This window comes from Rhodococcus sp. IEGM 1307, assembly GCF_030056915.1.
In the GTDB taxonomy this organism is placed as follows: domain Bacteria; phylum Actinomycetota; class Actinomycetes; order Mycobacteriales; family Mycobacteriaceae; genus Rhodococcus_F; species Rhodococcus_F opacus_D.
Map to the genome: position 1 here is coordinate 229222 of NZ_JASHKW010000011.1, position 56571 is coordinate 285792.

The 56571-nt window shown below is 68.9% G+C and carries 59 protein-coding genes and 2 tRNA genes (2 of these 61 cut by a window edge); 39 read left to right on the top strand and 22 right to left on the bottom strand.

Going from position 1 to position 56571, the window contains the following annotated elements; translation table 11 throughout:
• The 3 genes in view from QM841_RS22655 to QM841_RS22665 are tightly spaced (at most 3 nt apart) and all read left to right on the top strand, a layout consistent with a single transcriptional unit that may run on beyond the window.
• Window positions 1-92: the end of an SRPBCC family protein gene (locus tag QM841_RS22655; RefSeq protein ID WP_280782432.1), read on the top strand. Its footprint begins 568 nt before the window's first position; only the last 92 of its 660 coding nucleotides appear in the window; its start codon lies off the left edge, out of view; its stop codon occupies window positions 90-92.
• Between the two features lie 3 nt (window positions 93-95).
• Window positions 96-1118 carry a 3-oxoacyl-ACP synthase III family protein gene (locus QM841_RS22660; RefSeq protein WP_283333644.1) on the top strand — a complete coding sequence of 341 codons (1023 nt, stop codon included), beginning with the start codon at window positions 96-98 and terminating at the stop codon, window positions 1116-1118.
• Window position 1119: 1 nt separating this feature from the next.
• Window positions 1120-2169, top strand: a complete 1050-nt coding sequence (locus tag QM841_RS22665) for an aminotransferase class I/II-fold pyridoxal phosphate-dependent enzyme (RefSeq protein ID WP_283333645.1) — start codon at window positions 1120-1122, stop codon at window positions 2167-2169.
• On the opposite strand, the gene QM841_RS22670 is transcribed toward QM841_RS22665, so the two are convergent.
• The 6 genes from QM841_RS22670 to QM841_RS43445 all read right to left on the bottom strand — a co-directional run bounded on the left by QM841_RS22670 (window position 2105) and on the right by QM841_RS43445 (window position 7751).
• Complete coding sequence (locus QM841_RS22670; protein ID WP_283333646.1) at window positions 2105-2860, bottom strand: sirohydrochlorin chelatase; 756 nt, start codon at window positions 2858-2860, stop codon at window positions 2105-2107. The two genes, QM841_RS22665 and QM841_RS22670, sit on opposite strands and share 65 nt — an antisense overlap.
• 4 nt (window positions 2861-2864) lie before the next feature.
• Window positions 2865-4151: a sulfate adenylyltransferase subunit 1 gene (locus tag QM841_RS22675; protein ID WP_280782436.1), complete on the bottom strand. Its 1287-nt coding sequence runs from the start codon at window positions 4149-4151 to the stop codon at window positions 2865-2867.
• A 2-nt stretch (window positions 4152-4153) separates the two neighbouring features.
• Window positions 4154-5107, bottom strand: a complete 954-nt coding sequence (cysD, locus tag QM841_RS22680) for a sulfate adenylyltransferase subunit CysD (RefSeq protein ID WP_280782437.1) — start codon at window positions 5105-5107, stop codon at window positions 4154-4156.
• Window positions 5104-5844, bottom strand: coding sequence for a phosphoadenylyl-sulfate reductase (locus QM841_RS22685; RefSeq protein ID WP_283333647.1), 741 nt, complete (start codon window positions 5842-5844; stop codon window positions 5104-5106). The genes cysD and QM841_RS22685 overlap by 4 nt, the downstream gene beginning before the upstream one ends.
• Entirely contained in the window at window positions 5808-7529 is a 1722-nt protein-coding gene (locus QM841_RS22690) for a nitrite/sulfite reductase (RefSeq protein ID WP_009473957.1), read from the bottom strand. Before QM841_RS22690 ends, QM841_RS22685 begins: the two co-directional genes overlap by 37 nt.
• A gap of 120 nt (window positions 7530-7649) precedes the next feature.
• Window positions 7650-7751 (bottom strand): Ms4527A family Cys-rich leader peptide, encoded by a 102-nt coding sequence (locus QM841_RS43445; RefSeq protein WP_368681006.1) that lies wholly within the window; start codon window positions 7749-7751, stop codon window positions 7650-7652.
• A gap of 129 nt (window positions 7752-7880) precedes the next feature.
• On the opposite strand from QM841_RS43445, the gene hemW reads away from it, so the two are divergent.
• Window positions 7881-9104 carry a radical SAM family heme chaperone HemW gene (gene hemW, locus QM841_RS22695; protein WP_283333649.1) on the top strand — a complete coding sequence of 408 codons (1224 nt, stop codon included), beginning with the start codon at window positions 7881-7883 and terminating at the stop codon, window positions 9102-9104.
• A 93-nt stretch (window positions 9105-9197) separates the two neighbouring features.
• Here the strand turns inward: hemW and QM841_RS22700 are convergent, their stop codons facing one another.
• Entirely contained in the window at window positions 9198-9515 is a 318-nt protein-coding gene (locus tag QM841_RS22700) for a type II toxin-antitoxin system VapB family antitoxin (protein ID WP_005261240.1), read from the bottom strand.
• Between the two features lie 209 nt (window positions 9516-9724).
• On the opposite strand from QM841_RS22700, the gene hrcA reads away from it, so the two are divergent.
• The 10 genes from hrcA to era all read left to right on the top strand — a co-directional run bounded on the left by hrcA (window position 9725) and on the right by era (window position 18312).
• Window positions 9725-10768 carry a heat-inducible transcriptional repressor HrcA gene (gene hrcA / locus QM841_RS22705; protein WP_105415156.1) on the top strand — a complete coding sequence of 348 codons (1044 nt, stop codon included), beginning with the start codon at window positions 9725-9727 and terminating at the stop codon, window positions 10766-10768.
• An 86-nt stretch (window positions 10769-10854) separates the two neighbouring features.
• Entirely contained in the window at window positions 10855-12006 is a 1152-nt protein-coding gene (gene dnaJ, locus QM841_RS22710) for a molecular chaperone DnaJ (protein WP_005247937.1), read from the top strand.
• 2 nt (window positions 12007-12008) lie between these two features.
• Complete coding sequence (locus QM841_RS22715; RefSeq protein ID WP_280782440.1) at window positions 12009-12770, top strand: 16S rRNA (uracil(1498)-N(3))-methyltransferase; 762 nt, start codon at window positions 12009-12011, stop codon at window positions 12768-12770.
• A gap of 6 nt (window positions 12771-12776) precedes the next feature.
• The gene (locus QM841_RS22720) at window positions 12777-13538 is read left to right on the top strand and encodes an alpha/beta hydrolase family protein (protein WP_280782441.1); all 762 of its coding nucleotides are present in this window, start codon (window positions 12777-12779) and stop codon (window positions 13536-13538) included.
• Window positions 13539-13664: 126 nt separating this feature from the next.
• Window positions 13665-13991 (top strand): hypothetical protein, encoded by a 327-nt coding sequence (locus QM841_RS22725; protein WP_283333650.1) that lies wholly within the window; start codon window positions 13665-13667, stop codon window positions 13989-13991.
• A 95-nt stretch (window positions 13992-14086) separates the two neighbouring features.
• The gene (locus tag QM841_RS22730) at window positions 14087-15160 is read left to right on the top strand and encodes a PhoH family protein (RefSeq protein WP_005247930.1); all 1074 of its coding nucleotides are present in this window, start codon (window positions 14087-14089) and stop codon (window positions 15158-15160) included.
• Window positions 15161-15196: 36 nt separating this feature from the next.
• Window positions 15197-15739 carry an rRNA maturation RNase YbeY gene (gene ybeY, locus QM841_RS22735; protein ID WP_054248715.1) on the top strand — a complete coding sequence of 181 codons (543 nt, stop codon included), beginning with the start codon at window positions 15197-15199 and terminating at the stop codon, window positions 15737-15739.
• A gap of 21 nt (window positions 15740-15760) precedes the next feature.
• Complete coding sequence (locus tag QM841_RS22740) at window positions 15761-17077, top strand: hemolysin family protein (protein WP_280782443.1); 1317 nt, start codon at window positions 15761-15763, stop codon at window positions 17075-17077.
• Window positions 17070-17402 (top strand): cytidine deaminase-like protein, encoded by a 333-nt coding sequence (locus QM841_RS22745; protein WP_105415158.1) that lies wholly within the window; start codon window positions 17070-17072, stop codon window positions 17400-17402. Before QM841_RS22740 ends, QM841_RS22745 begins: the two co-directional genes overlap by 8 nt.
• Window positions 17395-18312, top strand: coding sequence for a GTPase Era (gene era, locus QM841_RS22750; RefSeq protein ID WP_283333651.1), 918 nt, complete (start codon window positions 17395-17397; stop codon window positions 18310-18312). The genes QM841_RS22745 and era overlap by 8 nt, the downstream gene beginning before the upstream one ends.
• A gap of 51 nt (window positions 18313-18363) precedes the next feature.
• Here the strand turns inward: era and QM841_RS22755 are convergent, their stop codons facing one another.
• From QM841_RS22755 to pdxR, 3 genes are read right to left on the bottom strand one after another with little or no spacing between them, the layout of a single operon-like run.
• Window positions 18364-18927 (bottom strand): TetR/AcrR family transcriptional regulator, encoded by a 564-nt coding sequence (locus QM841_RS22755; protein ID WP_105415104.1) that lies wholly within the window; start codon window positions 18925-18927, stop codon window positions 18364-18366.
• A 3-nt stretch (window positions 18928-18930) separates the two neighbouring features.
• The gene (locus tag QM841_RS22760; RefSeq protein ID WP_283333652.1) at window positions 18931-20376 is read right to left on the bottom strand and encodes an amidase; all 1446 of its coding nucleotides are present in this window, start codon (window positions 20374-20376) and stop codon (window positions 18931-18933) included.
• Between the two features lie 39 nt (window positions 20377-20415).
• A complete protein-coding gene (gene pdxR, locus QM841_RS22765; protein WP_283333653.1) occupies window positions 20416-21924 on the bottom strand; it encodes a MocR-like pyridoxine biosynthesis transcription factor PdxR in 1509 nt (502 codons plus the stop codon).
• An 18-nt stretch (window positions 21925-21942) separates the two neighbouring features.
• On the opposite strand from pdxR, the gene QM841_RS22770 reads away from it, so the two are divergent.
• The 12 genes from QM841_RS22770 (at window position 21943) to QM841_RS22825 (ending at window position 34093) form a co-directional block, all read left to right on the top strand.
• The gene (locus QM841_RS22770) at window positions 21943-22572 is read left to right on the top strand and encodes a pyridoxamine 5'-phosphate oxidase family protein (RefSeq protein WP_283333654.1); all 630 of its coding nucleotides are present in this window, start codon (window positions 21943-21945) and stop codon (window positions 22570-22572) included.
• 241 nt (window positions 22573-22813) lie between these two features.
• Window positions 22814-22912 (top strand): K(+)-transporting ATPase subunit F, encoded by a 99-nt coding sequence (kdpF, locus tag QM841_RS22775; RefSeq protein ID WP_105415108.1) that lies wholly within the window; start codon window positions 22814-22816, stop codon window positions 22910-22912.
• On the top strand, window positions 22912-24627 hold the full coding sequence (kdpA, locus tag QM841_RS22780; protein WP_283333655.1) for a potassium-transporting ATPase subunit KdpA: 1716 nt from the start codon (window positions 22912-22914) through the stop codon (window positions 24625-24627). Before kdpF ends, kdpA begins: the two co-directional genes overlap by 1 nt.
• Window positions 24624-26726 carry a potassium-transporting ATPase subunit KdpB gene (gene kdpB / locus QM841_RS22785; RefSeq protein ID WP_280782449.1) on the top strand — a complete coding sequence of 701 codons (2103 nt, stop codon included), beginning with the start codon at window positions 24624-24626 and terminating at the stop codon, window positions 26724-26726. The genes kdpA and kdpB overlap by 4 nt, the downstream gene beginning before the upstream one ends.
• A gap of 6 nt (window positions 26727-26732) precedes the next feature.
• Window positions 26733-27383, top strand: coding sequence for a potassium-transporting ATPase subunit C (locus QM841_RS22790; RefSeq protein ID WP_283333656.1), 651 nt, complete (start codon window positions 26733-26735; stop codon window positions 27381-27383).
• A 7-nt stretch (window positions 27384-27390) separates the two neighbouring features.
• Entirely contained in the window at window positions 27391-29928 is a 2538-nt protein-coding gene (locus tag QM841_RS22795; protein ID WP_283333657.1) for a DUF4118 domain-containing protein, read from the top strand.
• Entirely contained in the window at window positions 29925-30605 is a 681-nt protein-coding gene (locus QM841_RS22800) for a response regulator (RefSeq protein WP_009473935.1), read from the top strand. Before QM841_RS22795 ends, QM841_RS22800 begins: the two co-directional genes overlap by 4 nt.
• 96 nt (window positions 30606-30701) lie before the next feature.
• Complete coding sequence (locus tag QM841_RS22805; RefSeq protein WP_054248443.1) at window positions 30702-30992, top strand: DUF1905 domain-containing protein; 291 nt, start codon at window positions 30702-30704, stop codon at window positions 30990-30992.
• 91 nt (window positions 30993-31083) lie between these two features.
• Window positions 31084-32046 (top strand): alpha/beta fold hydrolase, encoded by a 963-nt coding sequence (locus QM841_RS22810; protein ID WP_283333658.1) that lies wholly within the window; start codon window positions 31084-31086, stop codon window positions 32044-32046.
• A 58-nt stretch (window positions 32047-32104) separates the two neighbouring features.
• On the top strand, window positions 32105-32920 hold the full coding sequence (gene recO / locus QM841_RS22815) for a DNA repair protein RecO (RefSeq protein WP_283333659.1): 816 nt from the start codon (window positions 32105-32107) through the stop codon (window positions 32918-32920).
• The gene (locus QM841_RS22820; protein ID WP_037226677.1) at window positions 32886-33695 is read left to right on the top strand and encodes an isoprenyl transferase; all 810 of its coding nucleotides are present in this window, start codon (window positions 32886-32888) and stop codon (window positions 33693-33695) included. The genes recO and QM841_RS22820 overlap by 35 nt, the downstream gene beginning before the upstream one ends.
• The gene (locus QM841_RS22825) at window positions 33692-34093 is read left to right on the top strand and encodes a hypothetical protein (protein WP_009473930.1); all 402 of its coding nucleotides are present in this window, start codon (window positions 33692-33694) and stop codon (window positions 34091-34093) included. Before QM841_RS22820 ends, QM841_RS22825 begins: the two co-directional genes overlap by 4 nt.
• 3 nt (window positions 34094-34096) lie before the next feature.
• On the opposite strand, the gene QM841_RS22830 is transcribed toward QM841_RS22825, so the two are convergent.
• Window positions 34097-34522 carry a Fur family transcriptional regulator gene (locus QM841_RS22830; RefSeq protein WP_009473929.1) on the bottom strand — a complete coding sequence of 142 codons (426 nt, stop codon included), beginning with the start codon at window positions 34520-34522 and terminating at the stop codon, window positions 34097-34099.
• A gap of 5 nt (window positions 34523-34527) precedes the next feature.
• Window positions 34528-34872 (bottom strand): ArsR/SmtB family transcription factor, encoded by a 345-nt coding sequence (locus tag QM841_RS22835; RefSeq protein ID WP_009473928.1) that lies wholly within the window; start codon window positions 34870-34872, stop codon window positions 34528-34530.
• Window positions 34873-35093: 221 nt separating this feature from the next.
• Here QM841_RS22835 and QM841_RS22840 point away from each other — a divergent pair, with 221 nt between their 5' ends.
• Entirely contained in the window at window positions 35094-36485 is a 1392-nt protein-coding gene (locus QM841_RS22840; protein WP_005571613.1) for a glycine--tRNA ligase, read from the top strand.
• 7 nt (window positions 36486-36492) lie between these two features.
• Here the strand turns inward: QM841_RS22840 and QM841_RS22845 are convergent, their stop codons facing one another.
• Together QM841_RS22845 and QM841_RS22850 are read right to left on the bottom strand one after the other, a co-directional pair.
• The gene (locus tag QM841_RS22845) at window positions 36493-37167 is read right to left on the bottom strand and encodes a hypothetical protein (RefSeq protein ID WP_283333660.1); all 675 of its coding nucleotides are present in this window, start codon (window positions 37165-37167) and stop codon (window positions 36493-36495) included.
• Between the two features lie 161 nt (window positions 37168-37328).
• Window positions 37329-39386 (bottom strand): TPM domain-containing protein, encoded by a 2058-nt coding sequence (locus QM841_RS22850; RefSeq protein WP_283333661.1) that lies wholly within the window; start codon window positions 39384-39386, stop codon window positions 37329-37331.
• A 69-nt stretch (window positions 39387-39455) separates the two neighbouring features.
• Here QM841_RS22850 and QM841_RS22855 point away from each other — a divergent pair, with 69 nt between their 5' ends.
• The 4 genes from QM841_RS22855 (at window position 39456) to dnaG (ending at window position 44730) form a co-directional block, all read left to right on the top strand.
• The gene (locus QM841_RS22855; protein WP_009473925.1) at window positions 39456-40148 is read left to right on the top strand and encodes a YdcF family protein; all 693 of its coding nucleotides are present in this window, start codon (window positions 39456-39458) and stop codon (window positions 40146-40148) included.
• Window positions 40149-40155: 7 nt separating this feature from the next.
• Window positions 40156-41454: a deoxyguanosinetriphosphate triphosphohydrolase gene (locus tag QM841_RS22860; RefSeq protein ID WP_105415130.1), complete on the top strand. Its 1299-nt coding sequence runs from the start codon at window positions 40156-40158 to the stop codon at window positions 41452-41454.
• A gap of 87 nt (window positions 41455-41541) precedes the next feature.
• Window positions 41542-42747, top strand: coding sequence for a lipase family protein (locus QM841_RS22865; protein ID WP_280782453.1), 1206 nt, complete (start codon window positions 41542-41544; stop codon window positions 42745-42747).
• Window positions 42748-42795: 48 nt separating this feature from the next.
• Entirely contained in the window at window positions 42796-44730 is a 1935-nt protein-coding gene (dnaG, locus tag QM841_RS22870) for a DNA primase (protein ID WP_283333663.1), read from the top strand.
• 15 nt (window positions 44731-44745) lie between these two features.
• Here dnaG and QM841_RS22875 read toward each other — a convergent pair whose 3' ends face one another.
• Complete coding sequence (locus QM841_RS22875) at window positions 44746-44994, bottom strand: hypothetical protein (RefSeq protein WP_280782455.1); 249 nt, start codon at window positions 44992-44994, stop codon at window positions 44746-44748.
• A gap of 137 nt (window positions 44995-45131) precedes the next feature.
• Here QM841_RS22875 and QM841_RS22880 point away from each other — a divergent pair.
• Together QM841_RS22880 and QM841_RS22885 are read left to right on the top strand one after the other, a co-directional pair.
• Window positions 45132-45204, top strand: a tRNA-Asn gene (locus QM841_RS22880).
• A gap of 125 nt (window positions 45205-45329) precedes the next feature.
• Window positions 45330-46493 carry an AI-2E family transporter gene (locus QM841_RS22885; protein WP_283333664.1) on the top strand — a complete coding sequence of 388 codons (1164 nt, stop codon included), beginning with the start codon at window positions 45330-45332 and terminating at the stop codon, window positions 46491-46493.
• On the opposite strand, the gene QM841_RS22890 is transcribed toward QM841_RS22885, so the two are convergent.
• A complete protein-coding gene (locus QM841_RS22890) occupies window positions 46440-46664 on the bottom strand; it encodes a DUF6480 family protein (RefSeq protein ID WP_283333666.1) in 225 nt (74 codons plus the stop codon). The genes QM841_RS22885 and QM841_RS22890 overlap by 54 nt on opposite strands.
• Window positions 46665-46882: 218 nt before the next feature.
• On the opposite strand from QM841_RS22890, the gene QM841_RS22895 reads away from it, so the two are divergent.
• Window positions 46883-46956: transfer RNA gene (locus QM841_RS22895), tRNA-Ile, on the top strand.
• 94 nt (window positions 46957-47050) lie between these two features.
• Window positions 47051-47533 carry an adenosine-specific kinase gene (locus QM841_RS22900; protein ID WP_105415138.1) on the top strand — a complete coding sequence of 161 codons (483 nt, stop codon included), beginning with the start codon at window positions 47051-47053 and terminating at the stop codon, window positions 47531-47533.
• 16 nt (window positions 47534-47549) lie between these two features.
• Here the strand turns inward: QM841_RS22900 and QM841_RS22905 are convergent, their stop codons facing one another.
• Entirely contained in the window at window positions 47550-48383 is an 834-nt protein-coding gene (locus QM841_RS22905; protein WP_283333667.1) for an MBL fold metallo-hydrolase, read from the bottom strand.
• 66 nt (window positions 48384-48449) lie between these two features.
• On the opposite strand from QM841_RS22905, the gene QM841_RS22910 reads away from it, so the two are divergent.
• The 4 genes from QM841_RS22910 (at window position 48450) to QM841_RS22925 (ending at window position 51705) form a co-directional block, all read left to right on the top strand.
• On the top strand, window positions 48450-48968 hold the full coding sequence (locus QM841_RS22910) for a DinB family protein (RefSeq protein ID WP_283333668.1): 519 nt from the start codon (window positions 48450-48452) through the stop codon (window positions 48966-48968).
• Between the two features lie 110 nt (window positions 48969-49078).
• Window positions 49079-50206 carry an NDMA-dependent alcohol dehydrogenase gene (locus QM841_RS22915; RefSeq protein ID WP_005247847.1) on the top strand — a complete coding sequence of 376 codons (1128 nt, stop codon included), beginning with the start codon at window positions 49079-49081 and terminating at the stop codon, window positions 50204-50206.
• Between the two features lie 45 nt (window positions 50207-50251).
• Window positions 50252-51070 (top strand): serine hydrolase domain-containing protein, encoded by an 819-nt coding sequence (locus QM841_RS22920; protein ID WP_280782459.1) that lies wholly within the window; start codon window positions 50252-50254, stop codon window positions 51068-51070.
• A 125-nt stretch (window positions 51071-51195) separates the two neighbouring features.
• Window positions 51196-51705 (top strand): DUF3145 domain-containing protein, encoded by a 510-nt coding sequence (locus QM841_RS22925; RefSeq protein WP_005247843.1) that lies wholly within the window; start codon window positions 51196-51198, stop codon window positions 51703-51705.
• A 72-nt stretch (window positions 51706-51777) separates the two neighbouring features.
• Here the strand turns inward: QM841_RS22925 and QM841_RS22930 are convergent, their stop codons facing one another.
• The 5 genes from QM841_RS22930 to QM841_RS22950 form a co-directional block, all read right to left on the bottom strand.
• Window positions 51778-53211 (bottom strand): acyl-CoA carboxylase subunit beta, encoded by a 1434-nt coding sequence (locus QM841_RS22930; protein WP_009473915.1) that lies wholly within the window; start codon window positions 53209-53211, stop codon window positions 51778-51780.
• A 94-nt stretch (window positions 53212-53305) separates the two neighbouring features.
• Window positions 53306-54556: a KasA/KasB family beta-ketoacyl-ACP synthase gene (locus QM841_RS22935; protein ID WP_005247840.1), complete on the bottom strand. Its 1251-nt coding sequence runs from the start codon at window positions 54554-54556 to the stop codon at window positions 53306-53308.
• 8 nt (window positions 54557-54564) lie between these two features.
• The gene (gene acpM, locus QM841_RS22940; RefSeq protein ID WP_005247839.1) at window positions 54565-54876 is read right to left on the bottom strand and encodes a meromycolate extension acyl carrier protein AcpM; all 312 of its coding nucleotides are present in this window, start codon (window positions 54874-54876) and stop codon (window positions 54565-54567) included.
• A 106-nt stretch (window positions 54877-54982) separates the two neighbouring features.
• The gene (locus QM841_RS22945; RefSeq protein WP_280782461.1) at window positions 54983-55900 is read right to left on the bottom strand and encodes an ACP S-malonyltransferase; all 918 of its coding nucleotides are present in this window, start codon (window positions 55898-55900) and stop codon (window positions 54983-54985) included.
• A 127-nt stretch (window positions 55901-56027) separates the two neighbouring features.
• Window positions 56028-56571: the 3' portion of a PucR family transcriptional regulator gene (locus QM841_RS22950; RefSeq protein WP_283333669.1), read on the bottom strand. It continues 728 nt past the right edge of the window; the window shows 544 of its 1272 coding nt (coding positions 729-1272); its start codon lies off the right edge, out of view; it ends in the stop codon at window positions 56028-56030.

Here is a 56571-nt window from a genome sequence, read left to right on the forward strand (position 1 = left end):
GACACCGACTGGAGATGAGCAATCTCAAGGCGATCTGCGAATACCGGTGGGCGAACGACCTGCCCGTGACCCCGACCTGGATGAGTGAGTGAGACATGGACACCGTCAGCCTGATCGACATTGCCGGCTACCTACCCGAGAACCGGGTGGAAGCGGACTATTTCGCCCAGTTCGCCGCCTCCGACCGGCTCGCCGAGAACATCATGTTCCGGGCGCCGAAATTCCGCCACCACATCGCGAGCGACGAGAACGCCGTCGACATGGCGGAACGTGCAATCGCCCCGCTGGTCGAGCGGAACGGTTCCGAACTCGTCTCCAACGTGGACATTCTCATCACCCACACCCAGCTGCCCGACGTCCCGATCCTGGGCACCGGCGGAGAACTCGCGCGCCGGATGGGGATCACCCCGGAGTGGGTGGTGGACCTGCACAACGGCGGCTGCGCGTCGTTCGTGTACATGATCAAACTGGCACGTCAGATCATGCAGACCGGGGACGCGTCGACCGCCCTGATCGTTTCGGTGCAGAACAGCGCCGGCCAGATCTTCACGCAATCGGACGTGCGCGCGCTGGCACAGTCGGCGGTGCCCGGTGACGGCGCGGGCGCATGCCTGCTGGTGAAGTCGGAGGCCGCACCGGTGCTGGGGCTCGAGTGCCGGACCTACCCCGAGTTCGCCGGAGACATGACGGCCGCCGTCGATCCGCCCCGCAAATACTGGGAGGCGGGCACCGGCCAACTGCACATCGGGTTCACCGAATCGAGGATCGCGAAGGTCTTCGCCCGCGGAAACCGGCTCGTCCCCGAGGTGGCGCTCGCGGTGTGCAAGCAGATCGGCATCACCCCCGACGAGATCGACACCCTGGTCACCAACCAGCCCAACCGGCTGTTCCTCCGCAACTGGCGGGACGCACTCGAGCTTCCGGCGGAACGACACCCCGACACGTTCGACGAATGCGGGAACCTGTTCGGCGCCGCGATCCCCGTCACCCTCGACATCGAGAACCGGGCAGGCCGCATCCCCAACGGCTCGCTGGTGATGATGTCCGCGTTCGCGCACGCCGGCGACTTCGCCGGGGCCGGGGCCATTCGGTGGGGCGCCGCCCCGGCGGGGGTGTGAAATGACGACACAGACCATCGCGGGACCCGGTGTGAGATTCGATCTCGCGCTGAGCGAGAACCCGTTCGCCCCGTTGCCCTCCGTGCTCGCCGCGCTCGACGGTGTGATGCGCCGGGCGCATCGGTATCCGGAGTTCCTGCCCGACCGGCTGATCCAGGTCATCGCGGATCACGAAGGGCTCGACACCGAACAGGTGGTGGTGGGCGCCGGCGCCACCGGCGTCGCACTGCAGATCATGCGCTCCGTCGCCGGGCCGGGGGAGCGGATCGTGTTCACCGCGCCGACGTTCGACGGGTACCCGATCATGGCGCGCATCGCGGCACTCGACGCGGTACCGGTACCGATTCTCCCGGACGGCGGGCAGGATCTGGCCGCGATGGCGGCCGCCATCGACGACCGCACCCGGCTCGTCGTCGTCTGCCGCCCGCACAACCCCACCGGGACGCTCGTCGACCCCGCCGAACTGGCGGACTTCCTCCGTCATGTTCCGGACCGGGTGATAGTCGTCCTCGACGAGGCCTACGTGGAGTTCGTCGACCGCCGACAGGTCCTGGACGTGCATCGCATCATCGCCGAACACCCGAACGTCGTGTTCCTGCGAACGTTCTCCAAGGCGTACGGACTGGCCGGGTTGCGTATCGGATTCGGCTTCGCGGATGCGGCACTGGCGCGGACGATTCGAACGCTGCAACTGCCGTTCGGGATGGGCAGCGCCGCCGTTCCCGCGGTCACGGCGTCGTACGCCGCCGAGCACGAGCTCCGTTCCCGGGTGGCTGCCATCGTCGCCGAACGGGAGGAACTGTGGCGTACGGTGCGGGCGGCGGGAATTCCGGTCCCGCGCAGTCACGCCAACTTCCTGTACCTCCCCGGAGGGGACGTCGGTGACGCACTGGCCCGTGCCGGCATCCACGCGCGCACCTACCCCAATGGTGACGCGCGGATAGCGGTCGGGAACCCGGATGCCGGGCGTGCGGTGATCGACGCGCTCAGGCCGACAGCGCCCGGTACCGCTGCAGCTCCGTGTGGGTCTGCGAGTATCGGTCGAGCATGACATCGAGCAGCCGGGGGTGCGGTCCGATGGTGGCCGCGTAGGTGATGCCGGGGCCGCAGGATTCCGCCGCACGGCTCACCCGATCGGTGAGCAGTCCCGGCGCCAGGAACCACGGCGCGATCACGATGCGCTCGGCACCGGCCTGCCGCAGCGTCGAGATCGCCTGCTGCACCGTCGGTTCCGCCGACGTCGCGAAACACGTCACCGCTCCCGACCATCGGGTGCCCGCGACGAGCGATCCGGCCAGCTCGCGAGTGCGGTCGTTCGCGGCCGGGTCGGACGAGCCGACCGCGGCGAGGACGATCCCGAGACCGGACTCACCGGCGGAACCGCCGGCCTCGCCGATGCGGTCACGGACGGCCTCGACCAGCCGCGCGTCGTGCCCGAGAACGTCGGCCTGCCGGACGTGCAGGTGCGGGTGACGGAGGCGGGCGGCGTCCAGGAGCGCCGGAAGATCGACGCGGGCGTGGAACGCGCTGCCCAGCAGCATCGGCACGATCACGGCGGCGGAATGCCCCTCGGCGGCGACCGCGTCGAGCACCTGGTCCACGGACGGCGCGTTGAGGTCGAGGAAGCACAGCCGGACGTCGAGGTCCGGTCGCTCCGCCCGGAGCGCCGACACGGCAGCCGCCACCACCCGCGCACTGCGGGGGTCGCGACTGCCGTGAGCGACAGCGATCAGCGGGGTCATCGCACTAGACGCGCTCGCCGAGCTCCACCGCTGCGATGGCATCTCCGACGAGGCCGGCCGCGAGCGTGTTGCCGCCGGCCGGATCGATCAGCAGGAAGCTGCCGGTGTGGCGGTTCACGGTGTAGTCGTCCGCCACGATCGGCTCGGCGACGCGCACCGAGATCTTGCCGATCTCGTTGAGTTCCAACGACTCCGGGCTGGGCTCCGAGGTGAGCTCCTGCTCGTTGAAACGCTCGACGAGTGTGCCGACGATGGCCTGCGTGGTGCGGGTGCCGTGCTTGAGCAGCAGGCGGGCACCGGGACGCAGTGGCTTCTCGGCCAGCCAGCACACCGTCGCGTCGAACTCGCCGAGCGGCTCCGGGGCGTCGGCGGGGGAGGCGATGACGTCGCCGCGGGAGACGTCGACGTCGTCGGCCAGCACGAGAGTGACGCTGCGGCCGGCGTGGGCGCTGTCGAGTTCGCCGTCCGCGGTGTCGATGCGGGTGACCGTGGTCCGGACACCGGACGGCAGGATCACGACCTCGTCGCCCGGAGTCACCTCACCCGCGGCGACCTGCCCGGCGTACCCGCGGTAGTCCGGGAACTCCGGGGTGCGCGGACGGATCACGTACTGGACGGGGAAACGGAGACCGACCCGGTGGGGTTCGGCGTCGACGGGCACCGACTCGAGATGCTCGATGAGCGTGGGGCCGTCGTAGTACGGGGTGTTCTCCGAACGCACCGCGACGTTGTCGCCGTGCAGGGCCGACACCGGGATCTCGACGACGTCCTCGGACGCCCAGCCGAGCGAACTGGTCAGCGAGTTGAACTCCGCCGAAATGTTCGCGAACACGGTGGCCGGATCCTCGACGAGGTCGATCTTGTTGACGGCCAGCACCAGCTTGGGGACGCCGAGCAGCGCGAGAACGGCGGCGTGCTTGCGCGTCTGGGAGATGACACCCTTGCGGGCGTCGACCAGCAGGATGACCATCTGCGCGGTGGACGCACCCGACACCGTGTTCCGGGTGTACTGCACGTGCCCGGGAGTGTCGGCGAGGACGAACGAGCGGCGGGGGGTCGCGAAATACCGGTATGCCACGTCGATCGTGATGCCCTGTTCGCGCTCCGCACGCAGACCGTCGACCAGCAGGGACAGGTCGGGGGTGGACAGCCCCTTGTCGACCGACGCCCGGGTGACGGCGTCGATCTGATCGGCGAGAACCGATTTCGTGTCGTACAGCAGACGGCCGACGAGGGTCGACTTGCCGTCGTCCACACTGCCGGCGGTGGCAAGCCTCAGAAGGTCGCTCATGATCAGAAATAGCCCTCTCGCTTGCGGTCTTCCATGGCCGCTTCGGAAACTCGGTCGTCGCCACGGGTCGCGCCGCGCTCGGTCAGCCGGGACGCTGCGACCTCGGCGAGGATCGCCTCGTTGTCGCCGGCGTCGGAAAGAACTGCGCCCGTGGTGGATCCGTCGCCGACGGTGCGGTACCGCACCGACAGCGTCTGCAGGTCCTCACCCTCGGACGGTCCGCCCCACACACCGGGAGTCATCCACATGCCGTCGCGCTGGTACACCTCGCGCTGGTGCGCGTAGTAGATGCTGGCCAGTTCGACGTTGTCACGGGCGATGTACCGCCAGATGTCGAGTTCGGTGAAGTTGCTGAGCGGGAAGACGCGGACCTGCTCACCGGGGGAGTGCTTGCCGTTGTACAGGTTCCACAGTTCGGGGCGCTGCTTCTTCGGGTCCCACTGGCCGAATGCGTTGCGCAGCGAGAAGATGCGCTCCTTGGCGCGGGCGCGCTCCTCGTCGCGTCGGGCGCCACCGAAGACCGCGTCGAAACGGTTCTCGGCGATGGCGTCGAGCAGCGGAACGGTCTGGAGGGGGTTGCGGATCCCGTCGGGGCGTTCGGTGAGCCGGCCGTCGGCCAGGTAGTCCTCGACCTTCGCCACGTGCAGACGCAGGTTGTACTTGGACACGACGTGATCGCGGAAGTCGAGGACCTCCTGCAGGTTGTGTCCGGTGTCGACGTGCAGCAGCGCGAACGGCAGCGGCGCAGGCCAGAACGCCTTGATCGCCAGGTGCAGCAGCACCGTGGAGTCCTTGCCGCCGGAGAACAGGATCACCGGGCGTTCGAACTCGCCCGCGACCTCACGGAAGATGTGGATGGCTTCCGACTCGAGGGCGTCGAGCGTGTCGAACTGCGACCCGTCCAACTGCGGCCGGACTGCGGATTCGGCGAGGGAATGGGAAATGTCGATGGTCATGAGGCGTGCAACCCGCATTCTGTCTTGGCCTGACCGGCCCAGCGGCCGCTGCGCGGATCGCTGCCGGGGGCTGGCTTGCTGGTGCACGGAGCGCACCCGATGGACGGATATCCCTCGTCGACGAGCGGATTCACCAGAATCGAGTGCTCGTCGATGTAGGACTGCATGTCTTCGTCGGACCACGCGGCGATCGGGTTGATCTTCACCAGACCGAACGCGTCGTCGAACGAGATCAGGGGGGCGTTGGCGCGGGTGGGCGCCTCGACCCGCCGGATGCCGGTGACCCACGCCTTGTAGCCGGAGAGGGTCTTCTTCAGCGGGGCGACCTTCCGCAGTGCGCAGCACCGGTTGGGTTCGCGGGCGAACAGATCCTTGCCCTCCGCCGCATCCTGTTCGGCGACACTCGCCTCGGCCCGCGCGTTGATCACGTTGACGCCGTACACCTGCTCGACGGCGTCACGGGTGCCGATGGTTTCCGCGAAGTGGTATCCGGTGTCGAGGAACAGCACGTCCACACCGGGATGGACCTGGGCGGCGAGGTGGACCAGAACGCCGTCCTGCATGTTCGAGGCGACGATGTAGTCGCTTCCGAACGTGTCCTCGGTCCACTGCAGCAGTTCCTGCGCAGAGGCGCCCTCGAGACTTGCCGCCCCCTGCGCGGCAAGGAGCCGTAGGTCGTCCTGGGTGGCTGTGGCGAGATTCAACGCAAGTCTCCTTCGTCTGCGCGCACGACCCATTCCGCGAAGCGTTCACCCTCGTTGCGGTGCTTCACGAAGTGGCGGACGACGCGATCGATGTAGTCACCGAGTTCGGTGCTGGTGACCTTGTGCTGGCGAAGCTTCCGGCCGAAGGCCGAATCGAATCCGAGGCTGCCGCCGAGGTGAACCTGGAAGCCCTCCACCTGGTTGCCCTCGCCGTCGTCGACGAGCATCCCCTTGAATCCGATGTCGGCTACCTGCGAGCGGGCGCAGGAGTTCGGGCAGCCGTTGATGTTGATCGTGATCGGCACGTCGAGCTGCGCGTTGATGTCGGCGAGCCGCTGCTCGAGTTCGGGAACGAGCACCTGCGAGCGCTTCCGCGTCTCCGCGAACGAGAGCTTGCAGAACTCGATGCCCGAGCACGCCATCAGGTTCTTACGCCAGTGCGACGGACGCGCGGGCAGGCCCACCTCGTCCAGGTCGGCGATCAGCTGCTCGAGCTTGTCGTCGGCGACGTCGAGAATGATCAGCTTCTGGTACGGCGTGAAGCGGATCTTGTCGCTGCCTGCCCGCTCCGCGGCGTCCGCGACCTTGGCCAGGATTGTGCCGGACACGCGACCTGCGATGGGGGCGACGCCGACGGCGTTGAGACCGTTGCGGGTCTTCTGCACACCGACGTGGTCGATCGGCCGGGTGGGCTTCTCCGGCGCGGGGCCGTCGATGAGCTTGCGCTTCAGGTACTCGGTTTCGAGGACCTCGCGGAACCTCTCGATACCCCAGTCCTTGACCAGGAACTTCAGGCGGGCCTTGTTCCGCAGCCGGCGGTAGCCGTAGTCGCGGAAGATCGACACGACGGCCTCCCACACGTCGGGAACCTCGTCGAGCGGCACCCAGACGCCGACCCGCTGCGCCAGCATCGGGTTGGTGGACAGCCCGCCGCCGACCCACAGGTCGAGGCCGGGACCGTGCTCGGGGTGGTTGACCCCGACGAACGCGACGTCGTTGATTTCGTGCACCACGTCCTGCTGACCGGAGATCGCGGTCTTGAACTTGCGTGGCAGATTCGAGTACTCGGGCTTGCCGATGTAGCGGCGGACGATCTCATCGATCGCGGGAGTGGGGTCGAGGACCTCGGTCAACGACTCACCGGCCAGCGGTGAACCCAGGACGACGCGGGGGCAGTCACCGCACGCCTCGGTGGTCTTGAGGCCGACGCCTTCGAGGCGCTTCCAGATCTCCGGGACATTCTCGACCTCGATCCAGTGGTACTGGACGTTCTCGCGGTCCGAGAGGTCGGCGGTGTCGCGCGCGAACTCGGTGGAGATCCCGGCGATGGTGCGCAGCTGCTCGACGTTCAGGGCGCCGGCGTCGCAGCGGACCCGCATCATGAAGTACTTGGCTTCGAGCAGGTCGATGTTCTCGTCACCGGTGAAGGTGCCGTCGTACCCCTGCTCGCGCTGGGTGTAGAGACCCCACCAGCGCATACGGCCACGCAGGTCACCCTTGTCGATGCTGTCGAAGCCCTGCTTCGAGTAGATGTTCTCGATACGGGCCCGGACGTTGAGCGGGTTGTCGTCCTTCTTGGCCTGCTCGTTGGCATTGAGGGGCTCGCGGTAGCCGAGGGCCCACTGGCCTTCGGCGCGTCGCCGAGCCGGCTTCGCCGTGCGCGTACGCGCGGGTGCTGCGTCAACGGCAGCGGGGGAGGCGTCGGTGGTCGACGTCATGGAGCACTCCTGAATCTCAAGATGCACCGGCTGAGGCCGAGGAGGAGGGCTGATCCTCGCTCGGGGCATTCGAATCCGGCCGGAAGTCGAGAAGAATGATGAACGGGCTGACAGGCTGAATTACTGCGCGATACAGGGCAGACAACAACAGCTGCAGACACGCTTGAGATCGACGTGACGACGCGCCACAAGTCGCACTCCGGGTCCGGTCATGCCGACCATTGTGCCACGTCAGATCGCTCACGCAGAGCCGGGCACCGATTTCCACCATTTTTGCGGGAAATATCACGAGGAGGGGCCCGCGACGGTCGGGTGGACACCGGAGGTGAGCCGACCATGGAGACTGTAAGGGTGAACGGAACGAGCACTACCACGGTCGGACGCGACGAGGCGGCGGCATTCGCGCTGCCCGGGAGTGCGTTGAAGGGTGTGGGGAGCCGCCCGTTCGGGATCTATGTGCACGTGCCTTTCTGTGCCACACGCTGCGGATACTGCGATTTCAACACGTACACGGCAGGCGAGCTGGGGACGTCCGCGTCGCCGCAGTCGTGGATGGAAGGTCTGCGCCGCGAACTCGACCTCGCCGCGCAGATGACGGGCGCCCCGGCCGTGGACACGGTGTTCGTCGGCGGCGGCACGCCGTCACTCCTCGGCGGCGACGGACTGTCGGACGTTCTCGGTGCGGTCCGCTCGAGCTTCGGCCTCGCGAAGGGCGCCGAAGTGACCACCGAGTCGAACCCGGAGTCCACGTCGCCGGAGTTCTTCGAGCGGTTGCGTGCCGGCGGATTCACGCGGATCTCGCTGGGCATGCAGTCGGCGGCGCAGCACGTGCTGAAGGTGCTCGACCGCACCCACACGCCGGGACGCGCCGTGGCGGCGGCGCAGGAGGCGCGGGCCGCCGGGTTCGAGCACGTCAATCTCGACCTCATCTACGGAACGCCGGGGGAGCGCGACGAGGACCTCGACCTCTCGCTGGACGCCGTGCTGTCCGCCGGGGTGGACCACGTATCCGCCTACGCCCTGATCGTCGAGGACGGCACGGCGCTGGCGAGGAAGGTGCGCCGCGGCGAACTGCCCGCGCCCGACGACGACGTCCTGGCGTCGCGGTACGAGCGCATCGACGCGCGGCTCGCGGAAGCGGGCCTGACCTGGTACGAGGTGTCGAACTGGGCATCGGCTGACGCCGCGACGGGGGAATCACGTTGCCGGCACAACCTGGGGTACTGGGACGGCGGGGACTGGTGGGGCGCCGGGCCGGGCGCGCACAGCCACGTCGGCGGAGTCCGCTGGTGGAACGTCAAGCATCCGGCGCGCTACGCGGACCAGCTGGCGGCGGGAAGTCTGCCCGTCGGTGGGAGCGAACAGCTGACGGCGGAGGACGTCCACGTCGAGCGGGTGATGCTCACCGCGCGGCTGCGGACGGGACTGCCGGTGGCGGAGCTGGATGCCGCGGAGCAGCGCGCGGCCGAGACCGTGGTGGCCGACGGACTGCTCGTGCGCGAGGGCGAGCACCTGGTGCTGACCGACCGCGGGCGGCTCCTCGCCGACGCCGTGGTCCGGACGGTGCTGCGCTGACGCTCAGCCCTCGACCGCCCAGCCCTCGACCGCCCAGCCCTCGACCGCCCAGCCCTCGACCGCTCAGCCCTCGACCGCTCAGCCCTCGAAACCTCAGGCCGTGACGATGCCGGGCATCTCGTCGTAGTCGAAGACGCGGGCATGCAGCACCACGCGGTTCCGCAGTGCCGAACGCACGGCCCGGTGCAGCCCGTCCTCGAGATAGAGCACCCCGTGCCACTGGACCGCGTGCGGGAACAGGTCGCCGTAGAACGTCGAGTCCTCCGACAGCAACCGGTCGAGCTCGAGAACCTTGGTCGTGGTGACGATCTCGTCGAGCCGCACCTGCCGGGGTGGGATCTTGGACCAGTCGCGCAGCGACAACCCGTGGTCCGGGTACGGCTTGCCGTCCATGACACCTTTGAAAATCATCGCCTCGTCATCCGCCCGTGGTCGTTGCCTCTGCTCGTCTCCGGTCACCACAGTAAGGCCTGAACCGGTATCGGCGGCGCGGCGATTAGACTGGACCGAGCCGAGATGCACGTGCATCTGCACGTAGCTCAGGGGATGTGGCGGCCGATCCGAACGAAGGTTCGGTGACGCCGCTGCCCGTGATGATCGAGAACTGGAGGTGGACGGCGATGTCGAGTACGGACGACAGACGGTTCGAGGTTCTCCGCGCCATCGTCGCCGACTACGTCTCGACCCAGGAGCCGGTGGGATCGAAGGCGCTGGTCGAGCGGCACAACCTGGGCGTTTCCAGTGCGACGGTCCGCAACGACATGGCGTTTCTCGAGAGCGAGGGCTACATCGCCCAGCCGCACACGAGTTCCGGTCGTGTTCCCACGGACAAGGGCTACCGGCAGTTCGTCGACCGCATCGCCGACGTGAAGCCGCTGTCGACGGCGGAGCGGCGCGCGATCCTCGATTTCCTCGAATCCGGCGTCGACCTGGACGACGTCCTCCGGCGTGGTGTGCGCCTGCTCGCGCAACTCACACGCCAGGTCGCGGTTGTGCAATATCCCACACTCTCGGCGTCGTCGGTCCGGCACCTCGAGGTTGTCGCGCTGACGCCTGCCCGCCTGCTGCTCGTGCTCATCACCGATTCGGGCCGAGTGGATCAGCGCATCGTCGAACTCGGCGACGTGCTGGACGACGAGGATCTGGCACGGCTGCGCGGGTTGCTCGGCGGCGCCCTCGACGGCAAGCGGCTGGCGGCGGCGTCCATCGCGGTCTCGGAGCTGGCCGACGAGGCCCCGGAGGATCTGCGCGATGCCGTGATCCGTTCGGCGACCGTGCTGGTGGAGACGCTCGTCGAGCACCCCGAGGAGCGGCTGGTCCTCGGCGGCACCGCGAATCTGACCCGCAACGCCGCCGACTTCTCGGGAATCAGCGGATTCCCCGGTTCGCTGCGGGCGGTCCTCGAGGCGCTGGAGGAGCAGGTGGTGGTGCTCAAGCTGCTGGCCGCCACGCAGGACGCGGGCACCGTGACGGTGCGGATCGGTGAGGAAACCCAGGTGGAGCAGATGCGCGGCACCTCCGTCATCTCGACCGGTTACGGTGCGGCAGGCACCGTGCTCGGTGGAATGGGCGTCCTCGGACCCACCCGAATGGACTATCCGGGAACAATTGCGTCGGTGGCAGCCGTTGCGAGATACATCGGCCAGGTGCTCGCCGAGCGGTGACGGCCGGCCCCGGCGACAGCGCCACCGTGAACGAGCACACGTACCGGTAGCGAGATAACGAAGTAGAGAAGGACGAGAGACTCAACGTGGCACGGGATTACTACGCAACGCTCGGCGTCGATCAGAAGGCGACCGATCAGGAGCTCAAGCGCGCGTACCGCAAGCTTGCGAGGGAACTGCATCCCGACGTGAACCCCGACGAGGCGGCGCAGGCCCGGTTCCGGGACATCTCGACGGCCTACGAGGTGCTGTCCGATCCGGAGAAGCGTCGCATCGTCGACCTCGGCGGCGACCCCCTCTCCTCGGGTGGCGGCGGAGGTGGAGCCGGCTTCGGCGGCGGTTTCGGTGGCGGCCTCGGCGACGTGTTCGAAGCGTTCTTCGGCGGTGGAGGCGGTGCGGGCCGCGGGCCCCGCGGCCGCGTCCAGCCGGGCGCCGATTCACTCCTGCGCACCAGGCTGACGCTGGCGGAGTGCGCGACCGGCGTGAGCAAGCAGGTCACCGTCGAGACGGCGATCCTGTGCGACAGCTGCACCGGTGCGGGCACCAACGGCGACTCCAAGCCGGTGCGCTGCGAGACCTGTGGCGGCGCCGGCGAGGTCCAGTCGGTGCAGCGTTCGTTCCTCGGCCAGGTCATGACGTCGCGGCCGTGCCCCACCTGCCGCGGCGCCGGCGAGACGATCCCCGACCCCTGCCACAAGTGTGGCGGCGACGGCCGGGTCCGCGCCCGCCGCGACATCACGGTGAAGGTGCCCGCAGGCGTCGCAGGCGGAATGCGGATCCGGCTCGCCGCGCAGGGCGAGGTCGGCCCCGGTGGCGGACCCGCAGGCGACCTGTACGTCGAGGTGGTCGAGCAGGCGCACGAGGTGTTCGTGCGCGACGGCGAAGACCTGCACTGCACGATCCGGGTTCCGATGATCGACGCCGCCCTCGGCACGACCGTGACGATCGACACGATCATCGACGGGCCCAAGGAGATCACCATCGAGCCGGGGACCCAGCCGGGATCGGTGACGGTCCTGCGCGGGCACGGCATGCCGAAGCTGCGTTCCGGTATCCGCGGCGACGTGCACGCCCACCTCGAGGTCGTGGTTCCGTCGCGACTGGACCACAAGGAGACGAAGCTTCTGCGCGAACTCAAGGACCTGCGCGACCGCGACGTCGCCGAGGTCGTCTCCACCCAGTCGCAGCACAGCGGCGGATTGTTCTCACGCCTGCGCGAAGCGTTCAGCGGTCGCTGACCGTGGCGGCGACGGTCTTCTTCCTCGACCCGCTGCCCGAGGTGGGGAGCACCGCGGTCCTGGACGGCCCGGAGGGCAGGCACGCCGCGACGGTGCGCCGGATCGGCATCGGGGAGCGGATCGTGCTGGCCGACGGCCGGGGTGGTCTCGCCGACACCGAGGTGACGGCGGCCGCCAAGGACCGGCTCGAACTCACCGTTCACGAGCGTCGTCAGGTGTCCGCGCCGTCGCCGAGTGTGACTGTGGTGCAAGCGCTTCCGAAGGCGGAGCGGTCCGAGTTGGCGGTCGAGCTGGCCACCGAGGCCGGCGTCGACGCGATCGTGCCGTGGCAGTCCTCGCGGTGTGTGGCGCGGTGGGAGGGCCCCAAGGTCGCGAAGGGTGTCGCTCGCTGGCGCAGCGCGGCGCTCGCCGCCGCCAAGCAGTCCCGGCGGCCGATCGTCCCCGAGGTGTCGGAACTGCACCGCACCGCCGGAATGCTCGCCGTCGTCCGTGAGGTGGTCGGCCGGGGCGGTGTCGTCGCCGTGCTGCACGAGGCGGCCACCCAGGGCCTCGCCGAGCTTCCGCTGCGCTCGGCGGCCGAGATCGTGCTCGTCGTCGGCCCCGAGGGCGGAATCTCCGAGGAGGAGATCGCCGCACTGACGGACGCCGGCGCCGTCCCGGTGCTGCTCGGCCCGCACGTTCTGCGGACCTCGACCGCCGCGGCCGTCGCGCTGGGCGCCATCGGTGTCCTCACGGACCGCTGGGGTGCGGCCCCGCTAGCCTGACTGTCCGTGGACCGCATTCGCATCGCCTACGGAACCGAACCGCAGCAGTTCGGGCACTTCTACCCGCCCGAGGAGCCCGTGGCCGCCGCGGTCCCGGTGGTGATGGTCGTCCACGGCGGCTTCTGGAGCGGGAAGTACCACCTGAACCTGGGCACGAGCTTCGCGGTCGACCTCGCCCGCCACGGCGTCGCCGTCTGGAACATCGAATACCGCAGGCTCGGTGCGGGCGGCCGGTGGGACGAGATGTCCGCCGACGTTCTCGCCGCGCTCGAGGCGATCGCCGGACCGGTCGCCGAGCAGTCGCCCGTCCCGTTCGACCTGTCGAAGGTCCGGGTCGTCGGCCACTCCGCCGGCGGACAGCTCGCGGTGTGGCTCGCCGGGGAGAAGCGGACGGCCGTCCGGCCGGAGCGGGTCGTCTCCCAGGCAGGCGCCCTCGACCTCGCGTCCGCGGGCGAGCGGGGCCGGCGGATCGGCTACATCGAGGATCTCCTGGGAGTCCCCTTCGACGAAGACCCCGACCGGTACCGCGCCGCGTCCCCACTGCACCGCATCCCCACCGGGGTGCCCGTGGTGTGCGTCCACGGCACGGAGGACGCGCAGGTTCCGGCGAAGGTGAGTGTGCGGTACAGCGAGGCCGCGCGGGCGGCCGGGGATCCGGTCGCGCTGCATGTCGTCGACGGCGAAGACCACTACGCCTTCCTGAATCCCGAGACCGACTGCTGGAAGATCTCGCGGGACGCCCTACTGTCCGACGCCGGCGAGTTCTGAACCGCGGTCGCCGGATTCGGGCGTCACCGGGCGTCCGGGCAGGACGAGGGCCACGATCGCGGCCCCGATTCCCTGGCCGTTCCCGTCCAGGAGTGCCGGGAGGCGCTCGGCGCGGGTGATCGATCGGTGACCGGTTCCGCATGCTGTGTGTCGTTCGCCCGCCGCGAACTCGACGAGCAGCGCATCCAGATCTCCTCGGGGTGGTGCGCAACCGGGACGTGCGGGTCGTCGAGCGGGTCAGCGTTCCCGGGTGTTCTCGTCGTACCTCTCGCGGAATCGACGACGATCACCCTGCTGGACCAGGCGAATTCCGGCGAAGTGCAGGATTCGGGGGCATCGTGCGCGGTCGCGTACCTCGCGGTGCTCGGGCCGACGGGGCCCGCGTCGTGGACGAGGCGCGGCACCGGTTGCGCGAGCATCAGGACGTCCCGAAGTGGTGACGGCGTCGCGTAATCGGGTGGGCGCCGTGACCTGCGAGCGATAGACTTCCCTCATCACGACGACCGTCGTGACCGCCCAGGAACCGGGAAGAAGGCCATATTCCTCACGTGAGCGAACAAGACCAGAACGGCGAGACGTTCGGCGCCACGCGTCCGGCGGAACGCACCGTGCGTTCGAGTATCGATCTCCCACCCGAAACGGTCCCGCCTCTCCTCGGTTCTTCCGACGAGAATCTGCGCGCTCTCGAACGGGTCCTGGACGCAGACATCCATGTACGCGGCAACGCCGTCACACTGACGGGACGGCCCGGCGACGTCGCGCTCGCCGAACGGGTCATCGCGGAACTGGGCTCCATCGTCGGTCGCGGGCAACCGCTGACCCCCGACGCGGTGCGTCGCACGGTCGGCATGCTCACGCAGGGGCTGAGCGAATCGCCCGCCGAGGTCCTGACCCTCGACATCCTGTCGCGGCGCGGCAAGACGATCCGGCCGAAGACGCTGAACCAGAAGCGCTACGTCGACGCGATCGACGCCAACACCATCGTGTTCGGCATCGGGCCCGCCGGTACCGGCAAGACCTACCTCGCCATGGCGAAGGCGGTGCAGGCCCTGCAGACCAAGCAGGTATCGCGGATCATCCTCACCCGCCCCGCGGTCGAGGCGGGGGAGCGGCTCGGGTTCCTGCCCGGCACGCTGCACGAGAAGATCGATCCGTACCTGCGCCCGCTGCACGACGCGCTCCACGACATGATGGACCCCGAGGCCATCCCGAAGCTGATGCAGTCGGGTGTCATCGAGGTGGCGCCGCTGGCGTACATGCGTGGCCGCACGCTCAACGACGCGTTCATCATCCTCGACGAGGCGCAGAACACCACCGCCGAGCAGATGAAGATGTTCCTCACCCGGCTGGGCTTCGGCTCCAAGGTCGTCGTCACCGGCGACGTCACGCAGGTGGACCTGCCGGGCGGTGCCCGGTCCGGGCTCCGCGCGGCCACCGAGATCCTCGGCGACATCGACGACATCTACTTCGCCGAACTCAACAGCAGCGACGTGGTCCGGCACCGGCTGGTGTCCGACATCGTCGACGCGTACGAACGTTTCGAGGCGGACCGGGACGGCAAGGTCGAGCTCGGGAACCGCGCACAGCGTAGAGCGGCGCACTCGCGTTCTCCACGACGGTAGGGTGAGTGTCGCCGGAACCAGGAGGAAGCGACACACATGAGCATCGAAGTCTCGAACGAATCGGGCATGGACGTCTCCGAAGAGGAGCTGATCAGCGTTGCCCGCTTCGTGATCGCGAGGATGGACGTGCACCCCGCGGCCGAGTTGTCGATGGTCCTCGTGGACTCGGCCACCATGGCCGACCTCCACATGCGGTGGATGGACCTGCCCGGTCCCACCGACGTGATGTCGTTCCCGATGGACGAGCTCGAGCCCGGCGGTCGCCCGGATTCGCCCGAGCCCGGCCCGTCAATGCTCGGTGACATCGTGCTGTGCCCGTCCTTCGCCGCGGACCAGGCCGACAAGGCCGGTCACCCGCTCGCTCACGAACTCGCTCTGCTCACCGTGCACGGTGTGCTCCACCTCCTCGGCTACGACCACGCCGAACCGGAGGAGGAGAAGGAGATGTTCGGCCTGCAGAACCAGTTGCTCGAAGACTGGTACGAGGATCTGCGCAGGGCCGAACGCGACGCCGCACTCGCTGCCCGGGATCAGAAGCTGCTCGGCAAGGCCGGCTTCTTCGACTCACCGGACCAGTAACCGCCACGTGAAGGGTCTTCTGTGAGTAGCGCCATCGCGCTGATCGTCCTCGCGATCGTCCTCGTCCCGCTCGGTGGTGTCTTCGCCGCCGTCGATTCCGCACTCAACACGATCTCGTCCGCGCGCATCGAGGAGATGGCGAAGGAGGATCGCCCCGGAGCTACCCGCGTGCTCCGCATCCTGTCGGATCGCCCGCGTTACGTGAATCTCATGGTGCTGCTGCGCATCCTGTGCGAGATCACGGCCACGGTGGTGCTCGTCGGTGGCCTGTCCGATCTCCTCGAGCCCGTGTGGGCGCTCACGTTCACCGCGATCATCATGGTGCTCGTCGACTACGTGGTGATCGGGGTCGGCCCCCGGACGCTCGGTCGCCAGCACGCCTACTCGATCGCGTTGATCACGTCGTTTCCCCTGCAGGTCATCGGAACTCTGCTCGGTCCGATCAGCCGCCTCCTGATCCTGATCGGTAACGCGATCACCCCGGGTAAGGGATTTCGCAACGGCCCCTTCGCTTCCGAGATCGAACTGCGCGAACTCGTCGACATGGCGCAGGAGCGCGGCGTGGTGGCCGACGAGGAACGCCGGATGATCCAGTCGGTGTTCGAACTCGGCGACACGTCCGCCCGCGAGGTGATGGTGCCGCGCACCGAGATGGTGTGGATCGAGAGCGACAAGAGCGCCGGACAGGCGACGTCGCTGGCTGTCCGCAGCGGACATTCGCGGATCCCCGTGATCGGGGAGAACGTCGACGACGTGCTCGGTGTGGTGTACCTCAAGGATCTCGTGCAGGAGACGTACCACTCGCGCGACGGCGGACGCAGCGTCCGCGTCGCCGACGTGATGCGGCCCGCCGTGTTCGTGCCCGATTCCAAGCCCCTCGACAGCCTGCTCGCCGAGATGCAGCGCGACCGCAACCACATGGCCGTGCTGGTCGACGAATACGGCGGAATCGCCGGGCTCGTCACCATCGAGGACGTCATCGAGGAGATCGTCGGTGAGATCGCCGACGAGTACGACCAGGACGAGACACCGCCCGTCGAGGATCTCGGCGACGGCATGTACCGGGTCTCCGCGCGTCTGCCGATCGAGGATCTCGGCGAACTGTTCGGCATCGAGGTCGAGAACGACGAGGTCGAAACAGTCGGCGGGCTCATCGGTTACGAGCTCGGCAGGGTGCCGCTCCCGGGGTCGGAGGTCGTCTCGCACGGTCTCGTCCTGCGCGGCGAGGGCTCACCCGACGTGCGCGGGCGGGTGCGCATCAGCACGGTCTTCGTGCAACGCGCCCCCATCGACGAGGACGACAGTGGCGACGGCGACCGGGAGGACGGCGATGACTGAACTGGGCGACGAAGACGCCAAACTGGTCGTGCTCGCGCGAGGAGCGTTCGGCCGCACCGGAAGTGGTCAGGGCGCGGCCGTCCGCGATCTCGACGGCCGCACCTACTCGGCGGGCGCGGTCGCGCTGGCGGCGCTGTCGCTGACCGCGCTGCAGGCTGCTGTCGCGGCGGCGGTGTCGAGTGGCGCCGAGGGATTCGAGGCCGCAGTCGTGATCGGCGGCGACCCGGAAGACCCGGGCATCGCCGCCCTACACGAAGTCAGTGCGCAGGCGGCCGTCGTCTTCGCGCGAACCGATGGATCCGTGATCGAGGAGCAACATGAGTAAAACCGAATTCCGTTCCGGATTCGTCTGTTTCGTCGGACGGCCCAACACGGGCAAATCCACGCTGACCAACGCGCTGGTGGGCAGCAAGATCGCGATCACGTCCTCGCGTCCGCAGACCACCCGCCACACCATCCGCGGCATCGTGCACCGCGACCACGCGCAGCTGATCCTCGTCGACACCCCGGGGCTGCACCGCCCCCGGACGCTCCTCGGCCAGCGCCTCAACGACCTCGTGCGCGACACCTACTCCGAGGTCGACGTGATCTGCCTGTGCATCCCGGCGGACGAGAAGATCGGCCCCGGCGATCGGTGGATCGTGCAGCAGGTCCGTCAGATCGCGCCGAAGACCACGCTCATCGGCATCGTCACGAAGATCGACAAGGTCAGCAAGGACATGGTCGGGCAGCAGTTGCTGGCCGTGTCCAAGCTCCTCGGTCCCGAGGCGGATGTCGTGCCCGTCTCCGCCGCCTCCGGTGAGCAGGTAGAGGTGCTCGTCGACGTCCTCGCGTCGAAGATGGAGGAGGGCCCGGCGTTCTACCCGGACGGCGAGCTCACCGACGAGCCCGAAGAGACGCTGATGGCCGAACTCATCCGCGAGGCCGCACTCGAGGGGCTCGGCGACGAACTGCCGCACTCCCTCGCCGTGGTCATCGAGGAGATCATCCCCCGCGAGGGACGCACCGAGAGGCAGGGCGAACTGCTCGACGTCCACGCCCTGCTCTACGTCGAACGCCCGTCCCAGAAGGGCATCGTGATCGGCAAGGGCGGCGCCCGCCTCCGCGAGGTGGGGACCAAGGCCCGGCTGCAGATCGAGAAGCTGCTCGGCACCAAGATCTTCCTCGAACTGCACGTCAAGGTGGCCAAGGACTGGCAGCGCGACCCGAAACAGCTGGGCCGCCTGGGGTTCTAGGCGGCTGCGCCACCCGTGCGTGGCGAACGAGTCCAGAGGCTCGTCAACCACTCACGGGGCGGCGGCCCTGAGCAGAAGGAGCACCGACGTCGCGAAGTCGTGATCGCCGTCGCTTCCGGTCGCGAGTCTCCTGAGCTGCAGGCCGGCGATGGTCGCGACGATGGTCGGTGCGACGGACGCCGCGTCCGGGACGCCGAGGGCGGTGAGGATCGTCACCGTCAAATCGTCGTACGCGGCGAAACATTCGGCCGCGGCCTGACGCAGCTCGTGGTCGCGTCCCGCCTGGATGTACAGCTCGAACGGGGCGATCCGCTCGGCGGAGAACGCCAGGTCCTTCGCGACCTTCCCGGTGAGCGCGGCGGCGTCCTCGAGGCTCAGCCCCTTGTCCCGGTACCCCTCCGCCAGCTCCGACAGGCGCTGCGTCTCCTCCGTCACGAACCCGGACAGCGCGGCGCGCAACAGGTCCGTCTGCGTGGGGAAGTGGTACGTGATAGAGCCGAGCGACACCCCGGCCTGCGCGGCGATCCGCCGATTGGTCACGCCGGGAATGCCTTCCGTGCCGACGATGTGCAACGCCGCCGCGAGGATGCGGTCACGAACGTCCGTCGAAGCCACCGGTCACCACCATTTCTCGGGACGTTCCAGGTCCCACCGCAACACCGACTCCAGCTGAGCCGCAACCGACACCAGCAGCGGCTCGGCACCCTCGTGTCCCATCAGCTGGGCTCCGGTCGGCAGGTTGCCGGACGTGAACCCGGCCGGCACGTTCACGCTGGGCCAGCCCAGCACGTTCCACGGCCACGCGTACGGGCAGACCGCGGTGATCACCTTGTCCGTGGCCCACGAGCTGATGCCGTCGATCCCCTCGACCCTCGGTGGGGGAGTCGCGGTGGTCGGGGCGAGGACGAGGTCGTACTTGTCGAAGATCGCCCCCACCCGTCGCTGCATCCTCGGCTCGGCGGCGCGGGCGGCGCGTAGCGGTGCCCCACGCAACAGTCGCCCGGTCCGGGCGTTGCCCTTCGTGCGGGGGTCGACGAGTGACGGGTCCGGGACCTTCCGCACCCAGTCGTCGATGCCGACCATCGACCGCGGGAGGAAGCCGAGCCCGAACATGATCCCGTAGTCGGGGTCGTCCACCACGACGCGATGCCCGAGCTTGCGCAGCGCCTCGGCGATCCGTGCGACGCCCTGGCGGACTTCGGGATGCAGCGCGGTGGGGGTCGCGGTGAACGGGATCCGCAGCGACAGCGCGATCCGCAGCGGTCCGGGGTCGCGGCCGACGGCGTCGCTGACGGTGACCGGTGCGGGGGTGTGCAGGTCACCCTCGTGCGGTCCCGACGCGACGTCGAGAAGCAGCGCCGCGTCGGCGACCGTCCGGGCCAGCGGGCCGTTGACGGTGAGGCCGTAGAACGCCTCGGCTGCCGGCCAGGTGGAGATTCGGCCGCGTTGAGGCTTGATCCCGACGAGGTTGGTCCAGGCGGCGGGGATGCGGATGGACCCGGCGCCGTCCGAACCGATCGCCGCGGCCACCACACCGGCGGACACGGCCGCCGCGGCGCCGCCGGACGACCCCCCGGGGGTGTGGTCACCGTTCCAGGGATTGCGGGTGTACCCGAAGGCGGGACCGCCGGTCAGCGGCCACTGTCCCAGCTCCGGACTGTTGGTCTTGCCCACGACGACGGCGCCGGCGGCGCGCAGGCGTCGCACCAGCTCGGAGTCGCGCGCCGCGGGCGGGAAGTCGCCCGGGCACCCGAACGCGGTCGGCTCGCCGGCCACGTCGACGTCGTCTTTCACGGCGATCGGGACCCCGAGCAGCGGCAGGCGCTCACCGGCGGCGATCCGGCGGTCGGCCTCGGTGGCTTCGGCCAGTGACTTGGTCCGGCGGATCACCTTGAACGCGTTGAGCGTCGGCTGGCTCGCGTCGATGCGGTCGAGGGCGGCGCGGGTGGCCGCGACCGACGTGGTGGCGCCCGATGCCAGCGCCTGCGCCTGCTCGACGAGTCCCGGGGACCGATTCCCGTCGTTGTCGCGTTGCCGTCGATTGTCCAGTTGTCCCGCGCTCATGTCGCCCCTCCCGGTGACTGTTCGTTCGAACGAACAGTATCAGCCGAGGTGTTGCCGGACCACCCTCCCGATTGCCTCGGCCGCCCCGCGAGCCTGCGATTCGGGGAGTCGGGCGTACCCGCAGACCAGTCCCCGCGGGCCGCCCGCTGTGGTGCGGTAATCGGCGAGGCTCGGGACCGTCACGCCGTGGTCCTGCAGCTCAGCCGACACGGCGACGTCGTCGACGGAATCGGGCAGCGTCAGGACGACGTGGAGGCCGGCCTCGATGCCGGCCAACCCGGCACCGTCCGTGTCGACCGCGGACAATTGCTGCTGCAGTGCCGTGACGAAGGCCGCCCGGCGGGCCGAGTAGGTGCGGGAGGCGCGAGCGAGGTGCCGTGACAGCGCACCGGAGTCGATGAAATGCGCCAGCGCGAGGGCAGTGGTCGCGCAGCACGCCTCACCGCTCGCGTCGAGGGCCCGGACGAGTCCCTGCCGGAGCGCCGGAGGCGCGATCACCCACGCCACCCGGATCGAGGGAGTGAGGATCTTCGACGCCGTGCCCACGTACGCCACGCATTCCGGCCCGCGGTCGATGCTGCGCAGGGCGGGCAGTGCCGACACGTCGTATCGGAACTCGCCGTCGTAGTCGTCCTCGATGATCACCGTTCCGGAGGCCGCGGCGTCGGCCACGAGCCGCGCCCTGCGGCCCACCGGCATCCGGGCCCCCATCGGGTACTGATGGGCGGGCGTGCAATAGGCCGCGGCGTCGGTGGCGCGCAGCAGGGCGGGGTCGAGGCCGTCGCCGTCCACGGACACGCTGCGCGTCCGCACCCCCGAATCGTCGAGGACGGTGCGGGCCCGGCTGTAGCCGGGCTCCTCGAACACCACGTCCCGGCCGCCGAGTCCTGCTGCGGCCACGAGGGTGCGGAGCGCAGCGGCGACTCCGGGAACGATCACCAGTTCGTCGGGGCGCGCCGCGATCCCCCGGGTGCGGCGTAGATGTACCGCGAGGGACCGTCGCAACTCTGGGTGCGCGCCGGGGCCCGGGACGTCCGAGGTCACGGCCGCGGCGGCGGCCGTCCGCCACGCCCGGCGCCAGTCGACGGTGGAGATCAGGGCGGGATCGGGGTGGCCCGGAGTGAGATCCCACCGCGCCGCCGGTGTCCCGGGGGCGGCGGCGGAGGCCTGATCCGACGTTCGGGTGATCGTGTGCGAGGCGACGTGTGCACGGGCCGCGACGTCGGCGCCCGGTGCGATCCGGGTGCCGGAACCGGCGCGGGCGTTCGCGTATCCGGACGAGCAGAGTTCGTCGTAGGCGTCGACCACCGACGCCCGCGCGACCGTCAGGTGTGCGGCCAGCGCCCGCGAGGAGGGCAGTGGGTCGCCGGGTCGCAGGCGACCCCCGCGGATCTCGTCGAGGATCGACTCCGCGATGCGGTGCCGCAGCGGCGCGTCGGTGTCGGGGAGCCGCAACGTCAGGTGCAGTTCGGGGCTGATCCGGGGCATGGTCCCCACAATACTGGTCTGTCGATATTGATGATTGTGGATCTGGAAGCTGATCCACATAGGGGTGAGGATGGTCTCGTGGACAAGATCATGAGATACCCGGACCGTGCCCGCACCGAACGCGCGCAACTCGACGCCGTCCTCGACGCCGCGCCGATGGGCACCCTCGCCACCGTCGTCGACGGGCTGCCGTGGGCCGTGCCGATGCTGTACGCCCGCGACGGCGACAGGATCCTGCTGCACGGCTCCACCGGGGCCGGCGCGCTGCGGCAGGTGGCGGCCGGCGCACCGGCGGCGCTGTGCGTCGCGATGCTCGACGGAATCGTCGTCGCGGACACCCTGTTCGACTCGTCTGCCAACTACCGTTCGGCGGTGGTGCGGGGCAACCTCGTCACTCTCGGCGAAGACGAATCCGCCGACGCACTGAACGCACTGTCGGACGTGCTGATCCCCGGCCGCAGCACGGAGGTCCGGGGGCACCGGCGCAAGGAACTCGCCGCGACACTGGCCCTCGCCCTCCCGATCACGCCGGGCCAGTGGACCGTCAAGGTGCGGGACGCACCACCGGGCGAACCGGCCGAAACCAGCAGCGCCTGGGCCGGCGTGGTCCCGGTTCGGTCGGTCGCCGGCGCGCCCGTCCCGGCGCCGTGGGTGGCGAGCGGCACACCCGTGCCCGCGTCCGTGTCGCGGCTGACCCGGACCGCGTAAGGAAAGCGTCAAGAGCCGGAGGAGTCCCGTAAGCGCTGCGTCAGCGCCGCCTCTTTCGCCGAGATCCGGCGTGATGCTGGCATGACACCCCACAACCGTGGGGTGTCATGCCTGCGCTGAACCGCAGGGTCAGTACGAAGAGGGATCCTCACATGGCCGATGTGGCCTACGTCGCGCTCGTCCTCGGCGGATTCGCCTGTTGCGCGCTCGTTCTCCGTGCCCTGCAGACCGGACGCGTGAAATGACGGGCGCCGGAACACTCGCGGTCGCGCTCGTCGCGATTGCCGCCGCGCTCGTCGTGTACCTCCTGATCGCGCTCATCGACCCGGAGCGGTTCTGATGACGCCTGCCCTGGCGGCCGGACTGCAGGTCGCCTTCGTCCTCGCGGTACTCGCGGTCGCATATGTGCCGGTGGGCGACTACATGGCGCGCGTGTACGAATCACGCCGTCACCTGCGGGTCGAATCCGTCCTGTACCGCCTGTGCCGCATCAACCCCCACACCGAGCAGACCTGGCCCGGCTACGCGGGCAGCGTGCTGGGATTCTCCGCGGCGAGTGTGCTGTTCCTCTACGCCCTGCAGCGCATCCAGGGCGTGCTGCCGCTGTCCGGGGACCTCTCCGGGGTCAGTCCCGCGGTGGCGTTCAACACGGCCGTGTCGTTCGTGACGAACACCAACTGGCAGTCGTATGCGCCCGAGACCACGATGAGCAACCTGACCCAGCCGGTCGGGCTCGCCGTGCAGAACTTCGTGTCCGCAGCGGTGGGCATGGCCGTCGCGGTGGCGCTGATCCGCGGGTTCGTCCGGGTGTCGCGCGGCGGTGAGATCGGCAACTTCTGGGTGGACCTCACCCGGGGCAGCCTGCGTATTCTGCTGCCGTTCTCCTTCGTGATCGCGCTGATCCTGCTGAGCCAGGGCGTGATCCAGTCCTTCCACCCGGGCTTCGCGTCCACCGGTCTGGACGGCAACTCCGTCACCAATGCACTCGCACCCGTCGCCTCGCAGGAAGCGATCAAGGAACTCGGCACCAACGGCGGCGGGATTCTCGCCGCCAATTCGGCGCACCCGTTCGAGAACCCGACGCCGATCAGCAACATCGTCGAGATCCTCGCGATCCTGCTGATCCCGGTCTCCCTCACCCGCACGTTCGGCACCATGGTCGGCGATCCTCACGACCGAGCGAGCGAGGTGTCCGGGCACCGCCAGGGGCTGACCCTGCTCGCCGTGATGGGCATCCTGTGGGGATCGCTCCTCGCGGTCATGCTGGCCGCGGAGTCGGGTCGGCGCGGCGTCGCCGCCACCGCCGCGGGCGCGATGATGGAGGGCAAGGAGGTTCGTTTCGGAATCCCCGGCACGGCACTGTTCGCCGTGAGCACCACCGGAACGTCCACGGGCGCGGTGAATTCGGCGCACGACAGCCTGTCGCCACTCGGCGGCGGAGCCGTTCTCCTCAACATGCTGCTCGGTGAGATCGCGCCCGGCGGTGTCGGCACCGGGCTCTACGGAATTCTCGTCCTCGCCCTGATCGCCGTCTTCGTCGGCGGACTCCTCGTCGGCCGCACACCCGAATACCTGGGCAAGAAGCTGCGGCAGCGGGAGATCACCCTCGCCGCCCTGTCGGTGCTGGTGATGCCGGCGCTCGTCCTGATCGGGACCGGAATCACCGTGATCCTGTCCTCGACCACCGGCTACCAGGGCAACAGCGGCGACCCCGGAAGCCCCGGATCCATCCACGGGTTCTCGGAAGTGCTGTACGCGTTCGCGTCGGCCTCGAACAACAACGGCAGTGCGTTCGGCGGGCTGACGGTGACGAGCGACTGGTTCCAGACCGCTCTCGGCCTGTGCATGCTGCTCGGCCGGTTCCTGCCGATCATCTTCGTCCTCGCGCTCGCCGGATCCCTGGCGTCGCAGAAGAAGACGGCCGCAGGCGCCGGGACCCTGCCGACGGCGGGCCCGATGTTCACCGGGCTCCTCACCGGCACCGTCGTGCTCGTCGCGGCGTTGACATTCTTCCCGGCCCTCGCGCTGGGACCGATCGCGGAGGCTCTGCAGTGAGTGTGAACGTGACCAGTCGTCCGGAATCCGGGACGGCGACGACGCCCGAGGCCGGCCACGACCCGGCGCCCGTGAAGGCGGGAATCTTCAGCCCCGCCCAGCTGGTGACGGCGCTCCCGGGCGCCCTGCGCAAACTCGACCCCCGGCACCTCGCCCGCAACCCGGTGATGTTCGTGGTGTTCGTCGGCTCCGTCGTCACCACCGTCATGGCCGTCGCCGACCCGTCGGTGTTCTCCTGGGCCGTCGTCGCCTGGCTGTGGTTCACGGTTCTGTTCGCGAATCTGGCCGAGTCGGTCGCGGAAGGGCGGGGCAAGGCGCAGGCGGCGAGCCTGCGGAAGGTGAAGCAGGACACGGTCGCCCACCGGATCACGGCGAGCGGCCGGGTGGAGTCGGTGGCGGGTACCGAACTCACCGTCGGCGACCGGGTGGTCGTCGAGGCGGGAGAGGTGATACCCGGCGACGGCGACGTCGTCGACGGAATTGCGACCGTGGACGAGTCGGCCATCACCGGCGAATCGGCGCCCGTCGTCCGCGAATCCGGTGGCGACCGGTGTGCCGTCACCGGTGGCACGACCGTGCTGTCCGACCGGATCGTCGTGCGCATCACCGCGGCCCCCGGACAGTCGTTCGTGGACCGGATGATCGCCCTCGTGGAGGGGGCGGCGCGGCAGAAGACGCCGAACGAGATCGCGCTGAACATCCTGCTGGCGTCGCTGACGATCATCTTCCTGCTGGCCGTCGTCGCGATCGGCCCGATGGGCCTGTACGCGGGCCAGGAGCAGGATCCGATCAAGCTGATCGCGCTGCTGGTCTGCCTGATCCCCACCACGATCGGGGCCCTGCTGTCGGCCATCGGCATCGCCGGGATGGACCGGCTGGTGCAGCGGAACGTCCTGGCGATGTCGGGGCGGGCGGTGGAGGCCGCCGGCGACATCGACACCCTGCTGATGGACAAGACCGGCACCATCACGTTCGGCAACCGGCAGGCCACGGCCCTGCATCCCGCACCGGGGGTTTCCGCGATCGAGTTGGCTACGGCCGCACGGTTGTCCAGCCTCGCGGACGGCACGCCCGAGGGGCGCAGCATCGTGGACCTGTGTGTCCGCGACTTCGGGCTTGACCCGGCACCGTCCGAGGCGGAGAGGGCGGCGGAATTCGTGCCGTTCACGGCGCAGACCCGGATGAGCGGACTCGACATCGACGGCGCCCGGATCCGCAAGGGCGCGAGCGACGCCGTGCTGACGTGGGTGCAGGCGCTCGGCGGGCAGGCGGCGCCCGCGGTCACCGACAGTGTGAACCAGATCGCGCAGGCCGGGGGAACGCCGCTGGTGGTCGCCACCGTTCACGGAGACGCAGCGACCGTCCTCGGGGTGATCGCGCTGTCGGACGTGGTGAAACCGGGTATCGCCGAGCGGTTCGCGGAACTGCGGGCCATGGGGATTCGCACGGTGATGATCACCGGCGACAACCCGTTGACGGCGAAGGCCATCGCGGCCGAGGCCGGTGTCGACGACTTCATGGCCGAGGCGACACCCGAGGACAAGCTCGCGCTGATCCGCAGAGAACAGGAGGGCGGCCGGCTCGTCGCGATGACCGGGGACGGCACCAACGACGCCCCGGCGCTGGCCCAGGCGGATGTCGGGGTGGCGATGAACACCGGCACGTCCGCGGCGAAGGAGGCCGGGAACATGGTGGATCTCGATTCGGATCCCACCAAGCTCATCGAGGTGGTGGAGATCGGCAAGCAACTGCTCATCACCCGCGGGGCGCTCACCACGTTCTCGCTCGCCAACGACCTGGCCAAGTACTTCGCGATTCTCCCCGCCCTGTTCAGCGGCATCTATCCGCAGCTGGACACGCTGAACGTCATGCGGCTGGCCACCCCGGAATCGGCCATCCTGTCGGCGGTGATCTTCAACGCCGTGGTGATCGTCGCGCTGATCCCGTTGTCGCTGAAAGGCGTTCGCTACCGTCCGTCGTCGGCGTCGACGCTGCTGGGCCGCAACCTGCTGATCTACGGTCTCGGCGGTGTGATCACGCCGTTCGCCGGTATCTGGCTCATCGACCTCGTCGTCCGTCTCATTCCCGGAATTGGGTGATCCCGCATGCGATTTCTCATCGGCCTGCTCCGGCAGACCTGGGCCGGACTACTCGTCCTGCTCGCACTCACAGCAGTCCTCGGTGTGCTCTATCCCGCCGCCGTGTGGGGGGTGAGCAGGATCGGCGCAGGAGCGGCCGAGGGGTCTGCGGTGCGCAACAGCGCCGGGTGCGTCGTCGGGAGCCGGTGGGTCGGTGTCGACCCGCAGGTGCCTGCGGGGGAGCCGGATCCGTTCTTCCACAACCGGGTCACCGGGTCGGTGGCCGAACAGGATCCGTTCGCGCCGGGCGATCCCGCCACCGCCCTGCCCACCAACCAGGGGCCGAGCAGTGAGATCCTGGCGACGTTCATCGCCGACCGGCGGGCGGCGATCGCGACCCGGGAAGGGGTGGACCCCTCCAAGGTACCGGCGGACGCGGTCACCGGATCCGGCTCGGGCATCGACCCGCACATCAGCCCCGCGTACGCGGCGTTGCAGGTGCCGAGGGTGGCCGCGGAGAACGGTCTCAGCGAGACCCGGGTCCGGCAACTCGTCGACGAGAACACCGAGGGAAGGCAACTCGGCTTCCTCGGTGAGGAACGGGTGAACGTCCTCGAACTGAACCTGGCCCTCGGCCTGACCGCTCCCGAGTGCACCGCCCCGACCGCTGGTGGATGATGGCGAGGTGAGTGGTACCGGAACCGAGGGCGTGCGCCGGGACGCCGAACGCCGACGCGGTGAACTGCGCATCTATCTCGGAGCCGCACCGGGTGTCGGCAAGACGTTCGCGATGCTCGGTGAGGCGCACCGCCGCCGGGAGCGGGGGTGCGACGTGGTCGCGGCCGTGGTGGAGACCCACGGCCGCGACCGCACGGCGGCGCAGCTCGGCGACCTCGAACTGATTCCGCCCAAGCTGATCGCCTACCGGGGCACGCTCGGCCGGGAACTCGACGTCGAGGCGGTGCTGGCCCGCAGGCCGGCGCTGGTCCTCGTAGACGAGCTCGCGCACACGAACACACCGGGCAGCGTCCACGAGAAACGCTGGCAGGACGTGGAGATACTCCTCGCCGCGGGGATCGACGTCCTCTCGACGCTCAACGTCCAGCACCTCGAAAGCCTCAACGACGTGGTGCAGCGGATCACCGGAGTGGTGCAGCAGGGAACGGTTCCCGACGAGGTGGTGCGCGCCGCCACCCAGGTCGAATTGGTCGACATCACTCCGGAGGCTCTGCGCCGCAGGCTGTCCCACGGCAACATCTATGCCGCAGACAAAGTCGATGCGGCACTGAGCAATTACTTCCGGAAAGGGAACCTCACCGCACTCCGCGAACTGGCCCTGCTGTGGGTGGCCGACCAGGTGGATGCCGCACTCGCGAAATACCGTGCGGAGAACAAGATCACCGACACGTGGGAGGCCCGGGAACGGGTGGTGGTCGCGGTGACGGGCGGACCGGAATCGGAGACGCTGGTTCGGCGCGCCGGCCGGATCGCGTCGAGATCCAGCGCCGAACTGATCGTCGTGCACGTGGTGCGCGGCGACGGCCTCGCGGGTGTCTCGGCTCCGGAGATGGGCAAGGTACGGGCCCTCGCCGCAAATATCGGCGCGAGTCTGCACAGCGTCGTCGGCGACGACGTCCCGACCACGTTGCTCGACTTCGCCCGGACCGCGAACGCCACACAACTGGTGCTGGGCACGTCGAGACGCTCACGGTGGGCGCGGATCTTCGACGAGGGCATCGGCGCAAGCGTGGTGCAACAGTCCGGGTCGATCGACGTGCACATGGTGACGCACGGCGAATCCCACCGCCCGCGGCGGTTGTCGCCGGTGGGCTCCCGTTCGCGCACGGCGATCGCCTGGATCGCCGCCGTCCTCGTACCGTCGGTGGCCACGCTGGTGATGAGTGCCGTCGACCGGTGGCTCGGATTGGTCGGCGAGGGAGCCCTGTTCTTCATCGTGGTGCTGCTCGTCTCGCTGCTCGGGGGTGTCGCCCCCGCCGCGTTCTCCGCGCTGATCTCGGGTCTGTTCCTCAACTACTTCTTCACGCCGCCGGTGCGGAGCTTCACCATCGCCGAGCCGGACAACTTCATCACCACGGTCGTGCTGCTCGTGGTGGCCGTCGCCGTCGCGGTCCTGGTCGACGCGGCCGCCAAACGTTCACGGGAAGCCCGCCGGGCGTCGCAGGAAGCCGAGCTGCTGGCACTGTTCGCCGGATCGGTGCTGCGCGGCGCCGACCTCGACACGCTGCTCGAGAAGGTGCGCGAGACCTACGGCCAGGATTCGGTCAGCGTGCTGCACCGGGACCGCGGTCCGGTGGGGTCCGTCGGGCCGCACCCACCGGTGAGCATCGCCGACGCCGACACCGTCTGCGAGGTGGGGGAAGGGGAATACGCGCTCGCCCTGCGCGGCAGCGAACTGCACGCCCGGGACCGTCGGGTGCTCCTCGCCGTCGCCAACCAGGCGGTGGGCATGATCCGCCAGACCGAGCTCGCGCAGGAGGCGGGGCAGGCGCAGGCGCTGGCCGAGGCCGACCGGTTGCGGCGGTCGCTGCTGTCCGCCGTCAGCCACGACCTCCGGACCCCACTGGCCGCGGTCAAGGCCGCCGCGTCCAGCCTGCGCAGCGACGACGTCGACTTCTCCCCGGAGGACACCGCCGAACTGCTCGCGACCATCGAGGAATCGGCCGACGTGCTGACCTCTCTCGTCGGGAACCTGCTCGACTCCTCCCGTCTCGCGGCGGGAGTGGTGACCCCGACGCTGCGGCCGGTGTACCTCGACGAGGTGGTGCACCGGGCGCTGGTGGGTCTGGGAATCGGCGGCCGGACCGGGACCCGGGCCCGGGAAAGGGTGGAGGTCGACGTCGGAACGGTGACGGCGATGGCGGATTCGGGCCTGCTCGAGCGGGTGCTCGCCAATCTGATCGACAACGCACTCCGCTACGGTGAGGACTCCGTGATCCGGGTCGGTGCCGCGGCGGTGGGCGACCGCGCCGTCATCGCCGTCGCCGACACGGGGCCGGGAATTCCGCGTGGGCGGGCAGACGAGATGTTCGCCCCGTTCCAGCGGCTGGGGGACCGCGACACGACCACGGGAGTCGGGCTCGGGCTCTCCGTCGTCCGCGGATTCGTCGACGCGATGGGCGGAACCATCAGCGCCACCGACACCCCCGGCGGTGGTCTGACGATGGTGGTGGAGCTGGCCGGGGCGGGAGGGGAGCCTTCATGACGAGAGTTCTCGTCGTCGACGACGAACCGCAGATTCTCCGCGCCCTGCGGATCAATCTGAGCGTGCGCGGGTACGACGTGGTGACGGCCGCGTCCGGGGCGGCCGCCCTGCGCGCCGCGGCCGAGCGACCGCCGGACGTGATCGTGCTCGACCTCGGGCTACCCGACATGGACGGCACCGAGGTGCTGGCCGGCCTCCGCGGGTGGTGCCCCGCACCGGTCATTGTGCTGTCGGCGCGGACGGACTCCGCGGACAAGGTCGACGCTCTCGACGCCGGCGCCGACGACTACGTCACCAAGCCGTTCGGGATGGACGAGTTCCTGGCCCGGGTGCGTGCGGCCGCCCGCCGGGCGACGACGGCCGTCGACACGAGTGAACCTGTGGTGGAAACGGATTCGTTCACGGTCGATCTGGCGGCGAAGACGGTGCGGCGGGCAGGGACCGAGGTGCACCTGACGCCGACCGAGTGGGGAATGCTCGAGATGCTGGTGCGCAACAAGGGCAAGCTGGTGGGGCAGAAGGAACTGCTGCGGGAGGTGTGGGGTCCGGCGTACGCCACCGAGACCCACTACCTGCGGGTGTATCTGGCGCAGCTGAGGCGCAAACTCGAGGACGACCCGTCCCACCCGCGTCACCTCATCACCGAGGCCGGGATGGGGTACCGGTTCCAGGTGTGACCGGGCGACGTGATCCTGCTCACGACCGATGATTCCGGCCGGCTCCGGGAGTCCTACCTTCGACCGCAGCATCACACTCGACCGGAGGAGCCACGAATGCCCGCACCGAAGACCCCGCAACCACTCGCGCACACCTTCACGGCGCCGATCCAGAAGGACGGGGCGTTCGCCACGTACGTGACCGTGCCGGACTCCGCCGAACTTCTCGGAACGCGGCGGCCGGTGAAGGTCGGCGGGACGATCGACGGCCACCCGTTCAATGCGACCCTGATGCCCTCGGGTGAAGGTCCGCACTGGCTTCCCCTGAAGATCGCACTGTGCAAGTTGATCGGTAAGGACGGTGCCGGAGTGGAGGTGACGGTGCACCTCGAGCAGCGTTTCAGCTGACGCCGGGCGGCGTCCGGGTTTGATCCGGGGAGAGCGGGGTACGGATCACCCGGAAGCGGTCTGCGTTTCCGAACGGGTTTCGAGGTGTGTCGTGCCGGTGTGGCCGCGGTTGTCGGGGTGGCTCCCCACTCTGGGGGTCGTGGTGCTCGTCGCCGCGTGCGGAGTGAGCGACGACGGCGACACGAGCGAGAATTTCGCCGGCACCGTCGACATCGGCGGGGGTAGGAACATCCATCTCGAGTGTGCGGGCACAGGCGCACCGACCGTCGTGTTCGTGTCCGGTCTCCGGTTCGGTGCCGATCAGTGGACGACGACGGCCGATCCGGCGAGCACCTCGGCCTTCGACGGGGTCGCCGAGTTCACCCGAGTCTGCTCGTACGACCGGCCCGGGGTCGTGCTGGGCGACGACGCATTGAGCCGCAGCGACCCGGTTCCGCAGCCGATCACCACCACGGACGCGGTCGCCGACCTCCAGTCGCTGCTGGGCGCCACGGGCGAGGCCGGCCCCGGCCCCTACGTGCTGGCCGCCCACTCCTACGGCGGTCAGATCGCGAGACTCTTCGCCGGCAACCATCCCGACGAGGTGGCGGGCATGGTGCTGATCGACGCGCAGTCGGAGGAACTGCAGACGCTCCTGCCCCCGGAGCAGTTCGAGGAGTTCCTGCGGCTCAACACCCCGCAGCAGGACAGTCTCGACGAGTACCCGGACCTCGAGCGTGTCGACTTCGTCCGCAGCTTCGACGAGATCCGCGCCGCCGAACCGATCCGGCCCCAGCCGCTCGTCGTCCTCTCCGCCGACCGTTCGGTGGCGCCGCAGATCGCGGAGGGCATTGCGAACGGAAGCCTCCCCGCCGACATCGATCCCGGCTACGGCCCGGCCCTCGACGCCGTGCAGCCGAAGGCGCAGGCGGATCTGGCACAACTCGTCCCGGGTGCCACGCATGTCACGAACACGAACAGCGGCCACAACATCAACATCGAGCAGCCGCAACTCGTCATCGACGGAGTCCGCGACGTCGTCGACGCCGTGCGCGACGGGCGCACCGAGCCCTGACCGTCGCATCCGGCTCGGCCTGCGGAATGTGGTCGCCTCGACGTGGGAGACTGGACCGGTGAGGTTGTATCGAGACAATGCGGTGGTCCTGCGCCAGCACAAGCTGGGCGAGGCCGACCGTATCGTCACACTCCTCACCCGGCAGCACGGTCTGGTGCGCGCGGTCGCCAAGGGGGTGCGCCGCACGAAGTCCAAGTTCGGCGCCCGGCTCGAGCCGTTCGCGCACATCGACGTGCAGCTCTACCCGGGCCGCAACCTCGACATCGTCACCCAGGTCCAGACGGTCGACGCGTTCGCGACCGACATCGTCGACGACTATTCCCGGTACACCACGGCGTGCGCGATCCTCGAGACCGCCGAGCGGCTCGCCGGTGAGGAACGGGCCCCGGCGCCGCAACTGCATCGCCTGACGGTCGGGGCGCTGCGGGCCGTCGCCGAGCACAACCGCCCGTGCGAGCTGATCCTCGACGCCTTCCTGTTGCGGGCCATGGGTTTTGCGGGGTGGGCTCCCGCCCTCGACGACTGCGCGCGGTGCAGCGCCCCCGGACCGCACCGGGCATTCCACGTGGCCGCCGGGGGAGCGGTGTGCGTCCATTGCCGACCGCCGGGCGCCGCCACGCCGTCACCGGGTGTCCTCGACCTGATGGATGCGCTGCTCCGCGGCGACTGGGCGAGCACGGACGACGTGCCCGAGTCGTTGCGGGGGCAGGCCAGCGGTCTCGTCGCGGCGCATCTGCAGTGGCACCTCGAACGGCAACTCCGCACCCTCCCGCTGATCGAACGCGCACGACCGCATGCGGCGGTAAGGGTGGAGGATTCGGTCAGGCAGGATGGGGACCGTGATTCGACGACGCGAACCTCGAGCCCCGCATAGTTCCGGGGCCGAGCGCCAGATCCGGCCGCCGGACCCGCACCCCTCGGGCGCCCGCCCGCCCGGCCTGCAACCCGAACTCGTGCCCCGGCACATCGCGCTGGTGATGGACGGCAACGGCCGCTGGGCGCAGGAGCGCGGACTGCCCCGGACCGCGGGCCACGAACGTGGCGAGGCCGTGTTGATGGACGCCGTCTGCGGGTGCATCGAGATGGGCGTCGAATGGTTGTCGGCCTACGCGTTCTCCACCGAGAACTGGAAACGCAGCCCCGAGGAGGTCCGCTTCCTGATGGGCTTCAACCGCGACGTGATCCGGCGTCGCCGCGACGAGATGCACGAGATGGGGGTGCGCGTGCGGTGGGCGGGGCGCCGTCCCAAGCTGTGGCGCAGCGTCATCAAGGAACTCGAGATCGCCGAGGAGCTGACGAAGCACAACACGGTCATGAACCTGACCATGTGCGTCAACTACGGCGGGCGCGCGGAGATCGCCGACGCGGCGAAGGAGATCGGCAGGCGGGTCGCGGCGGGGCAACTCGACCCGGAGAAGATCACCGAGGCGACCGTGGCCCGGTACCTCGACGAGCCGGACATGCCGGACGTCGACCTGTTCCTCCGGCCGTCCGGCGAGCAGCGCACGTCCAACTTCCTGATCTGGCAGTCGGCCTACGCCGAGATGGTGTACCAGGAGAAGCTGTTTCCGGATTTCGACCGCCGGGACCTGTGGGCGGCGTGTGTCGAGTACGCGTCGCGTGACCGTCGGTTCGGTGGTGTGAAATGACCGTCGACGGGGCGCCCGCGCTGCTCGGGCGGGCGGCGGACGCGCTCGAGCACTTCGCCACCGTCACCCGGGCGGAGGACGGTTCGCTGAGTTTCGAGTACGCCGGGGCGCTGTGCTCGATCAGTGCGATGACCCTCACCGAGGGCCTCGATGTGTTGTCGATGACGTGCGTGCTGGCCTGGGATCGTCCGGTCAGCGCGTCGCTGCACAAGAAGGTCGCGGAGCGGAACGGCGCACTGCAGTTCGGTTCGATCGCGGTGTTCGGTCACGGCCGGCTCGCGGACGTCATCCTGCGCTACACGTTCCCGGCTGCCGGGCTCGAGGACGAGGCACTGACCACGATGCTGCTTCTCGTGTTGAGCGGGGCCGACACCGCCCGGCAGGGGCTGATCCCCTGACGCTCACTGCGTTGCGGTGCAGTCCTTGCAGACGCCGAAGATCTCGATGGTGTGGCTGACGTCGGAGAAGCCGTGTGCGTCGGCGATCGACTGCGACCACTGCTCGACGGTGGGCCCCTCGACCTCGACGGTGTAGCCGCAGGCACGGCAGACCAGGTGATGGTGATGTCCGGACGAGCAGCGCCGGTACACGGATTCACCGGTGTCGGTGCGCAGGACGTCGACCGTTCCGGCGTCGGCGAGCGTTTGCAGGGTGCGGTAGACGGTGGTCAGCCCGATGCCCTCGCCGCGCTTGCGGAGTTCGTCGTGCAGTTCCTGCGCCGACCGGAACTCCTCGATGTCGTCGAGGAGCGCGGAGATGGCGCTGCGCTGCTTGGTGGCGCGTACTCCCACGACGACGGGCTTGCGCTGGCCGGTGTTCTGGGTCAAGGCTTCTATCCTTCCTCGGCGTGCGCGACGGCGTCCACGACGATGTGGGCGAGGTGGTCGTCCACCAGGCGGTAGAGGACCTCACGTCCGGTGCGTTCGCCGCGCACGACGCCCGCGGCCTTGAGCACGCGAAGATGCTGGCTGATCAGTGGCTGGGTGACTCCGAGTGCCCCGACGAGTTCGTGCACGCACCGTTCCGATTCGCGGAGCTGGAGGACGATCGCGATCCGGACGGGGGCCGCGAGGGCGCGCAGGATGTCGCCGGCCGCCGCAAGGGTCTCCTTCGACGGCACGTGGGCGGGCGCCGCCGCCTCGAACGGATGCAGATCCCCGGGATCGATGACGCTCACCAGTGATCTCCTTCGGAGTGCCGGACAATGGACGGGACCGTGGCCGCGAGGCCGTCGGCCCGGGAGGATCACCCTCACCTTATTGCAAATCGATTCCATTTTGATATGCACGAATACGCATGTCAACCGGGTGGGTGAACCGACCGCGGTCGGGCAGATAGGCTGGGCTCCGAAAAGCGCACGTGAACCATGCATCTATTACCCAGATGGAGAGCACCCGAGTGGCACCGAAGTCCAAAGTCGAAACCGTCGTCAATCTCGCCAAGCGTCGTGGCCTGGTCTACCCGTGCGGTGAGATCTACGGAGGCACGAAGTCGGCCTGGGACTACGGCCCCTTGGGCGTCGAGCTCAAGGAGAACATCAAGAAGCAGTGGTGGCGCAACATGGTCACCAGCCGCGAGGACGTCGTCGGCCTCGACTCCTCCGTCATCCTGCCCCGCGAGGTGTGGGTGGCGTCCGGTCACGTCGGCGTGTTCAACGACCCGCTGGTCGAGTGCCTCAACTGTCACAAGCGTCACCGTCAGGACCACCTGCAGGAGGCCTACGCGGAGAAGAAGGGCCTCGACAACCCGGACGACGTCCCGATGGACGTCGTGGCCTGCCCCGACTGCGGCACGGTCGGTCAGTGGACCGAGCCCCGCGACTTCAACATGATGTTGAAGACGTACCTCGGCCCGGTCGAGAGCGAAGAGGGCATGCACTACCTCCGCCCCGAGACCGCGCAGGGCATCTTCGTGAACTTCGCGAACGTGCTCACCACGTCGCGCAAGAAGCCCCCGTTCGGCATCGGCCAGATCGGCAAGAGCTTCCGCAACGAGATCACGCCCGGAAACTTCATCTTCCGCACCCGCGAGTTCGAGCAGATGGAGATGGAATTCTTCGTCAAGCCCGGCGAGGACGAAGAGTGGCACCAGTACTGGATCGACTACCGCATGGACTGGTACACCGGGCTCGGCATCAACAAGGACAACCTGCGCCTGTACGAGCACGCCCAGGACAAGCTGTCGCACTACTCCAAGCGCACCGTCGACATCGAGTACCGCTTCCACTTCCAGGGCAGCGAGTGGGGCGAGCTCGAGGGTGTGGCCAACCGCACCGACTTCGACCTGTCGACCCACTCGAAGCATTCGGGCACCGACCTCAACTACTACGACCAGGCCACCGGTGAGCGCTACACGCCGTACGTCATCGAGCCGGCAGCCGGTCTCACGCGGTCGCTGATGGCGTTCCTCGTCGACGCGTACACCGAGGACGAGGCGCCGAACGCGAAGGGCGGCGTCGACAAGCGCACCGTGCTGCGTCTGGACCGTCGTCTCGCCCCGGTGAAGGCCGCGGTGCTGCCGCTGTCGCGTAACGCGGACCTGACGCCGAAGGCCAAGGATCTCGCCGCGACGCTCCGTCAGCACTGGAACGTCGAGTTCGACGACGCCGGCGCGATCGGCCGCCGCTACCGCCGTCAGGACGAGATCGGCACACCGTTCTGCATCACCGTGGACTTCGACACGCTCGAGGACCACGCCGTGACCGTGCGTGAGCGTGACTCCATGGCTCAGGAGCGGGTCGCGCTCGACCAGGTCGAGGGTTACCTGGCGCAGCGCCTCATCGGTTCCTGATCCGCCGTCACCTGCGCGCGTCGCAGGTCGCGGTCAGGTAGTTCGTCAGGATTCGCCGGTTCTCCTCGGACACCGGGATGCGCGAGTATTCCGGTGCCGAGGAGCCGACGGCGATCCACAGCGGAAAGACGAAGGGCTTCTTCGCCTCCGCGAGGGCATGGGGGTCGCAGCGCGCCGCGTCGATCGTGATGTCGACGCTCAGCCGGTCCTCGCCCGCCCGCATGGTGGCGGGCAGCGCGCCGTGCAGCGCATACAGGACGCTGCCGCCGATCTCGTCCAACCGGATGTCACCCGACGCCGTTCCCCGGCTCACGACGAGCTGGGCGGGCAGGGGTGCGGTCGGCTCGGGAGGAGCCGCCGCCGGGATCAGTGTCACCGGTACGGCCCGCGCCAGATCCTCTGCGGCGCAGTCGCCGTCGTGGATTCGGCCGAGGACGTCGTACGGGGCTGCGAGCGGCACCCGCACGGGCGAGCCGTTCCGATCGGCGACCCCGACCAGGGCGTACGCCGGCTCCGGGGACGGGTCGCAGCGCACCGGGCCGTACTCGGCCTCGACATCGATCCGGTTGCCGGGTCCGAGTTCGACCACGCGCCGGGTCGCGGGCGCCGCCTCGAAGCCGGGACTGTCCAACGCCACGGATGTCACGGCGACGGGCGCGTCGCCGGTGTTCGCGATCCGCACGTGAATCCGCCCACCTGCCGCGTCGTCCTCCCGGCTGCGATAGGCCTCAGCCGACAGCGGGATCGCGTCGTCCTCGGCCGGGTCCCCGCTCTCGCAGCCCGACAGGACGCCGCAGGCGGTGGCCGCGACGCACGCGAATGCGACGAAGACTCGGGAGGACGTCAGAATCGGCCGCCCCCACTGATCCGGCCGGAGCTGCTCGGGCCGCCGAAGGACCGCGGGCCGCTGCTGCGGCCACCGCCGGAGCCGCGGCTTCCCCAGTTGCTGCCGCCGCTGAATCCGCCGCGCAGGATGCTGTCGATCAGGATGCCGCCGAGGATCGCGCCGGTGGCGTTCCCGCCACCGCTTCCGGGCCCTGGGCGCTGGCGGGACTCCCAGCGGCTCACGTCGTTCTGCGCCAGGCGCAGTGCGTCGGCCGCCAGGGCGGCCGCGGCCTGGGCGTGCTGAAGCGCGCGGGAGGCGTCGGTGCCGCGGAGTTGCTGCGCGCCCGCCAGGTGCCGCTGCGCCTCCGTGAGGCGGGTCCGGGCGTCCGCTCCCACCGCGCCGCGTCGGGTGCCGATGAAGTCCGACGCCGCCGTGACCTGCGACTGCGCGGCCACGATGTCCTGCTCGAGACGCTGCTGTGCGCGCTCGGCCTGCTGCCGGGATTCCTGCGCCTCGGCGAGGACGGCGTCGAGTTCCGCGTCTGCCTTGACGATCTGGGTGAAGCTGCCGAGCGGGTCGGTGTCCGCGGCGGCCCGCGCCGCCGCCAGCGCTGCCTCGGCCGCGGCGCGGGCCGACGCGAGCCGGTCCCCACCCTGCTCGGTGAACTGGGCGGCGGCCGCGATCCCGGCCTCCACGTCGGTGATCGCGGCCGGCAGCGTCGCGATGGCGTGCCGGATGTCTTCCGCGGCGTGGTCGACGGCGTCGAGCAGCGTCCGGGCCTGTTCGAGGGCGCCCTCGGCTCCGCGGATCGCCGACACCGCCGGTCCCTGCTTCCCGGGCGGCAGGGCGACCGCGTCCCGTCCGTCGGCCACGGCCCGTTCCGCGAACGCGAGCCGCTCCTCCGCCATCGTCACGTTGTGGGCGACGGAAGCGAGTGCGGCGGCCGGGAATTCGGTCTGCAGGGTGGCGAGCGTCTGCGTGGAATCGGGGATGCGCACGGTCAGCGCGACCATGTCCCGGGTGAGCCCGTCGAGTCGGTCGGGGGCGTTGATCAGCAGGTCCCGGAGTCCGTCGAACTCCTGGACCCGCTCATTGAGTTCGCGGTCGGCGCGCCCGCACGAGGTGATGATGTCGATGAGCATCTCCCGTTGCTGCTGCGGGGTCTCGGGGATCGCGTCGTCGAGTCGCTGACGGACGGTGAACGCGGCCGCGAGCGTCGCCTTCGCCGTGTCGAACGCCGCCGTGAACGATGCTGTGGCCTGCTCGCCGAATTCGCCGTGGGCCAGGTCGAGTTCCTCCTGACTCGTACGCAGCGCGTCGTCGGTCTCGACGAGCACCTCCTTGGCGCGCTCGTCCAGCGTCGGCAGCGGGAGCGCCGTCAGCGCGGCGGTGTCCTCGGGGCTGATGCTGCGCGCCGCCTCGACGCCGGCCCGGGTGCGGTCGTGCTTCTTCTTCCGCGAATACAGCACCACGCCACCCGCACCCACGACGACCACACCGCCGCCGATCAGCAGTGTGCGCACCGACATTCCTTCGCCCGGAGTCATCGCGTCGCCCAGGCCGCCTGCAGCGGCGATCGCGCCTCCGGCCCAATCCTCCTCGCGCAGGGCGGGTTCCACCGCATCCACCCGGATCGACTCGGCCTCGTCGCTGGTGATCTCCGACAGTCCGTCCGGCGCGATGAGGGCGTACTCGCGGTCGACCGTCGCGACCGCGAGCAGGGCGTCGCGGTCGCCGAGCGAGGACGCCTGCGCCGTCTGATCCGCCCACGGACCGGCGCCGAGCCCGTTGAAGTCGGGCACGTACACCACCCACAACCGCACCTTGTGCTCGTCGTACAGCTGGTCGATCGCGGCCTGGACGTCGCTCTGCTGGTCGGCGTCGAGCACGCCGACGGTGTCCGTGATCTGCCCGGGAAGACGGAACGGTGCGTCCGCCGAGGCGATCGCGGGAGGGAACAGGATCGCCACGAGAGTCAGGAGTGCGGAGACGGCGCCGACGGCGGCGAACCGCCGAGCACGGGGAAGTCGGGAGCGGAACGACGGCGTCTGCTCGAGGCGCGGTGCGAGTGGCATGGCAGCAAATCTATCGGGTGTGGCGAGTCGTCATCGGGACAGTTCGGCGACAGCTGGCAGAATCAGGGAGTGAATTCTGCACCGAGCCGTGAACGCCACGATCTCCCGCGCCGTCCTGCGCGCCTGGGGTTCGCCGGCACGCTGGCCCGGTGGACCCGCCGGATCATCGCCGGCGTGGTCCTCCTCGCCGCCGCGCTGGTGCTCGGCACCGCGGTCCGGGTGTGGCAGGTCGCGCGGATCGACGACACGTCCGCCGCCGACGCGATCGTCGTGCTCGGGGCCGCCCAGTACTCGGGAACCCCGTCGTCGGTGTTCGAGGCCCGGCTCGAGCAGGCGTACAAGCTGTACGAGCGCGGGGTGGCCCCCGAGGTCATCACGGTCGGCGGCAAACAGGAGGGCGACGAGTACACCGAGGCGGCGTCCGGCAAGAACTATCTGATCTCGCGCGGCGTCCCCGCCGACAGCATCACCGCGGTCGAGGAGGGGTCCGACACCCTGCTCAGCATCGAGGCGGTGAGTGAGGCGATGGGGGCGCAGGGCATCGATTCGGCGGTCCTGGTCAGCGACCCGTGGCATTCGCTGCGGACGCGGACGATGGCACGCGACGCCGGACTCGACGCGTGGACGGCGCCCACCCGGCAGGGGCCCGCCGTGTTCACCCGCGAATCCCAGTTGCACGGAATCGCCCGGGAGACAGGGGCGTTGATCTGGTACCAGCTCACCCACTTCTCGGCCGACTTCCCCTACACGGCGGGACAGTAGACATTCGATGACAGCACACACGACACCCCTCGGCGACGTGTACTCCGCGCACGACGTCGCCCGCCGGGTCCGCGAGGCACCGAAACGGGCGGGAATCCCGGGCAGCCAGATCGCGGCCGCGCAACACCGATCCGTCTTCTCCCGCGACCGCGCCCGCGTCCAGCACTCGGCCGCGCTCCGCAGACTCGCCGACAAGACCCAGGTGGTGGGCCCCCGGGACGGTGACACTCCGCGGACACGGTTGACGCACTCGATCGAGGTTGCGCAGATCGGTCGCGGAATCGCCGACGGTCTCGGCTGCGATCCCGATCTGGTGGACCTCGCCGGCCTCGCGCACGACATCGGCCACCCGCCGTACGGTCACAACGGGGAGAAGGCCCTCGACGAGGTCGCGGAAAGCTGCGGGGGGTTCGAGGGCAACGCCCAGAATCTGCGCATCCTCACGAGCCTCGAACCGAAGGTGCTCTACCCCGACGGAAGCAGTGCCGGGCTCAACCTGACCCGCGCGTCGCTGGACGCGGCGATCAAGTACCCGTGGACCCGGCCGCGCCCCGGCGCGAAGTTCGGGGCCTACGACGACGACGCCGACGTGCTCGCGTGGATCCGCGAGGGTGCCCCCGACGGCCACCAGTGCCTCGAGGCGCAGGTCATGGATTGGGCCGACGACGTCGCCTATTCCGTGCACGACGTCGAGGACGGCGTGATCGACGGGCGCATCGATCTGCGTTCACTGGCCGATCCGGTGGATCAGCGGGCGCTCGCCGAATTCGGTGCGTCGGAGTTCCCGGGCCTCGACGTGGAGGAACTGGTCGAGGCCGCGACGCGGTTGAGTCGTCTGCCCGTCGTCGTCGAGGTGGGCAGCTACGACGGCACGCTCACTAGTTCGGTCGCCCTGAAGAACCTCACCAGCGAACTGGTAGGCCGGTTCGCGACCGCCGCGATCATCGGGACCCGCGACGTCCACGGCGACAAGCCGGTCGCCCGATACGACGCCGACCTGGTGGTCCCGCCGGTGGTGGCGGCGGAGGTGGCGCTGCTCAAGACGTTCGCACTGAACTACGTGATGTCGGATGCCGGCCACCGGGCGCGGCAGGCACGCCAGCGTGACCGCGTGCACCGCGTCGCCGAATGGCTGCTCGCGACCGCACCCGCCGGTCTCGACCCCATCCTGATTCCCGCCTGGAACGCCGCGGCCGACGACCCCGCACGGGTCCGGGTCGTCGTCGACCAGATCGCCTCCTACACCGAGAGCCGTCTCGAACGGGTCGACAAGTCCAGTCTCGGAGCACAGGCGAGCTGGGGCTGACAAAGTTCGGAAGCCGGACCCATCCTGCCGCCGCGGTGCTACGAATAGGTCTAGAGACAGCTCGCACCCAATGGTCAGGGAGACCGGATGAAGTCTGCAGTGCGCAAGATCATCGGTTCGACGTCCGCAGCGCTGGCGGTGGCGGTCGGTGCCGCCCTACTGGCCCCACCCGCGGCGCACGCCGCGCCCGCGTACCCGTTCGCGGACCCCGACCCGTTCTACGGTGCGCCCGCCGACGTCGGGGCACGCGCCGACGGTGACGTGCTGGCGAGCCGACCGGTCGCCGCCACCGGTTTCCCCACCGCCGACGCCTGGCAGGTGAAGTACAAGTCGACCAACTCCGCCGGAGCGCCCATCGCCGCGATCACCACGGTGCTGGTGCCCCGCGGCACCCCCGCCAACCGGCCGCTCGTGTCCTATCAGCCCTTCGTCAACGCGCTCGGGCTCGAGTGCGCGCCGTCCCATCAGCTGTTCAACGGCGGAATCCAGGAGGGGCCCGCCCTCAACGCCCTGCTCGCGCGCGGCTGGGCCGTCGCCGTGCCCGACCACCTCGGACCGACCAGCGCATACGGCGCCGCGAAACTCGGCGGCCGGCTCGTCCTCGACGGTGTCCGCGCCGCGCAGCGGCTCCCGGAAGCAGGACTCGGTGGCAGTCCGGTCGGGCTGGCCGGCTATTCGGGCGGCGCCATGGCGACCAACTGGGCTGCGGCGCTCGCACCCACCTACGCCCCGGAACTGAACATCGTGGGCGTGGCCCAGGGCGGCACACCGGTCAACATCGGTGAACTGGCCGACCGGCTGGGCAGCACCCGCTCGCAGGCGTTCGGCCTGGGATTCGCGGCCGCCATCGGTCTCGAGCGTGAATACCCGACGCGGTCACCGCTCGGAGACGGCCTCAACGGCGACGGACTCGCCCTGCGGGCGCAGATGAGCAACATGTGCACGGATTCGATCCTCGGCGCCGGTGCGGGGAAGTCGCTACCCGACCTGACCAACGGTCCCGGCATCCTCGCCGATCCGTCCGGCCGCTCGGTGATGGACGAGAACAGCGTCGAACTGTATCCGGGAGTGCCGAGGACGCCGATGTTCGTCTGGCACGGCAGCGCGGACCCCCTCGTCGCCATCGGGCCGGTACAGAACACCGTCGCCCGGTACTGCTCACAGGGTGTGCCGGTGCAGTTCGACGTGATCCCGGGCGCCGACCACGGCACCGCCACCATGCTCGGTGCCGGTCCCGCATTCGGCTATCTCGGCGACCGATTCGCCGGGATTCCCGCCCCGTCGAACTGCTGACCCCGAGGCGGAAGTTCGGGCTGCGGCGGAGCGCCTAGACTGTCGTTCGTGGCTGGCAGAATCCCTGATCGTGACGTTGCGGCCATTCGCGAGCGCACACGGATCGAGGACATCGTGGGGGAGTACGTCTCCCTCAAGCGCGCGGGCGGCGACTCCATGAAGGGGCTGTGCCCGTTCCACGACGAGAAGTCGCCGTCGTTCCACGTGCGGCCCAATCACGGGCACTACCACTGCTTCGGGTGCGGCGAGGGCGGCGACGTCTACTCCTTCCTCCAGAAGATCGACCACATCAGTTTCGTCGAGGCCGTCGAGCAGCTCGCCGACCGGTTGAACTACACCATCTCGTACGAGGGCGGCGGCACCTCGGTGCAACGCGACCGCGGCACCCGCTCCCGGCTGGTCGCGGCCAACGCGGCCGCGCAGGAGTTCTACTCGGCGCGCCTGCAGGAACCCGACGCGCAGGCGGCCCGCGACTACCTGACGGAACGGAACTTCGACGCGCAGGCCGCGCAGCAGTTCGGGTGCGGGTATGCACCCGACGGCTGGGACATCCTCACGAAGCACCTGCTGGGCAAGGGTTTCGACGTCAAGGAGCTCGAGGCTGCGGGCCTGTCGAAAGCCGGGCGGCGTGGTCACATCGACCGCTTCCACCGGCGCCTGCTCTGGCCCATCCGGAACCTGTCCGGCGACGTCATCGGGTTCGGCGCCCGCAAGTTGTTCGACGACGACACCATGCCCGGCAAGTACGTCAACACGCCGGAAACCATGCTGTACAAGAAGTCTCAGGTGCTGTTCGGGCTCGACCTCGCCAAGCGCGACATCGCCAAGGGGCATCAGGCCGTGGTGGTCGAGGGATACACCGACGTCATGGCGATGCACCTGGCCGGGGTCAAGACCGCCGTCGCCGCCTGCGGCACCGCGTTCGGTGAGGACCACCTCGCGATGCTGCGGCGACTGCTGATGGACGACAGCTACTTTCGCGGCGAGATCATCTACACGTTCGACGGGGACGCCGCGGGCCAGGCCGCGGCGATGAAGGCGTTCGAGGGTGACCAGAAGATGGCCGGGCAGACGTTCGTCGCCGTGGCACCCGAGGGCATGGACCCGTGCGAGTTGCGGCAGAAGTCCGGTGACGCCGCCGTCCGCGACCTGGTGGCGCGTCGCACACCGATGTTCGAGTTCGTGGTCAAGTCGATCCTCACCGAGCACGACCTCGAGACCGCCGAGGGCCGGGTCGAGGCGCTGCGGCGCACCGTGCCGGTGGTCGCGCAGATCAAGGAAGCGACGCTGCGGGACAGTTACGCCGTCCAGTTGTCCGGCTGGGTGGGCTGGGACGACATCGCCGCCGTCCGGCAGCGGGTGCGGGACGAGGCGCGCAAGCGGGCGTCCACCCGCGGGTCGCTGCCTGCGCCGCTCAAGAAGAAGGCCGCCCGGGACGAGGACCAGGACACACCGCAGTTGCCGGTCGGGCTCACCCGGCCCCGGCCGAACGATCCGACGCTGTGGGCGCAGCGCGAGGCACTGAAGGGTGCGTTGCAGTACCCGGCGATCGCGGGCACCGTATTCGACTCGCTGCCGGTGGAGACGTTCACGCATCCGACGTACGTCGTGATCCGTGAGTCGATGATCGCGTCCGGCGGCACCAGCGCGGGACTCGGCGGCGGCGAGTGGGTCGACGCGGTCAGCCGCGGTGTCGACGACGTCACCGCGGCGTCGCTCGTGTCGGAACTCGCCGTCGAGCCGTTGCCCGCCGAAGAGGACACCGTGCCGCGATACATCTCCGGCGTGATCGCACGCCTGCAGGAGGTGTGGGTGGGGGAGCAGGTGGCGGAACTGAAGTCCAAGCTGCAGCGCATTTCACCGGCCACGGCGTCGGACGAGTTCCATTCGCTGCTCGGCGACCTCGTCGCCCTGGAGCAGTACCGCCGCAGCCTGCTCGATCAGGCGATCGGCGACACCAACCGGGACGGGATGGCCGGCTGACCCGGCCGCCGCCGTCTACTTCTTCTTGAGCTGATCCTGGGGAACCAGGATGGTCGTTTCCTCGTCGAGCGGCTTCATGGGCTCGAGCTTCGGCTGAGTGTTCAGGGAGTCGGACAGCTTCTGACGCGACATCTGCAGCACCTTCTTCGTGGCCGGGCTGGTGGCCACGGCCTTGGTGGCCCGGCTGATCTGTTCGTAGCGCACACGTCCTGCTCGCGTACCCAGCACGTACCCCGCAGCGATACCGATCAACAACCGCATCATTCCCGCTTCCTCCCGACGCACAACGACCTGCACCCATCCTGCCTGATGCGTCGACAGGCAGGCGATTTGGTACTGGGGTGGGGCTATGCGCTACAGTTTCTCTCGCATCACCGGGAACGGCGAGCACAGCAGAATAATCCCCTGTAGCTCAATTGGCAGAGCTTCCGACTGTTAATCGGACGGTTGCTGGTTCGAGTCCAGCCGGGGGAGCACCGAAACCCCGTCCGGTTCATCCGGGCGGGGTTTTCTGCTGCGCCCGGCCAATTCGGACAGGTGCACCCTCCGGGGCGAGTACATTCCCGCTGTATCGGCAGCAATCGATCGCGGGGTGTGCGATGAGCGAGGACGGCCGCGAAACCGGGCGGACAGGGTCGATCGGGCGCTTCGGCACAGGCGACGCCCCGCGGTGGCTTCTGCCCTCGATCCTCTACGTCCTGCTGGCCGTCGCCGCCTACCAGTTGTCGGGGTGGCTGTTCGTCAACCTGCGGAGCTTTCTGGGGTTGCTGTTCCTCGCGTGGTTGTTCAGTATCACCATCGAACCGGTCGTCGACTGGCTCGAGCGCCGGGGGTTGCGGCGCGGAGCCGCCACCGGGCTCGTCCTGTTCGCGCTGTTCGTCTTCGCCATCGGGTTCCTGGCACTCTTCGGGACACTGCTCGCCCAGCAACTCGCCCAGCTCCTCAAGGCCCTGCCGGGTGCGTTGTCCTCGGTCACCGACTGGTCCAATCGCGTGTTCGACACCGACTTCGCGACCGGCGAGGATCTGATCCACCTCACACCCGAGACCATCCGAGACCTCGCCGAGCGGTTCACACCGGGAGTTCTGGGTGTGTTGTCGTCGCTGCTCGGCGTCGTGTTCCAGATGCTGACGCTGCTGCTGTTCGTGTTCTACATGTCCGCGCAGGGGCCTGCCCTTCGCCGCACAATCTCGAGCTGGTTCCCGGCGCGGCAACAGCGGGCCATCTCGGTGGTGTGGGAGATCTCGGTCGAGAAGGCCGGCGGATACGTGGTGTCACGGCTGATCCTCGCTGCGGTGAGTTCGGTCGCCACGGGCATCTTCCTCGTGGCGATCGGCGTGCCCTACTGGTTGCCGCTGGCGCTGTGGACCGGCATCGTCTCGCAGTTCGTCCCCACCCTGGGCACCTACCTCGCGATCGCCCTCCCCGCAATCATCGCAGCGGCGTCCCAGCCGATGGACGGTGTGTGGGTGATCGTGTTCGGGACCGTCTACCAGCAGATCGAGAACTACGTGCTGCACCCGCGCATCACCTCCGCGACGGTCTCGATCCACCCCGCGGTCGCGTTCGGATCGGTGATCGTGGGCGCCTCGCTGTTCGGCCCGGTCGGCGCCCTGGTGTCGGTGCCGGTGGTCGCCGCGATCCAGGCCCTCGTCGAAACGTACGGGCGACGGTACGAACTCGTCGCAGACGCGTCCGCGCCGGTCACCTCAGTCGAACAACGCAAACACGCGGGCGACGAAGAAGGCCGCGACCGCGAGTAGACCCACCACGATGAACGCGAGGATCGGCACCGTCCGGCCCGGCATCGGCTGCGGATGCGACAACCCCGAGGTCTGGCCGGCATCCGGTGGCGTGTCACCCGGCCGAACGCCCCCTCCGTCGTCGAGCGCCGGTGCATCGTCCGGTTCGGGTCCTGGTCGTTCGACGCTCATCCTGTGCTCCCGTCTCGTGGTCCTCCGCAGTGCGGATCACATCCGCGTACCCCGGAAGACGCGTTCGCACACACGGCGACGGGGCAGTGCCCACGTCGGGACACGATTCGGTTCGCCGACCACGAAAAGTCCTGTCAGGGCGGGCTTCGTCCCGGCTACGCGCCCACGGCGGGCGCACGGTAACATCGGCACGCCGCGATCGCGAGTAGTGCGGCGATGGGGCGGTAGCTCAGTCGGTTAGAGCCGTGGACTCATAATCCATTGGTCGCGGGTTCGAGCCCCGCCCGCCCCACCGTTGTCCGCGGATCCCCGAAGTCGAACGCCCGCTCCGTCGTTGTTCTCCGTGCCGGAGCGGGGCAGACTGAAAGGCATCCGAGGAGGCCATCGTGGATCTGCAGATCGTGGCGATCGACAAACCCGACGACATGAACGTGATCGTCGGACAGTCCCACTTCATCAAGACCGTCGAGGACGTGCACGAGGCCCTGGTCGGAGTGAGCCCGCACCTCCGGTTCGGTGTCGCGTTCTGCGAGGCCTCGGGTCCTCGCCTCGTGCGCTGCTCCGGCAACGACGACCGTCTCGTCGAGTTGGCCACCCGCAACGCCGTCGCGGTCGGCGCGGGACACTCGTTCTTCGTGTTCCTGGAGGACGGCTACCCGGTCAACGTCCTGAACACGCTGAAGCAGGTGCCGGAGGTGTGCGGCATCTTCTGCGCCACCGCCAACCCCCTCGAAATCATCGTGGCCGAGACGGAACTCGGCCGGGGCATCGCCGGCGTGATCGACGGACGCCCACCCGCCGGTGTCGAGACCGATGCCGACGTCGCCGACCGCAAGGCGTTGCTCCGGACGATCGGTTACAAGCTCTGAGCGAGCGAAGCCCGGACTAGGCCAGCGGATCGACTCGTTCCCAGGCAACCGGGAGTTGCACGTCGACACCTTCGGCCAGGCCTCTCTCGGTGAGAAACCGCAGGGACCGCCGGAAGTTGTCGGCGAAGCGGGGGAGCGGTGTCAGCGGCCGGTCGAGTGGCTTCCAGAAGTTGTCCCAGTGGATCGGGATCACCCGCCGTGCGCCGGTCCGGGTCACGAGTGCGTCCCAGTAGTCGCGGCGGAAGCGGTCGGACTGCTTGCCGAGTGTGCCGATGCCGAGATAGACGGTGTCGGCGTCGTATCCGTCGAGCGCGCCGGGAACGAAGTTCGCACTGGCGTGGACGAGGACGCGGCCGTCGGGGTGCGCGAAATGGAACGAGAAGCAGTCGCCCTGCGCGTATTCGCCGATCGATGCCGGTGGGTGCACCGCGTGTTCGATCGTGCCCGGGAACTTCGCCCGGGGGCTGTGCTCGGCGGGTAGAGCCGTCACCTCGAATGCGCCGTACCTCACGGGAGTTCGCACCTGGATCGTCCGGAACCGGTCCATCGCGAACCCGTAACCCTCGGCGATGTGACGCGTCGACGGCGAACCGACGAGTTCCGCACCGGTGCGCTCCGCAACCGTGGGGGAGTCCATCGCGTGGTCGTAGTGCGAGTGCGCGACGAGGACGGCGGCGAGGCGGTCGGTTCGAGTTCGCGTGAGGGCCCGGTCGACGGCGGCACCGTCGGGGCGCAGCGGCCGGAGTACCGAGCGCAGGAGCGGCGGCCTGGAGAAGAACCCGTCCGTCATCAGCGACGTCTCGCCGTCGGACAACAGGATCGTGGAAACACCGAGGAAGGTGGCGTGCATGCTCGCGACCGTACCGGTGGGCGGCATTCGCACGGCGGGCCCTGTGGCCGTTCTACGATGACCGCCATGGCGATCACTCCCGACACGAAGAACTGGACCTGGGTCCTCGACCGGGCGTGCCCCGACTGCGGGTTCGACTCGGCGGCAACCCGGTACGAGGACATTCCGGCGCTGGTCCGGGCGAACGCGGAGGCATGGTCGCCGGTCCTCACCCGCCCCGATGTGAGGGTCCGGCCGGACGAGCAGACGTGGTCGGCGCTCGAGTATGCCGCACACGTTCGCGACGTGTTCCGGATCTTCGACGTCCGGCTCCGGATCGTGCTCGACGAGACGGATCCACTGTTCCCGAACTGGGATCAGGACGAGACCGCGGTCGCCGGGCGCTACAACGAGCAGGATCCGGCCGTCGTGGACGCCGAGCTGCGTGCGGCCGGTGCGGCGGTGGCGGACGCCTTCGAGGCCGTCGCGCCGGAATTCCGGGTGCGGACCGGGCGGCGGAGCGACGGCGCATCGTTCACGGTGGAGTCGCTGGCCAAGTACTTCGTCCACGATCCGATCCACCATCTCCACGACGTGTCGGGGTAACAGTTTCGGATTGCCGGACCCGATTCGGTAGAACGTGTTCCAATTCGGACCGTTTGTGTCTATCGTCACATCAGCAGATGCGCAGACATGAATGAAGGGTTGGAAGTCACATGAAGACCAAGGGTGCGATCCTGTGGGGCCTGAACGAGCCGTGGTCGGTCGAGGAGATCGAGATCGGTGATCCGGTTGCGGGCGAGGTGCAGATTCGCATGGAAGCCGCCGGAATGTGCCACTCCGACCACCACATCGTCACCGGTTCGATGCCGATGGCGTCCTTCCCGGTGATGGGCGGTCACGAAGGGTCCGGCGTCATCACCAAGTTGGGGCCGGAGGTGAAGGACCTCGAGGTCGGCGACCACGTCGTGCTCTCGTTCGTGCCCGCCTGCGGACGCTGTCCGGCGTGCTCGGCCGGACACCAGAATCTCTGTGACCTCGGAATGGGACTCCTGAGCGGGCTGGCGATCAGCGACGGCACCTTCCGCATCCACGCGCGCGGCGAAAACGTCATCCCGATGTGTCTCCTCGGGACGTTCTCGCCCTACATGGTCGTGCACGAGACGTCGGTCGTGAAGATCGACAAGGACATTCCGTTCGACGTCGCCGCCCTCGTCGGCTGCGGCGTACCCACCGGCTGGGGTTCGGCGACGCGGATGGCGGAGGTGAAGCCGGGCGAATCCGTCGTCATCATGGGGGTCGGCGGCGTCGGCATGAGCGCACTGCAGGGCGCGGTGGCGTCCGGGGCTCGTCAGATCTTCGCCATCGACCCGGTGCCGTGGAAGCGGGAACAGGCACTGAAGTTCGGGGCCACCCACGCGTTCGAGAGTGCCGCGGCCGCAATCGAGCCGATCATCGCGCTCACCAACGGGTTGATGGCGCAGAAGACGATCATCACGGTCGGGGAGATGCACGGCGAATACGTCGAGGAAGCACTGTTGCTCACCAGCAAGTTCGGCACGTGCGTCGTCACGGCCATGGGTGCGATGACCGACATGGACGTCAAGCTGAACCTGTTCCTCTTCTCGATGCTGCAGAAGGACCTGAAGGGCACCATCTTCGGCGGCGGAAACGCCCGGGTCGAGATCCCGAACCTGCTGGCCATGTACAAGTCGGGGCAGCTGAACCTCGACGACATGATCACCCGCACCTACACCCTCGAAGGTGTCAACGACGGGTATCAGGACATGCTCGACGGCAAGAACATTCGCGGCGTCATCCGGTACACCGAAGCCGACTGGTGACGGCTCGCCGCAGCCGACCGCGGGCCGCTCTCGTAGGCTGACCGGGTGCAGAGTCTCGATCAGATTGCCCGATGGCCCGTGGACAACGCTGCGGCGGTGGTCCTGTCGCACGACGAAGGGGTGATCGGCGAGTACGGCGACCAGCAGCGCGTCTTCCCCCTGGCCTCGGTGACCAAACTGCTCTGCGCGTACGCAGTCCTGGTGGCCACCGAGGAGGGGGCCGTCGAACTCGACCAGCCCGCGGGCCCGGAGGGCTCGACCGTGCGTCACCTGCTGGCGCACGCGTCGGGTCTCGCGTTCGATGCGAACCGGGTACAGACGGCACCGGAGCGCAAGCGGATCTACTCGAGCGCCGGCTACGAGGTGCTCGCCGACTTCCTCACCGCCGAGACGTCGATCGATTTCGCCGACTACGTCGCGGAATCCGTCTTCGCCCCACTGTTCATGAGCGCGTCCGCGCTCGTCGGGCCCGCCGGCCACGGAGCGCAGGCGTCGGCGGGCGATCTCGGCCGGTTCGCAGCAGAACTGTTCCGCCCGGCCCTCATTTCGCCTCAGACGTTCGCGGACGCCACCTCCGTGCAGTTTCCCGGGCTGGACGGAATCCTGCCCGGATACGGCTCACAGCGGCCCAACGACTGGGGTCTGGGATTCGAGATTCGTTCGGGCAAGAGCCCGCACTGGACGGGCACCGGCAACTCGCCGCGGACGTTCGGCCACTTCGGGCAGTCCGGCACCTTCCTGTGGGTCGATCCGGCCGCCGGACTGGCGTGCGTCGCATTGACGGACCGGGATTTCGGCGACTGGGCCAAGCCCCTGTGGACCGAGCTGAGCGACGGTATCCTCTCGGAACGCAGAAGACGATGACACACCGATTGCTCGAATCACTGGCGCAACACAGGCATCACAAGGCACACTGGTCAACCGAGCCCGCTGCACACACCGACTGAGGCCGTTGGGGAAGACGTCCCTCGTCGAAGCAGGAGGCTCGAGTGCGCGCATTGAATCAGTTCGCGGACGCGACGGCTGGTGTTGTCTACATCCACTCGTCGCCCGCCGCGTTGTGCCCCCATATCGAATGGGCGTTGACCGCGACCCTCGACTGCCGAGCCAACCTGAAATGGACCTCGCAGCCGGCCTCCAACGGCGTTCTGCGCGCGACCACCAGCTGGGTGGGGCCTGTCGGCACCGCCTCACGGCTGGTCAACGCGCTCCGCGCCTGGCCGATGCTGCGCTTCGAGGTCACCGAGGACGCCAGTGAGGGCGTGGACGGCGAACGGTACAGCCACGTGCCCGGCATGGGTCTGTGGCACGGCTCCACCAGCGCAAACGGCGATGTCGTCGTGGGGGAGATGCGGCTACGGGCACTGATGCAAGCGGGCGGCGACATCGCCGCCGAACTGGACTACGCACTCGGAACCGCGTGGGACGAGGCTCTCGAGCCGTTCCGCAGCGGCGGAGAAGGCGCCGAGGTCACCTGGTTGCGCCGCGACGTCGGCTGACACCCCGCTCACGGACGCGAAAAGGCCCCCGCCACAACAACGGCGGGGGCCTTCTCTCGACCAGAGCTCAGATCACAGCGGGATGTTCTTGTGGTCGCCGCGGCTGGAGGGAGCGGCGGCGAGGGCGGCGGTGACGACACTGCGCGTCTTGGCAGGGTCGATCTCTTCGTCCACCACACCGATCGCGACGGCGCGGTCGACGCCACCGGCGATGCTCTCGTGCTCGACGGCCAGACGCTCGTGCAGGGCCTCACGCTCGTCTTCCGGCGCTGCGGCCAGGGCGCGCTTGTGCAGGATGCCGACAGCGGCCTTGGCGCCCATGACGGCGACCTCGGCATCGGGCCACGCGTAGACGGCGGTGGCGCCGAGCGCGCGGGAGTTCATGGCGATGTAGGCACCGCCGTAGATCTTGCGGGTCACGACCGTCACGCGGGGAACGGTCGCTTCGGCGAACGCGTGGAGCAGCTTGGCGCCGCGACGCACGACGCCTTCCCATTCCATGCTCACACCGGGGAGGTAGCCGGGCACGTCCACGACCACCACGAGCGGGATGCCGAATGCGTTGCACAGCCGGACGAAACGAGCCGACTTCTCGGCGCTCTCCGAGTTCAGGCAGCCACCCAGGCGGAGCGGGTTGTTGGCGATGACTCCGACGGTGCGGCCGCCGAGGCGTCCGAGACCGGTGACGATGCTGCGGGCGTAATTGCCCTGCAGTTCCTCGAAACTCGACTCGCCCTCGACGTTGTCGAGAAGTTCGTGAACGATCGGGCGGACGTCGTAGGCGCGCTTCGCCGACTCGGGCATGAGCGCGCGGAGATCGGTGTCGCCGTGCGCGGCCGCGGCCTGATCGAACTCGCCCTGTTCGCAGAACATCGACACCAGGCGGCGTGCCCGGTGCAGGGCGTCGCCCTCGTCGTGGGCGGCGATGTGCGCGACACCCGACTTCTTCGTGTGCGTGTCGGGACCGCCGAGGGACACCATGTCGACCTGCTCACCGGTGACACTGCGGACCACGTCCGGTCCGGTGACGAAGACGCGGGCCTCGGGCGCCATGATGACGATGTCGGTCAGCGCAGGACCGTACGCCGCACCGCCGGCCGCGAAGCCGAGGACGACGGAAATCTGTGGGACGCGGCCGGACGCGCGGACCATGGCCTCGAAGACCAGTCCGACGGCGTGCAGGGCCTCGACGCCCTCGGCGAGACGCGCGCCACCCGAGTGCCAGAGACCCACGATCGGGGCGTCTTCCTCGAGGGCGGTGTCGATCGCCGTCACGATGTGCTTGCAGCCTTCGACGCCCATGGCGCCGCCCATGACGGTGGCATCGGAGCAGTATGCGATGGTGCGGACACCGTCGATGTTGCCGGACGCGGCCAGCACACCGGACTTGTCACGCGGATGCAGGGGGACGACCGTCCCGGCGTCGAACAGCTTCTCCAGGCGCGCAAGGGGATCGCGCGGATCGATCGACGCATCGGACTTAGTCGCGGGTGCCAAGATTGTCATCGCGTCCTCCTTGTGGCGGGCCCGGGTGGGCTGTCGATGGGTGGAGACCCCTTCAGAGAAGGGGTCTCCACCCGCGAGCTAGCAGGACCGGCTGTCAGGCCCGGCCGAAGGCGAGCGCGACATTGTGCCCACCGAAACCAAACGAGTTGTTGATCGCGAAATCGATCTCGCCGTAACGGGCTTCGCCCTTGACGACATCCAGGTCGATCTCTGGATCCTGATTCTCGAGATTCAGCGTGGGCGGAATGACTCCGTCACGCAGACTCAGGACCGTGAGCACCGCCTCGAGCGCACCGACGGCGCCGATCGAGTGCCCCAACGCGGACTTCGGTGCGTACACCGCAGCATGGTTGCCGACGGCAGCCTTGATGGCGTTCGCCTCTGCCGTGTCACCGATCGGCGTGGCCGTGGCGTGCGCGTTGATGTGCTGGATGTCCGTCTTCGTCAATCCGGCAGTCTCGATCGCCCTCGTCATGGCCCGCGCAGCGCCCGAACCCGAAGGATCGGGAGCGACGATGTGGAACCCGTCGGAGGTGATTCCCGCGCCCAGCAGACGGGCGTGGATGGTGGCACCGCGAGCCTTGGCGTGCTCCTCGGTTTCGAGGACCATCATCGCTCCGGCCTCACCGAACACGAAGCCGTCACGATCCTTGTCGAACGGCCGCGAAGCCGCCTTCGGATCGTCGTTGCGGGTGCTCAGCGCGCGCATCATCGCGAAGCTCGCGATCGGCACGGCGTCGAGGTAACCCTCCACACCACCGGCGACGATGATGTCCGCGTCGCCCATCACCAGCATGCGGTACGCATGGGCGATGGCCTCGGAACCCGAGGAACAGGCCGACACGGGAGTGATCACTCCGGCGCGGGCCCCGAGCTCGAGTCCGACGGTGGCCGACGGACCGTTGGGCATCACCATCTGAACGGCGAACGGCGACACCTTGCGGTACCCACCGGCCTTCATCTTCTCGACGGCGTCGATCAGAGCTTCGCCGCCGCCCAGTCCGGTGCCGATCACGACGCCGAGGCGATCCTTGTCGACCTCCGGGCTGCCGGCGTTCTCCCAGACCTGACGGCCCAGGACGAGCGCCAGCCGCTCGACGAAGCTCATCCGGCGGATCTCGACCCGGGACAGCGACTCGTCGGGCGACACCTTGAGCTTGCCGCCGATCGTCACCGGAAGGTCGTTCTCCGTGACGAAGGCTTCCCGGATGGTGTCGATGCCGCTCTCGCCGGCCAACAGGCCTTTCCACGTGGCATCCACGTCACCAGCGATCGACGTCGTGGCCGCGAGGCTGGTGACGACGATGTTGGGGAACTGCTTCCCGTTGGTCGAGGCGGAAGTCACGGCTGAGCTCACTCCTCGTCGTTCTTGGCAGCTTCGAGCTTCGCCTTCACGGCCTCCGCGTCGGCGCCACCTTCTGCTTCGAGCTTCTGGATGTAGGACACGGCGTCACCGACGGTGCGCAGTCCGGCGAGATCCTCGTCGGGGATCTTCACGCCGTACTTGTCCTCGGTCTGGACGGCGATCTCAACCATGGAGAGGGAGTCGATGTCGAGGTCGTCGACGAAAGACTTTTCGATGGTCACCTCGGACGGCTCAATACCGGTGACCTCCTCGATGATCTCCGCGAGTCCGGCGATGATGTCTTCCTGGGTGGCGGCCACTGAGTGGCTCCCTTCTGATTCGGTGTAGATGTATCTGGAGTTGTGCAGGCACGTCCCCATCGGCCGCGCCTGCGGGCCCTGCACGCACCGAGGTGCGCGCAGCAAACTAGCCGAGTTCTGTCAGTTCGGCTAGCGCGGAGATATCCCCCGGGGTCTTGAGTGCCAGAGTCGGCGTGCCGCGCATTTCACGCTTGGCGATACCGACGAGGGTTCCGGCTGGTGGAAGTTCCGCAATCGCGGAGACCTGAGCGGTCCGCAGGCTTGCGGTACACAGGTCCCAACGCACAGGTCGGGTTACCTGCGCGGCCAGTTTAGTCAGTGCGTCGGCTCCGGATGCGACCGGTGCGCCGTCGGCGTTGGAGAGCAGAGTGCGGGTGGGTTCACCCGGTGTGATCTTGGACGCAGCCACGGTGACGGCCTCCTGCGCGGGAGCCATGAACCGGGTGTGGAACGCGCCTGCGACGGGCAGGGCGCGAACCCGCGCCTTCTCCGGCGGGTTGGCCGCGAGTTCCTCGAGCGCCGACAGCAGACCTGCCGCGACGATCTGGCCCGCCGCGTTGCGGTTGGCCGGTTCGAGGCCCAGTTCGTCGAGGCGGGCGAGCACCTCGGCCTCGTCGCCCCCGAGGACCGCGGACATGCCGGTCGGTTCGAGTGCGCAGGCCTTCGCCATCTCCGCGCCGCGGACGGCGGCGAGGGCGACGGCGTCGTCGGCGGAGAGGACTCCGGCGACCGCGGCCGCGGCGAGTTCGCCGACCGAGTGCCCGGCCGCGATGGTGTCTGCGGGAACCAGGCCACGCGCGTCGAGTTCCTCGAAGGCGAGGAGTGCGGCGGCCACGACGAGAGGCTGAGTCACCGACGTGTCGGTGATCTCCTCCGCTGTCGCGGTGGTACCGAGGCGGACGAGGTCGAGGCCGGCAGCCTTCGACCACAGTGCGACACGGTCATGAGAACCCGGCAGCTCCAACCAAGGGATGAGCATGCCGGGAGTCTGAGAGCCCTGACCCGGGGCGAGCAACGAAATCACTCTTCAAGAGAACACCGTCAACGGCGTGCTGCGAGATGTCGTTGCGGATGAACCTTTGTCGGCGGATTTGTTGGGTTCCCACAAAATTGCACGTGGGGTCCTCGCATCGAATCTGGACAGACGTTCGTTACAGCCCTGCTTCTCCGAATGGGAAGGGTGTGACTGGTGTTAAACGTGATATGGGTTCGTTATGGGAATGTGTCAATCGACCCACCGTGGCGGCCACTCTGAGTACATACGCATCCCGCGGATTCGTCGGATCGCGACCGGTGACATCGGCGATTCTCTTGAGTCGATACCGCACAGTATTTGGATGAACAAACAGCTGCCGGGCACAAGTCTCAACCGCACCTCCACAGTCGAGATATGCGTCCAAAGTGTCGGTGAGAACACCTCCGGCGGCCGCCAGCGGCGCGACCAGATGGTCGTTCAGAGCGGTGACCGCGGCGTTGTCCCCGAGCAGTGCGCGCTCGGGTAACAACTCGGCGGCGTGAACGGGCCGAGGGGCGCCCCGCCAGCCGGCGACCGCCTGCATCGCAGCGAGCGCCTCGACGGCACTGAAGTGCGCCGCACCCAGCGTCGGCGTGGTCGGCCCGATGATCACCGGCTCGTCCGAGAACTTGCCGAGCAGGTCGGTCATGAAACTCGAGTGCCCCGACCCCTCCTGGAGT

What these genes read in the sequence shown, in the direction of transcription:
- QM841_RS22660 (WP_283333644.1), top strand. Translation starts at nt 96, where the DNA reads ATGGACACCGTCAGCCTGATCGACATTGCCGGCTACCTACCCGAGAAC.
- QM841_RS22665 (WP_283333645.1), top strand. Translation starts at nt 1,120, where the DNA reads ATGACGACACAGACCATCGCGGGACCCGGTGTGAGATTCGATCTCGCG.
- QM841_RS22670 (WP_283333646.1), bottom strand. Translation starts at nt 2,860, where the DNA reads ATGACCCCGCTGATCGCTGTCGCTCACGGCAGTCGCGACCCCCGCAGT.
- QM841_RS22675 (WP_280782436.1), bottom strand. Translation starts at nt 4,151, where the DNA reads ATGAGCGACCTTCTGAGGCTTGCCACCGCCGGCAGTGTGGACGACGGC.
- cysD (WP_280782437.1), bottom strand. Translation starts at nt 5,107, where the DNA reads ATGACCATCGACATTTCCCATTCCCTCGCCGAATCCGCAGTCCGGCCG.
- QM841_RS22685 (WP_283333647.1), bottom strand. Translation starts at nt 5,844, where the DNA reads ATGGGTCGTGCGCGCAGACGAAGGAGACTTGCGTTGAATCTCGCCACA.
- QM841_RS22690 (WP_009473957.1), bottom strand. Translation starts at nt 7,529, where the DNA reads ATGACGTCGACCACCGACGCCTCCCCCGCTGCCGTTGACGCAGCACCC.
- QM841_RS43445 (WP_368681006.1), bottom strand. Translation starts at nt 7,751, where the DNA reads ATGGTCGGCATGACCGGACCCGGAGTGCGACTTGTGGCGCGTCGTCAC.
- QM841_RS22700 (WP_005261240.1), bottom strand. Translation starts at nt 9,515, where the DNA reads ATGATTTTCAAAGGTGTCATGGACGGCAAGCCGTACCCGGACCACGGG.
- hrcA (WP_105415156.1), top strand. Translation starts at nt 9,725, where the DNA reads ATGTCGAGTACGGACGACAGACGGTTCGAGGTTCTCCGCGCCATCGTC.
- ybeY (WP_054248715.1), top strand. Translation starts at nt 15,197, where the DNA reads ATGAGCATCGAAGTCTCGAACGAATCGGGCATGGACGTCTCCGAAGAG.
- QM841_RS22745 (WP_105415158.1), top strand. Translation starts at nt 17,070, where the DNA reads ATGACTGAACTGGGCGACGAAGACGCCAAACTGGTCGTGCTCGCGCGA.
- era (WP_283333651.1), top strand. Translation starts at nt 17,395, where the DNA reads ATGAGTAAAACCGAATTCCGTTCCGGATTCGTCTGTTTCGTCGGACGG.
- QM841_RS22760 (WP_283333652.1), bottom strand. Translation starts at nt 20,376, where the DNA reads ATGAGCGCGGGACAACTGGACAATCGACGGCAACGCGACAACGACGGG.
- pdxR (WP_283333653.1), bottom strand. Translation starts at nt 21,924, where the DNA reads ATGTGGATCAGCTTCCAGATCCACAATCATCAATATCGACAGACCAGT.
- kdpF (WP_105415108.1), top strand. Translation starts at nt 22,814, where the DNA reads ATGACGGGCGCCGGAACACTCGCGGTCGCGCTCGTCGCGATTGCCGCC.
- kdpA (WP_283333655.1), top strand. Translation starts at nt 22,912, where the DNA reads ATGACGCCTGCCCTGGCGGCCGGACTGCAGGTCGCCTTCGTCCTCGCG.
- QM841_RS22790 (WP_283333656.1), top strand. Translation starts at nt 26,733, where the DNA reads ATGCGATTTCTCATCGGCCTGCTCCGGCAGACCTGGGCCGGACTACTC.
- QM841_RS22800 (WP_009473935.1), top strand. Translation starts at nt 29,925, where the DNA reads ATGACGAGAGTTCTCGTCGTCGACGACGAACCGCAGATTCTCCGCGCC.
- QM841_RS22805 (WP_054248443.1), top strand. Translation starts at nt 30,702, where the DNA reads ATGCCCGCACCGAAGACCCCGCAACCACTCGCGCACACCTTCACGGCG.
- QM841_RS22825 (WP_009473930.1), top strand. Translation starts at nt 33,692, where the DNA reads ATGACCGTCGACGGGGCGCCCGCGCTGCTCGGGCGGGCGGCGGACGCG.
- QM841_RS22850 (WP_283333661.1), bottom strand. Translation starts at nt 39,386, where the DNA reads ATGCCACTCGCACCGCGCCTCGAGCAGACGCCGTCGTTCCGCTCCCGA.
- QM841_RS22860 (WP_105415130.1), top strand. Translation starts at nt 40,156, where the DNA reads ATGACAGCACACACGACACCCCTCGGCGACGTGTACTCCGCGCACGAC.
- QM841_RS22865 (WP_280782453.1), top strand. Translation starts at nt 41,542, where the DNA reads ATGAAGTCTGCAGTGCGCAAGATCATCGGTTCGACGTCCGCAGCGCTG.
- QM841_RS22875 (WP_280782455.1), bottom strand. Translation starts at nt 44,994, where the DNA reads ATGATGCGGTTGTTGATCGGTATCGCTGCGGGGTACGTGCTGGGTACG.
- QM841_RS22885 (WP_283333664.1), top strand. Translation starts at nt 45,330, where the DNA reads ATGAGCGAGGACGGCCGCGAAACCGGGCGGACAGGGTCGATCGGGCGC.
- QM841_RS22890 (WP_283333666.1), bottom strand. Translation starts at nt 46,664, where the DNA reads ATGAGCGTCGAACGACCAGGACCCGAACCGGACGATGCACCGGCGCTC.
- QM841_RS22905 (WP_283333667.1), bottom strand. Translation starts at nt 48,383, where the DNA reads ATGCACGCCACCTTCCTCGGTGTTTCCACGATCCTGTTGTCCGACGGC.
- QM841_RS22910 (WP_283333668.1), top strand. Translation starts at nt 48,450, where the DNA reads ATGGCGATCACTCCCGACACGAAGAACTGGACCTGGGTCCTCGACCGG.
- QM841_RS22915 (WP_005247847.1), top strand. Translation starts at nt 49,079, where the DNA reads ATGAAGACCAAGGGTGCGATCCTGTGGGGCCTGAACGAGCCGTGGTCG.
- QM841_RS22930 (WP_009473915.1), bottom strand. Translation starts at nt 53,211, where the DNA reads ATGACAATCTTGGCACCCGCGACTAAGTCCGATGCGTCGATCGATCCG.